The organism is Peribacillus sp. NPDC096447 (assembly GCF_044762725.1).
Taxonomy (GTDB): Bacteria; Bacillota; Bacilli; order Bacillales; family DSM-1321; genus Peribacillus.
The window spans coordinates 288,358-346,028 of record NZ_JBIWEV010000005.1 but is presented as its reverse complement, the minus strand read 5'-3'; the positions used below and the strand labels follow the sequence as shown (position 1 = coordinate 346,028).

The 57,671-nt window shown below is 39.0% G+C and carries 51 protein-coding genes and 1 pseudogene (2 of these 52 only partly in view); 13 read left to right on the top strand and 39 right to left on the bottom strand.

Annotated features, from left to right (window positions below; all coding sequences use genetic code 11):
* The 4 genes from ACIQZD_RS18970 to ACIQZD_RS18955 form a co-directional block, all read right to left on the bottom strand.
* Positions 1-631, bottom strand: partial view of an AAA domain-containing protein gene (locus ACIQZD_RS18970; protein WP_402905385.1) — the 5' portion only. It extends 1,616 nt beyond the left edge of the window; only the first 631 of its 2,247 coding nucleotides appear in the window; its start codon is at positions 629-631; the stop codon falls past the left edge of the window.
* Positions 632-862: 231 nt separating this feature from the next.
* Positions 863-2,659, bottom strand: a complete 1,797-nt coding sequence (gene pepF / locus ACIQZD_RS18965) for an oligoendopeptidase F (RefSeq protein ID WP_402905383.1) — start codon at positions 2,657-2,659, stop codon at positions 863-865.
* Positions 2,660-2,777: 118 nt separating this feature from the next.
* Complete coding sequence (locus tag ACIQZD_RS18960) at positions 2,778-3,452, bottom strand: FMN-dependent NADH-azoreductase (RefSeq protein WP_402905381.1); 675 nt, start codon at positions 3,450-3,452, stop codon at positions 2,778-2,780.
* A gap of 184 nt (positions 3,453-3,636) precedes the next feature.
* Positions 3,637-4,371 carry a YqcI/YcgG family protein gene (locus ACIQZD_RS18955; RefSeq protein WP_402905378.1) on the bottom strand — a complete coding sequence of 245 codons (735 nt, stop codon included), beginning with the start codon at positions 4,369-4,371 and terminating at the stop codon, positions 3,637-3,639.
* 227 nt (positions 4,372-4,598) lie between these two features.
* Here ACIQZD_RS18955 and ACIQZD_RS18950 point away from each other — a divergent pair, with 227 nt between their 5' ends.
* The gene (locus ACIQZD_RS18950) at positions 4,599-4,853 is read left to right on the top strand and encodes an alpha/beta-type small acid-soluble spore protein (RefSeq protein WP_305161567.1); all 255 of its coding nucleotides are present in this window, start codon (positions 4,599-4,601) and stop codon (positions 4,851-4,853) included.
* A gap of 92 nt (positions 4,854-4,945) precedes the next feature.
* On the opposite strand, the gene ACIQZD_RS18945 is transcribed toward ACIQZD_RS18950, so the two are convergent.
* Entirely contained in the window at positions 4,946-6,157 is a 1,212-nt protein-coding gene (locus ACIQZD_RS18945) for an iron-containing alcohol dehydrogenase (RefSeq protein WP_402905376.1), read from the bottom strand.
* 125 nt (positions 6,158-6,282) lie between these two features.
* A complete protein-coding gene (locus tag ACIQZD_RS18940; protein ID WP_402905374.1) occupies positions 6,283-7,170 on the bottom strand; it encodes a R2-like ligand-binding oxidase in 888 nt (295 codons plus the stop codon).
* 137 nt (positions 7,171-7,307) lie between these two features.
* Here ACIQZD_RS18940 and ACIQZD_RS18935 point away from each other — a divergent pair, with 137 nt between their 5' ends.
* Complete coding sequence (locus ACIQZD_RS18935) at positions 7,308-7,994, top strand: response regulator transcription factor (RefSeq protein ID WP_402905372.1); 687 nt, start codon at positions 7,308-7,310, stop codon at positions 7,992-7,994.
* Between the two features lie 337 nt (positions 7,995-8,331).
* Here ACIQZD_RS18935 and ACIQZD_RS18930 read toward each other — a convergent pair whose 3' ends face one another.
* Positions 8,332-9,432, bottom strand: coding sequence for a branched-chain amino acid aminotransferase (locus ACIQZD_RS18930; protein WP_402905370.1), 1,101 nt, complete (start codon positions 9,430-9,432; stop codon positions 8,332-8,334).
* 654 nt (positions 9,433-10,086) lie between these two features.
* On the opposite strand from ACIQZD_RS18930, the gene ACIQZD_RS18925 reads away from it, so the two are divergent.
* Both ACIQZD_RS18925 and ACIQZD_RS18920 read left to right on the top strand, forming a co-directional pair.
* Complete coding sequence (locus tag ACIQZD_RS18925; RefSeq protein WP_402905368.1) at positions 10,087-11,355, top strand: L-lactate MFS transporter; 1,269 nt, start codon at positions 10,087-10,089, stop codon at positions 11,353-11,355.
* A 539-nt stretch (positions 11,356-11,894) separates the two neighbouring features.
* Positions 11,895-12,962 (top strand): AI-2E family transporter, encoded by a 1,068-nt coding sequence (locus ACIQZD_RS18920; protein WP_402905366.1) that lies wholly within the window; start codon positions 11,895-11,897, stop codon positions 12,960-12,962.
* Positions 12,963-13,234: 272 nt separating this feature from the next.
* Here ACIQZD_RS18920 and ACIQZD_RS18915 read toward each other — a convergent pair whose 3' ends face one another.
* The gene (locus tag ACIQZD_RS18915; RefSeq protein WP_402905364.1) at positions 13,235-13,687 is read right to left on the bottom strand and encodes a YueI family protein; all 453 of its coding nucleotides are present in this window, start codon (positions 13,685-13,687) and stop codon (positions 13,235-13,237) included.
* A gap of 220 nt (positions 13,688-13,907) precedes the next feature.
* Here ACIQZD_RS18915 and ACIQZD_RS18910 point away from each other — a divergent pair, with 220 nt between their 5' ends.
* Positions 13,908-14,651 carry a L,D-transpeptidase family protein gene (locus ACIQZD_RS18910; RefSeq protein WP_402905362.1) on the top strand — a complete coding sequence of 248 codons (744 nt, stop codon included), beginning with the start codon at positions 13,908-13,910 and terminating at the stop codon, positions 14,649-14,651.
* 399 nt (positions 14,652-15,050) lie between these two features.
* On the opposite strand, the gene ACIQZD_RS18905 is transcribed toward ACIQZD_RS18910, so the two are convergent.
* The 10 genes from ACIQZD_RS18905 to ACIQZD_RS18860 form a co-directional block, all read right to left on the bottom strand.
* Positions 15,051-15,173 (bottom strand): hypothetical protein, encoded by a 123-nt coding sequence (locus ACIQZD_RS18905; RefSeq protein ID WP_402905360.1) that lies wholly within the window; start codon positions 15,171-15,173, stop codon positions 15,051-15,053.
* A gap of 110 nt (positions 15,174-15,283) precedes the next feature.
* Positions 15,284-15,706 (bottom strand): nucleoside 2-deoxyribosyltransferase, encoded by a 423-nt coding sequence (locus ACIQZD_RS18900; RefSeq protein WP_402905358.1) that lies wholly within the window; start codon positions 15,704-15,706, stop codon positions 15,284-15,286.
* Between the two features lie 629 nt (positions 15,707-16,335).
* A complete protein-coding gene (locus tag ACIQZD_RS18895; protein ID WP_048686335.1) occupies positions 16,336-16,656 on the bottom strand; it encodes a type II toxin-antitoxin system HicB family antitoxin in 321 nt (106 codons plus the stop codon).
* Between the two features lie 110 nt (positions 16,657-16,766).
* Complete coding sequence (locus ACIQZD_RS18890) at positions 16,767-17,048, bottom strand: DUF4190 domain-containing protein (RefSeq protein ID WP_402905355.1); 282 nt, start codon at positions 17,046-17,048, stop codon at positions 16,767-16,769.
* Positions 17,049-17,596: 548 nt separating this feature from the next.
* Positions 17,597-18,247 (bottom strand): amino acid ABC transporter permease, encoded by a 651-nt coding sequence (locus ACIQZD_RS18885; RefSeq protein WP_034307000.1) that lies wholly within the window; start codon positions 18,245-18,247, stop codon positions 17,597-17,599.
* A 14-nt stretch (positions 18,248-18,261) separates the two neighbouring features.
* A complete protein-coding gene (locus ACIQZD_RS18880; protein ID WP_402905352.1) occupies positions 18,262-18,900 on the bottom strand; it encodes an amino acid ABC transporter permease in 639 nt (212 codons plus the stop codon).
* Positions 18,901-19,006: 106 nt separating this feature from the next.
* Positions 19,007-19,834 (bottom strand): transporter substrate-binding domain-containing protein, encoded by an 828-nt coding sequence (locus tag ACIQZD_RS18875; RefSeq protein WP_101225415.1) that lies wholly within the window; start codon positions 19,832-19,834, stop codon positions 19,007-19,009.
* Positions 19,835-19,854: 20 nt separating this feature from the next.
* Positions 19,855-20,583: an amino acid ABC transporter ATP-binding protein gene (locus ACIQZD_RS18870; RefSeq protein ID WP_402905349.1), complete on the bottom strand. Its 729-nt coding sequence runs from the start codon at positions 20,581-20,583 to the stop codon at positions 19,855-19,857.
* Positions 20,584-21,006: 423 nt separating this feature from the next.
* A complete protein-coding gene (locus ACIQZD_RS18865; protein WP_402905347.1) occupies positions 21,007-21,417 on the bottom strand; it encodes a hypothetical protein in 411 nt (136 codons plus the stop codon).
* Positions 21,418-21,654: 237 nt separating this feature from the next.
* A complete protein-coding gene (locus tag ACIQZD_RS18860; protein ID WP_402905343.1) occupies positions 21,655-22,557 on the bottom strand; it encodes an AEC family transporter in 903 nt (300 codons plus the stop codon).
* A 226-nt stretch (positions 22,558-22,783) separates the two neighbouring features.
* Here ACIQZD_RS18860 and ACIQZD_RS18855 point away from each other — a divergent pair, with 226 nt between their 5' ends.
* The 3 genes from ACIQZD_RS18855 to ACIQZD_RS18845 all read left to right on the top strand — a co-directional run bounded on the left by ACIQZD_RS18855 (position 22,784) and on the right by ACIQZD_RS18845 (position 26,261).
* The gene (locus ACIQZD_RS18855) at positions 22,784-23,269 is read left to right on the top strand and encodes a nucleoside deaminase (RefSeq protein ID WP_402905341.1); all 486 of its coding nucleotides are present in this window, start codon (positions 22,784-22,786) and stop codon (positions 23,267-23,269) included.
* Between the two features lie 31 nt (positions 23,270-23,300).
* Entirely contained in the window at positions 23,301-25,052 is a 1,752-nt protein-coding gene (gene ade, locus ACIQZD_RS18850; protein ID WP_402905339.1) for an adenine deaminase, read from the top strand.
* Positions 25,053-25,202: 150 nt separating this feature from the next.
* A complete protein-coding gene (locus ACIQZD_RS18845) occupies positions 25,203-26,261 on the top strand; it encodes a lactonase family protein (RefSeq protein ID WP_402905337.1) in 1,059 nt (352 codons plus the stop codon).
* Between the two features lie 59 nt (positions 26,262-26,320).
* Here ACIQZD_RS18845 and ACIQZD_RS18840 read toward each other — a convergent pair whose 3' ends face one another.
* The 5 genes from ACIQZD_RS18840 to ACIQZD_RS18820 all read right to left on the bottom strand — a co-directional run bounded on the left by ACIQZD_RS18840 (position 26,321) and on the right by ACIQZD_RS18820 (position 31,747).
* On the bottom strand, positions 26,321-27,118 hold the full coding sequence (locus ACIQZD_RS18840) for an endonuclease I family protein (RefSeq protein WP_402905336.1): 798 nt from the start codon (positions 27,116-27,118) through the stop codon (positions 26,321-26,323).
* A gap of 93 nt (positions 27,119-27,211) precedes the next feature.
* The gene (locus ACIQZD_RS18835) at positions 27,212-27,826 is read right to left on the bottom strand and encodes an NUDIX hydrolase (RefSeq protein WP_101225421.1); all 615 of its coding nucleotides are present in this window, start codon (positions 27,824-27,826) and stop codon (positions 27,212-27,214) included.
* A gap of 285 nt (positions 27,827-28,111) precedes the next feature.
* Positions 28,112-29,452 (bottom strand): aspartate aminotransferase family protein, encoded by a 1,341-nt coding sequence (locus ACIQZD_RS18830; protein ID WP_402905333.1) that lies wholly within the window; start codon positions 29,450-29,452, stop codon positions 28,112-28,114.
* Positions 29,453-29,522: 70 nt separating this feature from the next.
* Positions 29,523-30,980: a CoA-acylating methylmalonate-semialdehyde dehydrogenase gene (locus ACIQZD_RS18825; protein WP_311735943.1), complete on the bottom strand. Its 1,458-nt coding sequence runs from the start codon at positions 30,978-30,980 to the stop codon at positions 29,523-29,525.
* A gap of 218 nt (positions 30,981-31,198) precedes the next feature.
* Positions 31,199-31,747, bottom strand: coding sequence for a GNAT family N-acetyltransferase (locus ACIQZD_RS18820; RefSeq protein WP_402905331.1), 549 nt, complete (start codon positions 31,745-31,747; stop codon positions 31,199-31,201).
* Positions 31,748-31,869: 122 nt separating this feature from the next.
* Here ACIQZD_RS18820 and ACIQZD_RS18815 point away from each other — a divergent pair.
* Both ACIQZD_RS18815 and ACIQZD_RS18810 read left to right on the top strand, forming a co-directional pair.
* Positions 31,870-32,826: pseudogene (locus ACIQZD_RS18815) on the top strand (D-2-hydroxyacid dehydrogenase).
* Positions 32,827-33,010: 184 nt separating this feature from the next.
* A complete protein-coding gene (locus ACIQZD_RS18810; protein ID WP_029714163.1) occupies positions 33,011-33,211 on the top strand; it encodes a cold-shock protein in 201 nt (66 codons plus the stop codon).
* 218 nt (positions 33,212-33,429) lie between these two features.
* On the opposite strand, the gene ACIQZD_RS18805 is transcribed toward ACIQZD_RS18810, so the two are convergent.
* The 8 genes from ACIQZD_RS18805 to ACIQZD_RS18770 all read right to left on the bottom strand — a co-directional run bounded on the left by ACIQZD_RS18805 (position 33,430) and on the right by ACIQZD_RS18770 (position 42,073).
* The gene (locus tag ACIQZD_RS18805) at positions 33,430-34,284 is read right to left on the bottom strand and encodes a crotonase/enoyl-CoA hydratase family protein (protein ID WP_402905329.1); all 855 of its coding nucleotides are present in this window, start codon (positions 34,282-34,284) and stop codon (positions 33,430-33,432) included.
* Between the two features lie 216 nt (positions 34,285-34,500).
* Positions 34,501-35,493 carry an ABC transporter ATP-binding protein gene (locus ACIQZD_RS18800; protein WP_402905327.1) on the bottom strand — a complete coding sequence of 331 codons (993 nt, stop codon included), beginning with the start codon at positions 35,491-35,493 and terminating at the stop codon, positions 34,501-34,503.
* A gap of 13 nt (positions 35,494-35,506) precedes the next feature.
* A complete protein-coding gene (locus tag ACIQZD_RS18795) occupies positions 35,507-36,520 on the bottom strand; it encodes an ABC transporter ATP-binding protein (RefSeq protein WP_402905324.1) in 1,014 nt (337 codons plus the stop codon).
* 49 nt (positions 36,521-36,569) lie between these two features.
* Positions 36,570-37,499 (bottom strand): ABC transporter permease, encoded by a 930-nt coding sequence (locus tag ACIQZD_RS18790; protein ID WP_402905322.1) that lies wholly within the window; start codon positions 37,497-37,499, stop codon positions 36,570-36,572.
* Entirely contained in the window at positions 37,499-38,428 is a 930-nt protein-coding gene (locus ACIQZD_RS18785) for an ABC transporter permease (protein ID WP_137017640.1), read from the bottom strand. Before ACIQZD_RS18785 ends, ACIQZD_RS18790 begins: the two co-directional genes overlap by 1 nt.
* A gap of 133 nt (positions 38,429-38,561) precedes the next feature.
* Positions 38,562-40,196 (bottom strand): peptide ABC transporter substrate-binding protein, encoded by a 1,635-nt coding sequence (locus ACIQZD_RS18780; protein ID WP_402905320.1) that lies wholly within the window; start codon positions 40,194-40,196, stop codon positions 38,562-38,564.
* A 707-nt stretch (positions 40,197-40,903) separates the two neighbouring features.
* On the bottom strand, positions 40,904-41,338 hold the full coding sequence (locus tag ACIQZD_RS18775; RefSeq protein WP_137017639.1) for a DMT family transporter: 435 nt from the start codon (positions 41,336-41,338) through the stop codon (positions 40,904-40,906).
* Positions 41,339-41,494: 156 nt separating this feature from the next.
* Positions 41,495-42,073, bottom strand: coding sequence for a GNAT family N-acetyltransferase (locus ACIQZD_RS18770; protein ID WP_402905317.1), 579 nt, complete (start codon positions 42,071-42,073; stop codon positions 41,495-41,497).
* 522 nt (positions 42,074-42,595) lie between these two features.
* On the opposite strand from ACIQZD_RS18770, the gene ACIQZD_RS18765 reads away from it, so the two are divergent.
* From ACIQZD_RS18765 to ACIQZD_RS18755, 3 genes are all read left to right on the top strand, one after another.
* Complete coding sequence (locus ACIQZD_RS18765; RefSeq protein ID WP_402905315.1) at positions 42,596-43,222, top strand: CAP domain-containing protein; 627 nt, start codon at positions 42,596-42,598, stop codon at positions 43,220-43,222.
* Positions 43,223-43,464: 242 nt separating this feature from the next.
* On the top strand, positions 43,465-44,346 hold the full coding sequence (locus ACIQZD_RS18760) for a helix-turn-helix domain-containing protein (RefSeq protein WP_402905313.1): 882 nt from the start codon (positions 43,465-43,467) through the stop codon (positions 44,344-44,346).
* Between the two features lie 174 nt (positions 44,347-44,520).
* The gene (locus ACIQZD_RS18755) at positions 44,521-45,120 is read left to right on the top strand and encodes an exonuclease domain-containing protein (RefSeq protein WP_054395691.1); all 600 of its coding nucleotides are present in this window, start codon (positions 44,521-44,523) and stop codon (positions 45,118-45,120) included.
* Between the two features lie 782 nt (positions 45,121-45,902).
* Here the strand turns inward: ACIQZD_RS18755 and ACIQZD_RS18750 are convergent.
* The 8 genes from ACIQZD_RS18750 to ACIQZD_RS18715 all read right to left on the bottom strand — a co-directional run.
* Positions 45,903-48,299, bottom strand: coding sequence for a YhgE/Pip family protein (locus ACIQZD_RS18750; RefSeq protein ID WP_402905311.1), 2,397 nt, complete (start codon positions 48,297-48,299; stop codon positions 45,903-45,905).
* Positions 48,300-48,706: 407 nt separating this feature from the next.
* A complete protein-coding gene (locus ACIQZD_RS18745) occupies positions 48,707-49,705 on the bottom strand; it encodes an NAD(P)H-dependent flavin oxidoreductase (protein WP_402905309.1) in 999 nt (332 codons plus the stop codon).
* A gap of 173 nt (positions 49,706-49,878) precedes the next feature.
* Complete coding sequence (locus ACIQZD_RS18740; RefSeq protein ID WP_402905630.1) at positions 49,879-50,628, bottom strand: Cof-type HAD-IIB family hydrolase; 750 nt, start codon at positions 50,626-50,628, stop codon at positions 49,879-49,881.
* A 162-nt stretch (positions 50,629-50,790) separates the two neighbouring features.
* Positions 50,791-51,786 carry a cation diffusion facilitator family transporter gene (locus ACIQZD_RS18735; RefSeq protein ID WP_402905307.1) on the bottom strand — a complete coding sequence of 332 codons (996 nt, stop codon included), beginning with the start codon at positions 51,784-51,786 and terminating at the stop codon, positions 50,791-50,793.
* A 238-nt stretch (positions 51,787-52,024) separates the two neighbouring features.
* Entirely contained in the window at positions 52,025-52,777 is a 753-nt protein-coding gene (locus ACIQZD_RS18730; RefSeq protein ID WP_402905305.1) for a hypothetical protein, read from the bottom strand.
* 537 nt (positions 52,778-53,314) lie between these two features.
* Positions 53,315-54,733: an amino acid permease gene (locus ACIQZD_RS18725; RefSeq protein ID WP_402905628.1), complete on the bottom strand. Its 1,419-nt coding sequence runs from the start codon at positions 54,731-54,733 to the stop codon at positions 53,315-53,317.
* 809 nt (positions 54,734-55,542) lie between these two features.
* Positions 55,543-56,673, bottom strand: coding sequence for a histidine kinase N-terminal domain-containing protein (locus ACIQZD_RS18720; protein WP_402905303.1), 1,131 nt, complete (start codon positions 56,671-56,673; stop codon positions 55,543-55,545).
* 243 nt (positions 56,674-56,916) lie between these two features.
* Positions 56,917-57,671: the 3' portion of a sigma-54-dependent Fis family transcriptional regulator gene (locus ACIQZD_RS18715; protein WP_402905301.1), read on the bottom strand. 1,078 nt of this gene lie beyond the right edge of the window; 755 of the gene's 1,833 nt are visible here — the last part of the coding sequence; the start codon falls outside the window, past its right edge — the gene reads right to left on this strand; it ends in the stop codon at positions 56,917-56,919.

Sequence of the window (57,671 nt, the reverse complement as noted above, 5' to 3'; positions counted from 1 at the left end):
TGAATGACGAAATTTCAGCCATCAAAACATCGACAGCCTGGTTGCTATGGGACAAAACCAGAACTTTTTTATCCTGTAAATAATGATTGGCTACTGTACGAGCCAATGTATAGGTTTTTCCTGTTCCAGGGGGTCCCCAAACAAAAGTGACAGGGTTGAATTTCGAGCGGGCATATAATTCTTTCACGCTGCTTTGTTTTTCAATTAAAGGATGTTTTTGCGGCATGGACGGATCCATCAAGCGCTTGATCCGAAGCCTTTTCCTTTTGCTTCTCTTGATTTCATCCAAGCGGATGATCAATTGCTCCAGCAATTCCCAGGGGTCGTGGTATAAAAAGGCTTCATCGATCATATCGCCTAGCGAGCGATCAAAAACAATGATTATACTTTTTCCTTCCGATGAGAGTATTCTTCCCTCCTGCTTAATCCCTCCCCATTCCAGTTGAACGAGGGAACCGACAGGGATTTTTATCGATGAACCTGTTTCGAAATAATAGTTGAAAGAATCGTCACCTGTAAGCAGATGGCCGTTCGAAACCAGGTATTTTGTGCTGCCATATTTTTTTAAATGCAGGATTTCAAGTTGAAGTGCCTGCTGCCATTCTTTTATATAATTAACTGTCGAATTCATTTTTCACTTTCCTCACAAAATATGCCATTGAAGTACAAAGAAACTGGCCCATTGGCTAGGCTCCGAAGTAGAAAATAACGCTATTACCAAGACTTTTTCGCGCATTACCTGTTTCTTAAGCATATAAAATAAGGCCCAATCAATAGATTGGGCCTCTCCTACGCCAATGTTTTAACTATAGCATTTTTTATAACATCATACCATGGGCTCTTTTGGAAGAAATGGTTTAGATTAGCCTTCTGTCAACTCAGTGAATTGGTCGACAAGATCGCTGAAAATCTTCATTGCGTTTTCGATTGGATCAGGTTTCGTTAAATCTACGCCTGTTTTCTTAAGCAGCTCCAATGGGAAATCGGAACTCCCGCTTTTCAAGAAGGTCAAATAACTTTCAAGTGTTTTTTGGTCCCCAGAGAGGATCTTATCAGCGATAGTGATGGCTGAAACGTAACCAGTAGCATATTTGTAGACATAAAACGGACGATAAAAGTGCGGGATTCGTGACCAGCCATACTTCACTTCTTCATCGAAAATTATTTCATCTCCATTATAAGCCCGAAATATCGATTCATAGGCTGTATTAAAAACCTCGGCATTTAGAGGTTCATCATTTTCAGCTTTTTCATGTACGATCTTTTCGAACTCCGCAAACATCACCTGTGTGAAGAATGTTCCTTTAAAACTATCTATGAAATGGTTAAGTAAGTGTTTTTTCTTCTGCACGTCTTTTGTAGTCTTAATTAAATGGCGAATCAAAAGGATTTCATTCACAGTGGAAGCAACTTCAGCGACAAAAATGGAATACCCGGCACTTATTTGCGGTTGATATTTTGAACTATAGTATGAATGCATTCCATGTCCGGATTCATGTGCAAGTGTAAACACACTGTCTAAATCATCACGGTGATTTAATAAAATGAAAGGATGAACACCATAAAGTCCTAAATTGTAAGCACCTGACCGTTTTCCAGGTGTTTCCCTGACGTCGATATATCTTTTTTCCTTAAAGGTTTTCAGGATTGTGATATACTCTTCGCCAAGAGGTTTCAGTGCCTCCACCATCAAAGAAAAACCATCATCGTAAGAAATCTCCTCTTTAGCGCCTTCGACTAATGGCACACTTAAATCATAGGCACGCAATTCTTCTACACCCAGCAATTTTTTTCTTAAATGAATATATTTATGCATGGGCCCGATATTTTGCTTAGTAGACATAATCAAATTATCATAAACCTCTTTTGGAACTTGATCCCCAAATAAGGATTTTTCCAAGGCTGATGGATAATTTCTTAGTTTTGAAAGATTCACATTATTCTTGATTGCTGTGGAAAGTGTGGAAGCGATTGTATTCTTCAATTGCACATATGGCTGATAATAGGCGAAATAAGCCTCTTTTCTTTTATCGCGATCATCGTCTTCAATCAATTTGGAATACATTCCACGCGTCAGCTCTACCCTCTCGCCTTCTTCATTCGTAACTTCCCCAAATTTTATATCGGCATTGTTGATCATCCCGAACGTTTTTTGAGGTGCTGAAAAGGCTTCGCCTATTTGGGAAAGCACCTCTTCTTGTTCTTTCGTTAACACATGGGCTTTATAACGGAAGGAATCCAGTAGATCTTCTTCAAAATATTTCAAACCCTCGATTTCTTTTATGTACCCTATTAATGTGTGTTCTTCCAGGCTCAAAAGAAACGGCATGAAAAATGCAGAAGCATTACTGATTTTCTGCCCTAACTTACCAGCCCGATCCAGTAATGCTTGTGATGAGGTTACCCGAGTATCCAAATCCGCTTGCAGCATGGCAAATACATATAGCTTGTTATAAATGTACCCAAGTTCCTCACTTAATCGTAAATAATCGAACAAATCTTGAGCTGACTGAATATGCCCATCATAAGTTTTTAATTTTTCTGTCATCTTTAGGACTTCTTGATAATCCTTTTCCCAGTTAGTTTGATCATCGTAAATATCCTTTAAGTTCCATGTTTCTTCAATTTTTAATTCGTCACGTGATTTAAACGTTTGCATATTATCTGCACTTCCTTTCATCCTTTATAGGCTTACCCTTTATTATAATCGACTTTCAGAAAAATCTGCATAGAAAAACCAGTATGCTAAAAATACATACTGGTTTCCCTTTTAAAAATTAGAATTTTGCTGCAGATTCAGCAACTTTCGCCAATCCTTCTGCAACGATATCCTGTGAGCGATCTGGATATTGATTATGTCCCTGGATTACAACTGTTTCTGGGTTTGTTATGCCCCATAAGTTTAAATTCATCGTTACGTATTTCTCTGCCATTTCGCCAGCATCCATTCCAGGCATTGCATAATCGGATCCGCGTGCATTAAGTAAAGCCACTTTTTTACCTCCAGCTAAGCCGACTGGGCCTTCAGCTGTATATTTGAATGTTGTTCCCGCTTGAGCAAGATAAGAAATATAAGTTACCAGTGGTGCCGGAACCGTTGCGTTCCATAGCGGGAAGGCAAATACCACTTTGTCGGCAGCAAGAAATTGATTCAAGTATTGTTGCACGATATCGGCAATCTCCACTTCTTCTGCAGTCAATTCCATGCCTTGGTTGCGTTTATATAGGGCAGTAATCGCTGTATTTCCATAGTAAGGTAAGTTCAGTTTAAATAAATCCAATTCAATTATTTCATCGTTACTATTTGCTTCCTTATATGTGTTCAAAAACGTTTCATACATTTTGACACTGATTGCTTGATCCGCTGGACGGTCATTTGATTTAACAAATAATACTTTAGACATTTTTGTTCCCCCAATTGTTAATTTTGTATGTTTTTTAAAAAATAGCATTTAATCCATATATCTCGAATTAACTGCAATTGCTACTTTCACATTATAAAACTGAAAATCTTATAAGGCAAGAAATATGTTTTTTATTTTCAATTTACATTTCATGAATTTGCGCGCCTGTATTTTTTTATCCCGAGGCCTTCTAAGCAGGACGCGAAAAAAACCGAGAGCAATTTGCCCTCGGTTAAGTTAACTCTTTATGATGGAAGGGGCACTTACCTTTTATCGGCTCTATATCATCCCCTATGAAAAATTGTTTCCATTCATTATGATTTACATCTCCAAAGTGACTGATATCCGGATGCTTAGGAAGGTTATCCCATTTCTCCACTCGTTCACGAACCTTTTCACGTGACATGATTCCGCCTTTTTCCGTTCCCTCCAAGCCTTCAAAGATCATCCGGGGTTGGAATCCTAGTACAAGGCAATTTCCTAAATCACGCGTTTTACGCTGCTTATAAGCAGGTGCATTACCAAAGACAAAAATTGGTTCCCCTGCAAAATGATAGTCCCATAAATAATGCTCAGGATCTTTTGGCTTTTCAATTGGCCAAGGTTTTTCATCCGCTTTATGTAAGTATTGCAGGATATCCCAAAACCTTTTACGGTAAAATTCTATATCACCCTCTATTGATTCAGGCTCCATAAAGACGAAAAGGCCGTGCCTGATATATGGTGGTTCCTGAAATAAATCAAGAAAACTTTCCACTGCTTTTGGAAGATTGGACCAATCTTTCTGTGTGATATAAGCATAACGAAGTTCTCCTTTATTTTCAGCTTTCATACCAAAATAACAAGGAAAGGTTTTATCGGTCACTGTATTATGGAATGTTTGATATTCCTTAATTAGCCATTGCGGCACTCGATCGGAATTTGTCATATCTTCTTTTGTTAACAAACTTGAATAAGCAGTCAGCATCATTTTTCTCCTTAAATCGTTTTATTATATGTTACCCGCTTTAAATAAACTAAAACTTATTCGGAGCGCATTGCAGCCCAATAAGGTGCACCCTATATAATTACTTCTTTATTTAAGGGTTTATGACTTCCTCCAGGTTCATCGGTATTCAATTAAAAAACATTCGATCTGCATGTTAATCATTTTCTTTTTAGGATAACCTAAGAAAAAAATAGGAGTGATCATTTATGGCAAGGAGAAGGAAAATTCTAGTATCTGAAGCGAGAAAAGGACTCGATGATTTAAAAGCCAAAGTTGCTGGTACAAAGAATCCCGAAGAAGCAAAGTTTGAAGTGGCTAAGGAAATCGGCGTACCGCTGAAAAAAGACTATAACGGTGAACTGACATCCAAGCAGAATGGAAAAATAGGCGGAAAATTAGGCGGAGGCATGGTCAAGGAACTTATTAAGATGGCACAGGAAAACTTAGGAAAAAAACATTAGCTCATATATAGAAACGAACTGATTAAACGTAAACACGTTGGATGGCATTAAACCGTAAAAAAGCCAACCTTTACGGGCTGGCTTTTTTAATATTAACTAATTCTCACGGGTGAAACTCTTGAAACTACTGACATTATTAATTCCTCCGACATCGGGTAATTAGTGGCAGCTGGATCCGTCCTTACCGCTTTAAGAATTCTTTCCATATCGGATTGATTAATTCCATAGGCGCTGAAGTCGGAGGGCAGCCCAAGATCGGATAGGAAAACACGGAGCTTTTCCACCACTTTCACTAAGGTCCCTTTTGTATCTTCATCATGGATTTTCACACTAAAGGCTTCAGCTATCAAATGGGCCTTCGGAAGATATAAATCCGGGGTTGATTCCATGACGACCGGTAATAACACAGCATTGGCCAATCCATGAGGAATACGGAATAACGCCCCATATGCGTGGGCAAAGTTATGAACCGGGATCGCATTCAATGCACTACAAAATGCAGTGATTCCCATCATGCTTCCATGAAGCATTTCCATTCTGGCCTCAATATTCGTTCCGTCCTTTACAGCCCTCGGTAAATTTGTTTCAATAACTCGAATGGCCTGAAATGCATAAGCATCGGTTATTGATGTCGCCGCAGGTGAAACGATCGCTTCCATTGCATGTGTCAATGCATCTGCACCAGTAAACGCCGTAATGTCAGACGGCAGTCCTACTGTTAACTCGGGATCTAGAATGGCAACATCCGAACTTAAAAAAACATTGTATATATTCATTTTTACTTTTTTATGTTCATTATATATGACTGCGATCGGGGATACTTCAGAACCGGTTCCTGCTGTTGTGGCTACGGAAATATGCGGGATATTCATGGATTGGGCTTTTGGAAAACCCTCATACAGATAACCGCTTGGAATCGCATCTTTAATATCCGTAATTCCTTTGAATAATCCGAATTTCAATGCCTTTGCGGTATCAATGACACTCCCTCCACCAATGGCAAGTATGGCATCGGCATTCACTTCGCGTGCATATTTCAATGCATCATTTACACATTCACTCGCTGCGTCTTGTGTAACACCCAGAAACTGTCCAACTATTTCAGCTCTGGCACCTAATTTCTGCTGATCAAACGTTTCGGCAACTTTTTTAACGACACCTGCATTTTCCAAGCCACAATCACTTACGAGTAGAATCCTTTTGGCCCCGAGTCCATTGAAAAGGTTTGGAATGAGTGAACGAGTGTTAGTGCCACTGTAAACCGAAGTCCTTAGCCAAAAATTCGAATGAGCGTTTACGTTCATACAGATCACCTCAGATTTATTAGTCTATATTCACAGTTAAGGATTGTTCATACCCTGCTTCAAAGTTCCTGATGGCCATTCATTAACAAATATACTAAATAGTAAGCCTGTATCTTGTCTCGGCTTTACAAAACCCCATATTCCTTTTCGTTACTTTGATAGATCTCTTCAATCCCCTTTCCTCTTGCCCTGGCTAAAATCTCCAACCGCACCGTTAATTGTTTCATGGTAAAATTCAATATAGCTTGTTGGTCATTGCCAAATGGATTTCCTAACCGATCATATCCCTCCGTATTTAACGCGATGGCCAGAGGTGAAAGTTCCTCCATTCTCTTTTCAACCTGTTTAAAGATATGTGGATGTTCACTGATGATTCGCTGCAGCAGGAAGGTCCCATAAGCAATATGTCGTGATTCATCCTTCTTCAAAAGACCCACGCCTTTTAATAAACCAGGCATCATTTTATTAGCTTCTAGCGTCTGATAAAACCCGAAATATCCAGTTTCTGCAAGCACACCCTCGGTAAACATATTATAAACAGTGGCTGCTTCCGCCAATGCTTCAGGGGATTGGTCGGATAAAAGTTTCTCCATCGCTTCAGGCAATATTTCATAAAAAATCGATTTATAAGTGTCTGAGTGATAAACTGTCAAATCACCCGTTTCACCAATCTGATCTAATGTATAACGAAAGAACTCCATATGCTTCGCTTCCTCGAACAGAAATGTCGTTAAGTACATTTCTTCTTCGATCCTGCCTTCTTTGGCTATCGTCATAATGAGGGGCAGCAAATCCAAAGTCACCGCTTCTTCCCCGCCCTGAAAAAGGGAAATGATCCGTAATAACACTTGCCTTTCAATATCAGTAAATGACTTCCAATCTTCTTTATCCTGGCTGAAATCAATGTCACGAGGGTTCCATATACCGAATTTCTTTGCCTTTTGATAAAGTTTAAATGGCAGGGTATCTTCTCTAAAACTCCGGCTGGTGGTCGTTAAATTCTTTCTTTTCATGGTAATGCCTCCTTAAAATTAAGAACTTTAAACTTTTGTATCTAAGGATTTTTTAAATTTGTAAGAGTTTTCATTATATTGTAAGATATTAGTAGAATTTATCCTAGCACTGAAAATGTAGGGAGGAATAAAGTCGAATGCTTGAGGAAACTCTGATGAATCATGTAAAAAAGATTTCCCATCAAAAAGATATGGCAAATAAATCACAAATGATCGTAAAGGGCTGTGTCGATTTTTTTTCATTTCAACGCGCTTCTTTATTCAGTTACTCATGTTTAACAGGAATGGGTGAAGGAATATGTGCATGTACAAGTGAAGATACCTTTTCATTACATAATGTTAAAGAAAATATTCATGATATATACCCCATTCACCAAGCAGTCATCCATAACAAACCCATATACTTAACCATTCAACATGCGAAATCCTCCATCCCTGCAAAATACGTTAAAAGGTTTTCCATCTCTTCTTTAGCTATCATTCCGATAATTGTAAATGACATGGCCATCGGTTTAGTGTTGGCTGATCCCATTCACGCCAACGAGCCTGTTACCAAGAATGATTTAATGAAGCTTTCCCATTATTTAAAATTGGCTGTCGGTTCGACATTGGATTACGCCCCTCCCACCTACCTTCTAAGCAAACGTGAAGTGGAGGTCCTTCAATATTTAGCCAATGGATTGGGATTAAAGCAAATGGCACCAAAGATGAGCGTTAGTGAATTTACAGTCAGAGATCATATTTCTTCTGCTATCAGGAAATTGGGAGTGAATCACCGGACCGAGGCCGTCGCTGTTGCCATAAGACACAAAATGATTATGTGAAACAAAAAAACCTTCAATGAAGGTTCCAGACTGTAAAAAAACTCTATGAAAATCGAGTTTTTTACGGTTTGTTCAATTTGAACGTTGATTTCCTCTCCAGGCACTAGCATTTCCCGCAGGAGTTTCGTACCCTCCGTTTCAATCAACTTTGTTTTAACTTTTAGATAGAACCCTTTTTCCTAAAGTCTTCATTTGAGGGGATGAGGATGCTCTAAAACATGATTCTATTCAGCGAAAACACGGTGGTCTCGTTGAGCCCCAATACTTAATATCAGGCCAAAATTCAAAGGGAATTTCAAAAGGGGTTCGGAATTTTTTAATTCCGAACCCCTTTTGTTTAAGTCTCATTGAGTAACTTAACTTTTTCTTCAACTTTCGTAGTCCATTTCAATTCGTCTGCGACTTTACCTGTTTGGACACCTGTCAGTGTATCATAAAGCTTTCTGGAAAGTTCGCCAGTTTCCCCGCTTTGAACAATCATTTCTTCACCATTCCACAAAAATTCACCAATTGGTGATATGACCGCGGCTGTTCCCGTTCCAAAGGCCTCTTCCAAGTGACCTAATTTATGGGCTTCATGGACTTCCTCCATCGAAATGCGTCTTTCCGACACGGGAAGACCCCAATGTTTCAGCAATTCTATAATGGAATCACGAGTAATACCCGGAAGGATACTTCCATTTAAAGCAGGGGTAATGATTTCACCATTAATTTTGAAGAAAACATTCATGCTTCCAACTTCTTCGATATACTTTTTCTCCACTCCGTCTAACCAAAGAACTTGGGCATAACCCATCTTTTCGGATACTTCCTGGGCTTTTAGGCTCGATGCATAATTACCGCCCGTTTTGGCTTCACCTGTACCTCCATTAACTGCACGTGTAAAAGCTGACTCCACTGCAATTTTAACTGGATGAATGCCTTCTTTATAATACGAACCTACTGGTGACATGATGATGATGAACTGATACTTATTCGATGGAGATACTCCAAGATAAGGCTCAGTAGCTATAATGAATGGCCTGATATATAAAGATGTCCCTTCTGCCCGGGGAACCCAATCCTTATCAACGCTAATTAAAGTCTTTAAGGCCTTCAACGCAAAATCAACATCGATATCCGGTATGCATAATCGGCTATTTGAACTATTTAAGCGTTGGAAATTCTTTTCCGGACGGAATAAGATAATTTCATCCTCTGGTGTTGCATATGCCTTCAATCCTTCAAAAACGGATTGCCCATAGTGAAAAATCATAGCTGACGGCTCTAATGAGAGCGGTTGATAAGGAACAATTCTTGGATCATGCCACCCTTGCCCTTGTGTGTAATCCATAATAAACATATGATCGGTAAACTGCTTACCGAACTCAAGCTGGTCCGCTTGTGGTTTTTCTTTCTTTGTTGTACTAAGCGTGATTTGCATGTCATGTTCCTTCATTACCAAAACCCCTTGTTGATTAAATTTACAAGATTTCACTTCCATAAAATCTATCTTTAATTAGTTTACTCCTATAAGGAATCATAGTTCAAGCCTTTAAGACGAAATTTTCGGAATTTTTTAAAATAAATGGGTTTTTCTTTGATTTCCAGACTATGATTCCTGAAAAAAGAACCAATTATTCCTGAAACCTCTAAAAATATCAGTTCCGATTGTACGCTAAGATATCTTGAATATTAGATTAATTTTATCAAAATAATCACAATAAAGCCAATGTGAATAATTCTGGTTCATGACACCTTAAGAGTAAATTCAATCGTTTCCCTTTTTGTAACCAGGAAAATCGATAAATGATAAGACTTTTAGCAGATTCGTGAATAAAACACTAAAGCTAATACCTGCAAACCTTATATGTATATTAAAAAACCTAAGAATATATAACATTTTTAACCCGAATCCAAAAAGTGGTTTTTTCGTACCATTCCCAATTCCAAGCCTAGAGGAAAATTTTTCATGAATTTGTATTTAGTAGTTTACTACTAAATAATATTCTTATATACTTATCCCACAAGATAGATAAAACGCATGCAACACGATGTATTATAGATGAAACGCATGCAACTTTCTTATTTTTTGACGAAAAGGGGTAACAACATGACAAAAAACAGATGGTTAATCGCTTTATCCGCTATCGCCATTCACCTTTCCATTGGTGGTGCATACGCATATAGCGTTTACAAAAAACCATTAGTCGAGACTATGGGGTGGTCAGAAACTGAAGTAACGTTAGCATTCACAATAATGATGGCGCTTGCAGGAACTTCTGCTGCCTTCTTTGGCAAATTCGTAGAAAAAAATGGCCCAAGGAAGTCAGCTATGGTCGCTGCCGTATTATTCGGTTTAGGTCAAGCTGGTTCCGGTTTAGCAGTGATGGTCGATTCACTTCCGCTTTACCTATTGACATATGGGGTTTTAAGTGGTCTTGGTATGGGGATCGGGTACATTTCACCAGTATCCACTTTAGTCAAATGGTTCCCAGATCGCAGGGGATTGGCAACAGGAATGGCAGTATTAGGTTTCGGTGCCGGAGCTCTCATTACAGCCCCAGTAGCTGCAAGCCTTATGGAATCCGTTGGCATTTATACTACATATTATATTTTAGGCGCAGGCTATTTCATACTGATGTTCTTAGGGGCATCCTATATTGCACCTCCAAAGGCCAACTGGCTACCTGAAGGAATGAAGAAAGATATTGAGTCCGGTAAGAAAGAACTGAAGAAAGACCTACGGCAATTAACTGCAAAAGAAGCGGTTAAAACTAAACACTTCTGGATGTTATGGTCCATGAAATTGATAAATACAAGTGCAGGGATCATGATGATTTCGGTAGCTTCACCTATGGCTCAAGACGTTGTTGGCCTGTCTGTAGCAGGTGCAGCAACATTAGTCGGTATTATGGGAATCTTTAATGGCGGAGGAAGACTTGGCTGGGCAGCAGCATCAGATTATATTGGACGTCCAAATGTATTCGTCATTTTCTTCATCATTCAAATCGGAGCGTTCCTTTTACTTCCTACCACTACAAATACACTATTGTTCCAAGGACTCATCTTGCTGGTCGTGAGTTGTTATGGTGGAGGATTTTCTAATCTCCCTGCTTTTGCCGGGGATTTATTTGGAACTAAGGAAATTGGGGCCATCCACGGTTACCTTTTAACTACATGGTCTCTAGGCGGGGTTTGCGGACCAATGTTGGTTACCGCAATCAGGGAAAGTACGAACAGTTACATCCCGGTATTCTATGTTTTCGCAGCATTAATTGCGATAGCATTTGCCATCTCCATCTGGTTGCGTATGGACATTAAAAAAATGCAAAGAGAACAGAAACAAGGAGTAACGAACAAATTCAGTAAAATATCTTAATTTAAAACCTTGCAAAAAGGCATTATCAAGTAAACTTCCATAACCGGAATTTACCTTTGATGATGCCTTTTTTGTTTGTTTATGGCCTTAACAGCGGCTGCTCTTAATAAACTTTCGGATATCTTCCGGGATTGATATAATTCGATATCTTTTTGGAACTTTTTATGATTTATCATCCTAGCAGGATTTCTTGCTGGTGCAGTTTTGAGAATTGCTTTAAATTAACCGCAGTAGTCTAGGGAAATGCAGTTATTGGGATTATCGACTTATGAACGTGAGGACAGGTAAAGGTCAAAGTGACCAAATATTTTCTTAAAGTTGACCTTCTTATTGCAGTGAAAGTCTTGTTTTCGTTTGCTTGCTGCTATATTAACAGGCTGTATTCCCATTTCCTACTGGTCAGCTAGTAATCCAATGAAACAGCAATATCGAAAAAAGTTGAATGATCATTTTACACCAAACAATTTGAACAAGTTATTTAGTTTAACATTAAGCTAAATCAGGGAATCAAGTAAGAGATGGAATTAGGGGGGATTGTCTTGTGGATCAATAAACCGTTTTTCAAATATGCATGCGCGATCATTTTGATCATTTTAATTATTTTTTTACTAGGTAAGATTGATTATGTTCTGCAGCCGCTACAAAAAATCATTGCTGCCATGTTTTTCCCTATTATTGTGGCTGGGCTTTTATACTATATATTACGGCCGGTCGTTAACTTTTTAACTGAATTTATCCCGAGGTCAGCTAGCATCTTCACCGTTTTTTTAATTATATTTAGTATTATTGGGATGGTAGGTTACTTTGGCAGTCCTGTAATCGTGGACCAATTTCAAAAATTATCTGAAAACCTACCCAGCAAAGTCAAGGAATTCTCTAAAGAATCTGAAGTCATGATTGAAAAAAATGATTTTGGCATGGTTAATATGGAAGATTTGAAAGAAAAAGCGGTCACACATTTGAAAGATTACTCTGAAAAACTCATAGTGAATGTCAATACCATTTTTTCCACGATCACTAGTGTATTAACAGTATTGGTCATTACACCATTCATTTTATTCTATTTCTTGAAGGATGGAGATAAATTAAGACCATTTCTATTGAAATATATTCCGACCGATGTAGAATCAGAGGGAAACACGATTTTAAAAGACGTCGATAAAACCCTTTCAACTTATATTATCGGTCAATTCATCATATCAATCGTCATTGGGACTTTGATGTATATTGGCTACCTTATTATCGGTCTCGATTATGCACTTGTATTAGCCCTATTCGCCATGATTTTTACCGTTGTACCATTCCTTGGTCCATTAATAAGCATCATCCCTGCCCTCTTCATTGCCTTACAGCAAGACATTGGATTGGCAGTGAAAGTACTCATTGTCCTTACCGTTGTTCAGCAGGTCGAAGGGCACTTGGTTACACCGAATATTATGGGAAAACGTCTTAACATTCACCCACTTACCATTATCTTATTGCTGCTTGCTGCAGGATCAATATACGGTTTCATTGGCATTTTAATCGCTATCCCCACTTATTCCGTAGTAAAAACAATCATAGGGAATTTCAGGAAGTTTTATAGCTTACGGAAAAGGGTTGCATAATCAGGAATGGTTGTCTACACAATTAATTAAAGACGCTTTAAAAATAAAAACAAAAATCATTCATCAACTTTTCAGACTGTAGACAAACTTTAGGATAAGCGAGTTTGCCTGCAGTTTTTTGATTTTAAAAACGTTCCGGTTGGTTCATCTTGGTTCATCCAAATAAAACAGTAAAAAACAATAAGGATCTATTCTTGTTTTTAAATCATGGTTCTTGGAGAGTCTCTTCCGTGCCTCCTTTTGTAGACAAACTAAAAACGTTGATAATTCTATCAACGTTTGTTTAATAATTTTTTAACAAAGCGTTTGAAAAACGCTTTGAAGCCTTTCTTTTTGATAACTTGCTGGGTATGAAATTTCTTCTCGATATGAATTTCCTCTTTGTTTATGGCATTATTTTCTGCTAATACCAGACCCAAATCGGAGTTGTGATCTTTGTTTAGGACAATTTTATAAGGAATATTATGACTCATTGCCAATTTTATATATTTCCCTAAATATTGATAGTCCATCTGACCATTTAAAAACAAATTTGAACGGGGATACCGCTTCATCATTTGCTCTATCTCCGGATATACATTCGTTTCAAAGACTTGGCTTTTTTTTAGTACGATGACGACGCGCTCCCGTAATGTGCCCAGAAATTCCCTTCGTTCACCAGGCTTTATTTCTTTTGGACCATGGATTCCTTGTTCTAGATAGTCCTCCACATTTAGGCGTGACAATTCTTTTCCCCCTCCGCTTTCACTTCAATAATGTATGTAATATGGCCAAAAATAGTGCCCATCATTCTTTAGGTATGCAAAAAAGCAGAAAGTACTCTGGGTTTAATATACCCATTGTTAGTTTACCCCCACTTTTAAAAAATGTCACTTTAGCCCCACTTCTTGCATAGGATAGTATATGTGTAAATGTAGGTTGCTTAAATGAGGGACGGGGAAAAACATGAGGAAATTAATTGTATTTATATTGATATTCGCCTTTACTTTTGTTGGGTTCAGTAATACTTCAGGTGCGGCAGCAAAACAACTGATTATCATCAATAAAGCCAATAATCAGCTTGCCTTTTACGAAAATGATAAATTGGTGAGGGTATTCATTGTCGCGACAGGAAAGAAAGCCTCCTACACTCCTGAAGGAAAGTTCAAGGTAGTGACTAAGATTGTGAATCGTCCCTATTATAAAGGCAACATTAGAGGCGGAGACCCAAAAAACCCTCTAGGTAAAAGATGGCTGGGGATCAATGCAAGGAATACACCCGGAAATACGTACGCAATACATGGCAATAATGATTCTACAACCATTGGGAAATATATAAGTGCCGGTTGTATTCGTATGTATAACAATGAAGTTCAATGGCTGTACGATAGGGTGAGAATGAACACTGTAGTCTTGATTGCCAGTTCGAATAAATCATTTGCCACCATAGCTGCCACGAATGGATATAAAGTGAGCGGATCTGTGAGCCTACCTGTAAATACCAACTCTACCCTAAAAAAAGGAAGCAGTGGCCCCCAAGTAATTGAACTGCAAAAAAGATTAACTAAACTTGGATTCAGCACTAAAGGAGTAGATGGGTCATTTGGAAAAAACACAGAAAAAGCTGTAAAAAAATTCCAAATCTCTAAAAAACTTACTTCTGATGGGATCGTCGGACCAAAAACGAAAAAAGCGCTTGGACTTAAATAATTTTCATTGCCGATATCCACTTTTAGAGGATATCTTTTTTGTATTTTAACTGTCCGACCTATACATTATTACCCATATCGTCTTTAATTTTCCACCATCAGTTATTGACTTTATGTTATAATTTATACATCAACAGCTAATCATAATCGCACTGTCATTACATACAAGGAGGTAATACAAATGTACGATGAAATTCTCGTAAATTCCATTAAAGCAATTTTTGTTATTGGCACAATCTCGATGTTTGTGATATTAGGATTCGTAAAAGGACGCCGGTTTTAACTTTATCCAATTCTTTAAAATATCCTCACTTGCCTGATTACATGTATTTTTTTCATACCGGTAATCAGGTTATTTTCAGTCAGAAAAAAAGCATATCCTCTCTGGGCATGCTTTTCCTTACCAATTATCCGTTTTTTCTAAAAGTTGATCGATGTCAAATGTATCAAGATGGAATGGAACTGACTCTTCTTCAATCGCTTCAGTGGCTAACAATAATTGGTCGATATCGATAATGGCCAAAACAGTCCTCTCCCTTTTTTAATGGTTTTTACCCTCATTTTTAATACACTAAACAATTCGTTCAAAAGATATATTATTTGAGGGTATCCTTTAAATTTTACATTTGACAATTATTTAAGATGCAGAGAATCATTTTCAGATTCTTCCGGAGAAAGCGTATGTATCAATTTAACAAGCTTATAAAAGGTCCCGCTGCAGATTGTTACCTCCGGCAGATTATGAAATATTGATTTTTTATTAATATGATAATTGTCTTTCTCAGGTGAATACACAATAATTTTCTTATTTAAAGATAAAGCATATCCAAGCTCATATAGATTACCTTTTCCTGCTGTTAGGAAGATCAGCATGAAATCGGCTTCCTCAATCCCCTTTTTTTCATATTCTCCAATCCCGTCCGTTATTTGGTTTTTCTCATCATTCGTAATTAAATTCAAGTCATTCACACATGTAAACCCTTTTGAAGTCAATTTCTTGATCAATGATTTGACTTGCTTTAAATTTTTTTCGTCTGATGCTATATAATATTTCACACATACACCTCCAAAAAATATAACTATTGATACTTTTTACCTACGATACCTATACTATACATATTCGTTATAAAGAACGCAATATCCTTTCCCCAAAATCAAAAAATAATTAAATGGAAATTTTAAGCGAAACAAAAAACCATCATTCCTTTACAGGTCATGATGGTTTCAGACTGTAGACAAACTCTTTGAAAATCGAGTTTGTCTACAGTTTTTTTAGGGGATTGTGCAAATTGAACGTTAATTTCCTCTCCTGGCACTCGCTTTACCCGCAGGAGTCCCGCACACCCGCTCCGATCAACTTTGTTTAACTTTTAGATAGAACCCTTTTGCCAAAAGACTTCATTGTTTTAAATAGAATGATTAAAACTTGAGGTGATGATGATGCATTCTACTGGATAAATACTTGGGCGTCCTACTCTGAAAACATATCTTTCAGCAAATCATAAATGAAAGTGAAGTCAATCCGGGTTATTTTATGCAGTGGATCATGATCACCGTCGAGTTCACCTTACTACAATAAATAATACTATGTACGTATTAAGTGCCTGACATTCCAGGTTACAAAATGTTCATTGAATTTCAAGAAATACAAAATAAAAACCTTGTCCTTTAACCGGCAAGGTTTTTTATTTTTCATATGTGATATTTTCTATTTCAATCCTGAAGGGTGCAGCCTCACAAATATTGATTCCCCTATCCAGATTTACCTTTTCCATTTCACTTGCATCCGGGATTGTTTTTTTATCGTGAATAAAATGTTCGACCATGGATTCCAGCAGTTCTTGAGCACAAGCTAAGGCATCTACCCGATTCCTACCGCTAACGGAAGAAATAATTCCTTCTCGCCTAAAATCCGGGAAACAAACCTGAACGGAAAAAGAGTCGATAATCAACGGGTGTTTTTCATAATAGAATACGGCTGGGTACTCAAAGATTTGAATGGTCAAAATATCATCCCTTCATACAAAATTTGGGTTTTTATATTAATTATAACATGAATTTCCATTTTATATAGGTTTAATTCACTTTTCTTTGTTTGTCAAGTTAATATTTGCACTCAATAGGCTGTTATGTCCGTATTTACTACGAAATAAAAAAACACCAGGAAAATCAGAATCACGAGAACATTCAAGATTATTCCAACAATGCTGCACACTTTTCCAGCTGTCACTAATCCATCTCCAGATTCACCAGTAAGCTTAATTTCTTGTTTACTCTTCGATGCAAATATTAAACCGAGAATACCTAATATGATGCCTATGAATGGAATAAGCAGGGATAATACCCCCATGATCAATGATACAATCGCTTTGCTATTGCTTCTTTTAATTTCCGACATATATTCCACCTTCTTTCTTCCTTTATATATACGGTTATTAAAAGCAAAAGATTCTTTTTTTGTGTACTCATTCATCACTAATATTCCAGTTTATTTCAGAAGTCCGCTCCCATTACGCCGACTGTCTGCCAAGCCTCATCAAAGCAAGCTCCTTCGGGGTCTCCGCTAGTTAGCTATTCGGCAGGAGTGTCGCATATCTCTTCAATCCATTAAGGATTACAGTATAAAACCATGAAGGATAAACTAGTCTTAACTTGGGTTGGGATGAGTCCAGCCTACGGTTTTTTCTTAAAATAACATTCCAGTTGATTCCAGAAATCCGCTCATTTTCTGCCGACTGTCTGCCAAGCCTCCTGGGGCGCAAGCGCCTCCAGGGTCTCGGCTAGCCAGTTATAAGGCAGGAGTATCGCAAATTTCTTCCATCTAATGAGGTCCACAAGGAAATTACATGAAGGATAACCAAGTCTAGTTTATAATCATGGGTAAGGGGTGAGACACTTCCGAACCTCGTAGACAAGTAGAAAACGACTCATTTCTGAGCCGTTTTTTTAGGTTCGTTTCAATTCAAGTCTCTGGGCTACCAAAGAAAGGCTATAATTCACAATGAAGTACATGAGTGCCACCAGGATCAAAATCGGTATTAAATACTTTTGACTTTGTCCATATATGATTTGACCATGATGGGTCAGCTCCGGCAAAGAGATGACAACAGCTAAAGAGGTATCCTTTAATAAAGAAATGAATTGGCTGACAATGGGAGGAACCATTCGGCGCAGCGCTTGGGGCAGAATAATATGTATCAATGCCTGTGTATAGCTCAAGCCTGATGAACGGGCAGCTTCCATTTGGCCTTTATCAATGGATTTTAGCCCACTTCGAATGACTTCAGAAAGCATGGCTGACTCAAAAATTGTCAAGGCAACTATGGCTGCTGGAATGATTTCCAGTTTAATCCGTATCTCCGGCAAAGCAAAATAGGTAAAAAATATTATTAATAACAGAGGCAAATTACGTACCGTTTCTACAATCAAAGCTAATATTTGTGATAACACCGGCACTTTTGCGTATCGAATTATACCTACAAGCCCGCCAATAATGAAACTTAGAATAATGGATATAAAAGCTACCTGGAGCGTTACCCAAAATCCTTCTAATAAAAACTTAAGATTATCTGGTGTATAGGCACCTGCAAAATCCATATCTTATACCTCCCTCAATTACTCTTAGCCAGACGTTTTTCCAAATAACCAACGCCAAAACTTAAAGGAATGGTAAGAATTAAGTAAAACGCTGCAACGAAAATGTACACATCAAACACGACAAATGTCCTTGAAGAAATCAAATCTCCGTGGTACATAAGATCGAGTCCTGCAACAACGGCTAAAATGGAAGAATTCTTTACTAGATTGATAAATTGGTTTCCTAAAGGAGGAATGACTATTTTAACGGCCTGCGGCAGAATGACGAGCCACATTGCCTGTCCATATGTCAGACCTGAAGAACGGGCAGCTTCCATTTGACCCTTTGGCACAGAAAGTATGCCTGCTCGAATTGCCTCAGCTATGAAAGATGATGTGTAAATGGTCAAGGCTAATGTCCCGGCGTATAGACCGCTTAGTTTAAGACCGAGAAAGAAGAAAAAGGTAATGATCAATAACGGTATGTTCCGAATGAACTCGACATAGGCGGTACCCAGCCAGTTTAGTGGCTTTATTGGCGCAATCCGCATGATGGCAATTAGCACACCAAGAATCAAACTCGCTATCAACGCGACCAAACTCGACATGATCGTATTTTTAAAGCCTAATAAATACATATCCAGATTCTCTGTTAAAATGGAGAAATCAAGCACGGCATACACTCCTTTAACTAGTAAGGATGAGCAAAACGCTCATCCTCATAGACAAATGTTCAAATGTTATTTAAGGTCAGCTTGCCTTATCCATTTGCTAAAATGTTTAATGTTTAATCCATTTATCATGGATTTCATCGTACTTGCCTGAATCTTTAAGTGACTTAAGGGCTTTATTCAACTCTTCAACAAATTCAGCATTTCCTTTTTTCACGGCAATTCCATAAGGCTCTTCCGTGAATGTACCGCCAACAAGCTCATAACTTGGATCTTCATCTGCCATTCCATAAAGGATGGAATCATCCGTAGTCAATGCATCCCCTTGTCCGGATTTAAGTGCAGCGAACGCTTCGGAATAGTTTTCAAATTCAAGCACTTGTGCTTCAGGAGCTTTTTCACGGATATTTATGGAAGAAGTAGAGCCCTTGACAGCCAATACCTTTTTCCCTTTTAAACTATCAATACCCTTGATATCGCTGCCTTTTTTGACTAACAAAGATTGTCCGGCGTCGAAATAAACATCAGTGAAGTCTACTTCTTTTTTACGATCTTCCGTGATTGTCATGGTCGCTACAATCGCATCGATATCACCATTATTCAATAATGCCATCCTGGTTTTAGAAGTCACTTCTTTAAATTCAACTTTATTCTCATCACCAAGGATTTCTGCTGCAAGAGCTTTGGCAATATCAATATCAAAGCCTTCAACCTCTCCAGTACTAGGATTCTTCAATCCGAATAGCCTTGTATCATTTTTCACCCCAAAAACGATCTTATCCTTTTCCTTCACTTGAGCGAGAACATCTTTTTCTTTGTCTTTGCCTCCACCCTCTTCAGCTTTGTCTGAATCGTTCCCCCCGCCGCATCCAGCTAATAAAATGACAGCCAGTAAGGATAGCAAAGATAATTTTAACCATTTCTTTTTCTTCAACATGTAATTCACCCCTGTTTTTTTTAATGATTTAATATACGGCTAAGGAATAAACGAGCCCTCTCTTCACGAGGATTGGCGTAAAACTCAGCCGGTGATGCCTCTTCTAAAACCCTGCCTTCGTCCATGAATACGATTCGATCCGCTACTTCACGGGCAAATCCCATTTCGTGCGTGACCACCACCATCGTCATTCCTTCATGGGCAAGTGCTTTCATTACATCCAGTACCTCGCCAATCATTTCTGGATCCAAGGCTGAGGTAGGTTCATCAAATAGCATGATTTCAGGTCCCATTGCCAAACCTCTGGCAATCGCTACCCGTTGCTGCTGTCCACCTGAAAGCTGAGAAGGAAATGAATTCGCTTTATCTCCAATTCCCACTTTGTCCAGATACTTCAGTGCAATCTTTTTCGCTTCCTCCTCGGATTGTCCTAGAACCTTCCTGGGAGCAAGCATGATATTCTCGAGCACTGTTTTATGAGGATACAAGTGAAAATGCTGGAAAACCATACCGATATTCCGACGAAGTTTGTTTATGTCCGTTTTTTTATCCGCAACATTTAGACCATTTACGGAAAGGGAACCTTGCGAAATGGTCTCTAGACGATTAATGCATCGAAGCAGTGTACTTTTCCCTGAACCGGAAGGTCCGATGACCACTACCACCTCCCCCTTCTTAATTGTAAGATTAATTTCTTTCAATACATGGAAATCGCCATAATACTTATTCACTCGGTCAAAAACTATCATAATTAGCCCCCTGCCCAAAACTGAAAATTTATAATAATCAGAATTCTAAAAGCGTAATATAGCACTCTCTTAACTCGAAACAAATCTTATGTATAATCCTTTCTTTCAAATATTATTTCCCAATATTTCATAATTCATAGTGAATAGTCCATTTTTATTGTTATTTTAAACTAGTAATTTAAATAATATATTCAATATTCACATTTTTTATTATATATAATATTTCTTAAAATTACCATATAAACTTTAAATTGTTAAAAACGATATTATATTTCATGATATTATTGCTATATTTCATAAAACTGATAAATCTAAACTGTTATCCCATTAAAAAAATTCCCTCTTTTTGTAAAAAAACATTTATTTCCCGAAGGCTTAATAAGCCCTTGAAATACAAAAAGACAGCAATTGCTGTCTTTTTCATCATTCCTTTATCGCGTCTTCAAATGGCGCTGAATATAAACCCCTTGGCGCCAGCATATCCGTATCCGATTCACGGATTTCCCCGAAGTGAGTATATGGACCTGCTGGAAAAAAATCAAACAAATCACTTTCCTTATGTATGATCAAGAAATAATCGTATAAATCATCCATAAGTTCCTGATGTTCATCTATTTTCACGATTTCGCCACATTCATCCATTTCAAAGTTTTCATTTATCGCATCCTGAAGTTCCTCATTATTTGAATACGCGATATAAAAATCGACATCACCGCACTCCATGCATAGCAAGAGTTTTTCTTCTAGTGACTCTTCATAGGTTTTCAGAACGATTCCCTTTAAAATGGCATCAATCTTTCCAGTATTAGTCAGTTCAATTTTAGTCTGGAACATAAAACCCCTCCAATCAAATACAGGCATTTTCAAAAAGTAAACGCCAGTTTAACAAGCTTGCCCTGTGAATTTAAATGGAAAATTTCGGACACCTAAATCCAAGTCCCCAAGTCCGTTCACTAACCGCGAGGTCAAGGGTAATTCATATAATCTTTCCGGATCTCTCTTTTAATTAGCCAGGATTCCTCCGCTTCTTGTATATAATAAGTTTGCCCACATAATTAGAATGATAATCTCCTATAATACAAAGAAAAAGATGATTGGAAGCGTAATCAGGCTTAATGATGTACTTATGAACGTAGCACTTGATACGAATTCAGGCTCCGTGTTGAATTGGAGCGCATACATCGTAGTGTTGGCCGCCGTTGGCATGGCAGCTACGATGATCATGATATGCCTGACCATTTCACCCACTGGCAAGGCGAGAGATATCAGGAAGGCAATGGCCGGTGACACGGCAAGTTTAAGGAGCAGCGAAACTGATAGCTTCCGATAGGCTATTTTTTTCAGCGAAATGTTGGCCAGCTGCATTCCCAGTGTAATCATTATTGTGGGGATGGCTGCATTTGCAACAAGGTTAATAGCTTCCATAACCGAATTGCTTAAAGGTATGTTAACGAACTGAAATACTGTACCGGCAATAGCTCCATAAACAATTGGCATTCGACATACTGCTTTAATCGCCGTTTGAACTCCGTTACCTTCCGGGCTGCCCTTTGCTGCGAAATAAATGCCGATCGTGCACATCACTAACTGCTGTCCCACCATAAGGATGATTGCATAATCGAGTCCTGCGGCTCCGAATAACAGGAAAATGACGGGTGTTCCATAGTTTCCGTTATTCATGAATGCGGATGCCAATATCATGCCGCTTGTCTCAGTGACTGTATAATTGCGGAAAAAAGATATGATGTAGACTACCAGTATAAGAGAAAGACAAAGTACTATCGTGAATAAGAACAGGTAGAAATAATTAATCGTAAATTCTGCGGAATAAAAAGTCCGGAACACAAGAAAAGGTGACATTAAATATAATGCCATCGTGGAAATCGATTTTGTATCAAGTTTGAACTTTTTCTGACCGATGAATCCTAAAACAAAAATACCGAATATCGGTAAAAGAACTCCCAAAAACCCCATGCACTTCACCTTCATAATCCAAATGATTTTCTTTTTACAATATCAGTTTTATTATTATTTGTAAAAATTCTTTTAAACCATTTTGATTGCGCGTCATATATTCTAACAAAAACTGATTTTTCTATATCTTCAGAAAATAATATTCCATTTCCCCATGCATATGGTATATTGTTTATTATATTTACGTTAATAAACGTAACATCAGTACTTTGGGTTATAAATATATATGAAGGGGTGTTTTTTAGTGGATGTAAAATTCATGGAGATGGCTGTTCAGCTTGCAAATGAAAATGTATTGGCGAAGAACGGAGGTCCTTTCGGTGCTATAATCGTAAAAGATGGCAAAGTCGTAGGCAGAGGATGTAACAATGTGACAACGGCCAACGATCCTACTGCTCACGCCGAAGTACAGGCGATTCGTGATGCATGCAGGAATCTCGACAGCTTCCAGCTTACAGATTGTGAAATATACACTAGCTGCGAACCTTGCCCCATGTGCATCGGTGCTATTTATTGGGCACGTCCAAAAGCCATTTATTACGCATGCACTAAAGAAGACGCTGCAATTATTGGCTTTGATGATCACTTTATATACCAAGAACTTGCCCTGCCAATGGAAAATCGCACGATTACAATGAAACAATTGTCTTTTAATGATCATGATTTACCATTCCGAACATGGGAAACCAATACTGAAAAAGTGAAATATTAACCGGATATATTTTGCCAAAGGGGTTACGATTATGAAGAAAAACTTACTTAAAAGGAGAATTGACGTTGCAGCAGGAAGAACACCAGCAGATTGCGTCATTAAAAACGGGCAAATCATAGATGTTTTCAATGGGGATATCTATACAGGCGACATTGCGATCGTCGATGGTTACTTTGCTGGAATTGGGCGTTATGAGGGTATTTCGGAAATCGATGCTGCAGGAAAATTCCTATGCCCTTCATTCATTGATGGCCATGTCCATATTGAATCTTCGATGGTGAGGCCTTCTGAACTCGCAAAAATCCTACTTTTACATGGTGTGACCTGCATCGTTGCAGATCCTCATGAAATTGCCAATGTTTCTGGCAAAAAGGGCATGGAATATATGATTGAACAATCCGATCAACTTCCTTTTGACTTTTACTTCATGATGCCCTCTTGTGTACCTGCTACGGAGTTTGAGCATTCTGGTGCTGTCTTAAGAAGTGAAGATTTAAGATCATTTTATCAAAACCCGAGAGTGCTCGGTTTAGCCGAAGTCATGAATTTCCCTGCCGTTTCACATACGGAGGAGGATATGCTGCAAAAAATATACGATGCAAATAGATTAGGCAAAAGCATCGATGGCCATGCAGCCGGATTATCCGGACAACAGCTCGATGTTTATATGAGTGCAGGCATAAAAACGGATCATGAATGCACTACTCCGGAAGAGGCAAAAGAAAGACTGCGTAAAGGAATGTATCTTATGATCAGGGAAGGCACGGTTGCCAAAGACTTAATAAACCTGATCCCAGTTATTAACGAGAAGAACTCCCGCCGTTGTTTATTCGTCACCGATGACCGGCACCTAGATGATATTGTATCTGAGGGAAGTATCGATCACAACGTTCGACTTTCCATAGAAACAGGTGTCCCGCCAATTACTGCCATTCAAATGGCGACCATTAATGCAGCAGAATGCTTTGGTTTAAAGGAACATGGTGCAATTGCACCTGGATACAAGGCAGACTTCCTTCTATTGGATGATCTTGATTCTATCAACATCCACTCGGTCTTTAAAGATGGAAAGCTTATGGTTCATAATAATCATTTACTTAACTTTCCAGATGATAGGAAACAGGTTATTGACGACGGGTTGAAGCACTCCGTTCATTTTCATGAAATAACTGAAGATGATTTGGCGATACCTTTTAAAAATGAGTTCGCTAATATTATTGAGATAACTCCAAACAGCTTGATTACAAAACATTCGATTGAACCGGTCACACTTAATCATGATGGACTATTCCATTTCTCCGAACATGTTGATCATTTAAAACTTGCTGTTGTTGAAAGGCATCATCTGACCAAACAATTGGGTCTTGGAATCGTCAAAGGGCTCGGGTTGAAATCAGGTGCAATTGCCACTACAGTAGCCCATGATTCACATAATTTGATCATTGCCGGAACCAATGATCAGGATATGCTGCTGGCAGCTAAGGAAATCAAAAAAATGCAGGGTGGATTGACCGTAATCCAAAATGGGGAAATACTCGCTTCCCTTCCCCTTCCAATAGCTGGATTGATGAGTGAATGTAATTATATGGATGTGGTCCATTCATTGAAAAAAATCGATGAAGCCCTATTGAAACTCGGTGCTAACAGGCATTTCAACCCTTTTCTTACACTTGCATTCTTGGCGTTACCTGTCATACCTGAAATCAAACTGACGGATCAGGGTTTATTCTCCGTTTCTGAGTTTAGGCATATTCCCATCGAAGCCTCAAAGCCAGTCGATTAAATTTGACCCCCTAGTCGGGGTTTTTTTCTTCGCACCCAAAAACTTCTAAAAGAAAAAGGTTCCAACTCAACATAAAACGGGAAAAGGATATATAGGTATCATCTATGTTAAAATAAAAATAAACACAAATCTTTCTTGGAGGAGATAAATATGGTAAAACATGATCAACAGAACGTCATTGGATACATAGGCACTTACACAAAAGGAAACAGCAAAGGTGTTTACCGATTTACTTTAGATACAGCAGAAGGAAAACTCAGCACACCGGTTCTTGCAGCAGAATTGACCGATCCGACTTATGTCGCCATCAGCCAGGACAAAAAGAATCTCTACGCCATTTTAAAAGAATCGGGCAGTGGAGGAGTTTCAGCCTATTCGATTAATGAAGATTCAGGTGAACTTACCTTCTTGGGCAAACAACTGACACCAAACGGCTCTTCCTGCCATATAAGTGTCGACAGCAAGAAACAGGTCTTGGTCACTTCCAGTTATGGAGAAGGCGTGATTGAATCATATCCGCTTCATGACGATGCGACACCTCTGCCTGTATCATCAACTGTTCAACATAAAGGTCAAGGTCCGAATGAAGAACGTCAGGAAAAAGCACACACTCACTTCGCTGGTTTCACACCAGATGAAAGGTTCATTGCTGTAGTCGACCTCGGGATAGATAAAGTAATAACCTATAAAATACATAGTGGGGTTTTGGAAGAAGTAAACAGCTTATCTGTTGCTCCCGGCAGCGGACCACGGCATCTGACCTTCCACCCAAACGGAAAATTTGCGTATGTTATGGCAGAACTGGTACCAGAAGTCATTGTTTTGAGCTTCGATAGTCAAACTGGAAGTTTTTCTGAATTACAAACGGTTCGGACCGTCCCGGAAGATTTCAAGGAAAATAACCAAGGAAGCGCCATTCATATTTCTGATGACGGGCAATTCATATATGCCGCAAACCGCGGACATGATAGTATTGCCGTTTACCAAATCAATCAAGAAACAGGCAAACTGGCATTCGTGGAACTGGTTTCTACCGAAGGTCACTGGCCACGTGATTTTTCATTGGATCCTAGCGGAAAATTCCTGATCGCTTCTAATGAACAATCAGGAAACCTGACACTATATGCACGGAATGAACATGACGGAAAATTAACATTATTGCAAAAGGATGTTCAAGTTCCCTTCCCTGTTTGCGTAAAATTCTTATAATCTTAAAAAAAGGATTGAAGCTTGTACTACAGCTTCAATCCTCTTTTTTAAATTTTTCTTTAATTCCATTTCTCCGCCATTTCGGGAAAATCTATATATGGGTTACGATTACCCTGCATTTCATGTATAGCCTGGTTTCTATGTTTTTCATAAGTGCTGACGGGAAAAAGCCGATGCCATTCCAAAAGCAGTGCCAGGTCGATTTTGCCGCTATCGACGATTCCCTCATATCTCAGTAAAAAATACAAAGTTGCCCTCGCCACGATCCCTTTTCCGTATTCAGGCTCGAATTTACTTTCGTCTGATTTCCCGCAACCCGCTTTTATACCGGCAGCCGATCTCTCAGGGATATAATCCTCAAAATCATGGTATGGATAGTTACTCCGGCTGCTATTACACGTTGGTTCACAGGCGAACAGATGATGCAAATCCCCCCTCATCGGTTCCTTTTTATCGAACCATGATTGAGGTACTACATGTTCACAATTAACGAGAATGTTCTCCGAATCTGTTGATTCAATACCTCTTGACAACACTTCCAGTATACGGATATCTTCCTCAATCACTTGTAAAGGATCCATCCCTTTACCGGAATACAGACTTTTAAGCTGGCCATTTTCCTGTAAGTCCACCCATGGGTATACATGACGATGTGGTGAGTAGTTCAGCTGGTTTTTATGGGTTGCCACAATCAGGTCCTTCAAACCTTCCCGGTCCAAGGAACCATCTTTGTAGTATGCTAGCTTAAGTTCCTGATCTTTGGTTTCATCATAGTATTCGCGGTTTTCATTGAAGTTGACTAGTGCAGCCATTGCCATTTCCCGTTCTTTTTCAAGTACTTCAAAACTATACTTCATCCACTCATCCCCCCGCTTCTATTATAAACCTAACTTTTACCATAATTAAAGCTTAACAGAAATAGACTAAAAAAAAAGGTGCTTTAGAAGTGTCTAACGAAGAATTTCAATAAAATGGGTAAGGATTTTCGCCGTCATTCCCCAGATTACCCGACCATTATATAAGTAAAAATATTCTTCCATCTGTTTCGGCTGCCATTTATAATTCTCCCCGCCAACGACTAAATCATGGGGGAAGTTTTCATGCGGTTCCACTTTATATTCCACATGGTAAATTTCTGGCGGTTTTTCCATGAAAAAGGATAGCGGGACCGTAAAAATGGTTTCTACCTCGGCTGGATTAGGTATTATCCGTTGATGGTTACGAACAAACCCTGCATAAGGATAGACGATCATCCCAAATGGAGATACCAAATAATCGATTGGAAAGACATTATCGATATCTTCTTTTCTCAGATTAAGTTCCTCATATGTTTCCCTTAGGGCCGCCGCCTGTTCATCATGGTCCAGCTTATCTATTTTCCCGCCCGGAAAACATATATCCCCCGGCTGCCTCCTCAGTTTGTGTGAACGTTCTTCGAAAAGAACATGAATTCCATCTTCTTTCTCTAGAAGCGGTACCAATACAGCATACTTTGAAAAATTCCCACTCCCTAAAATTTCAGGGATATGTAATGTTAGTTTTTTTGTTATATCTTCATTATTCATGTCCCTCACCTCTTCTACCGGTTAATATTGATTTTCTACCACTACTTATCATTCCATTTTCGAACATCTGCTATAACTAATCAAGGAAAACGATTCCAAAATATTGCCTTTAATTTCTACTAGATTCCGTTCCTCTTATTCTTCCTTGATCATAGACAAAAGCACCGTTCAAAGTGCTGAACGGTGCTAAAACTAAACGCATCAGTCTCATTTAAAAAGCATAGTATGTGTATCAACAGGTACACGCATGAACTTAATTGAATATTCAGGTTTTTCTCTTTGTTTTTATAGTTCAGCTAGCGTTCGCTTTACCGTCGTTATGATGAATGAAAAATCCTCTTCCGTTATACTAAGTGGGGGAGCAAGAGTCAGGACATTATTGAAACCTGCGACTGTATCACCATTTTTACCTATGATCAGCCCCTTTTCTTTGCATGATGCAATCACTTTATTGATTTTGGAAAGTTCGATCGGTTGTTTTGTCAGTTTATCTTCCACTAGTTCAATCCCTACCAACAAACCTTTCCCTCGCACATCCCCAACATTGGGATGAGTTTTAATTTCTTCAAACTCTTGCAGAAAACGTAACCCTAACTCCTTGGACCGTTCTATAAGATTTTCATTTTCATATATTTCAATATTCTTCAAAGCGACGGCACATGCAGCCGGATTGCCGCCAAATGTATTTACATGCCGAAAGCGGTCATATACGTCTGAGCCAATATACGCTTCATAAATTTCACGTTTGACGGCTGTAGCGGATAATGGCAGATAAGCGCTCGTGATTCCTTTAGCCATTGTTACGATGTCTGGTTTTACATCATAGTTCATAAATCCGAATCTCTTACCAGTACGGCCAAACCCGCAAATGACCTCATCCGAAATAAGAAGGACACCATTTTTCTCACAAATTTCTTTGACACGTTTCATATAACCATCAGGAGGCATTAAAATTCCGCCCCCAGTGATGATTGGTTCCATGATGACCGCAGCCACCGTTTCGCTCAGCTCCCATGTAATGGTACGTTCAATTTCCGCTGCACTTTTTTCACCGCTTTCATCCTCTGGATTTCGATAAGAATCTGGCGGTGATACATGAAGAAATCCTGGGGCCAGCGGTTCATACTTGTATTTTCGCTGCGCCTGCCCTGTAGCTGACAGGGCTCCCATTGAATTGCCATGATAGCCGCGATAACGCGAAATGAATTTATAGCGTCCATGTTCACCTTTTTGCTGATGATACTGCCGCGCAATTTTAAAGGCAGTCTCATTTGCTTCTGAACCGCTGTTAGAGAAGAAAATCACATAATCCCCACCAAGCCATTCATTTAATTTCTCTGCTAGCTTAATAGCGGGAATGTGGCTATTCGTTAAAGGGGCATAAGGGAGTTCCTTCAGTTGCTCGTAAGCTGCTTCAGCCAGTTCCGTGCGGCCATAACCAACGTTGACACACCATAAACCTGACATCCCATCCAGGAATCGATTCCCATCAACATCCGTAATCCATGCTCCTTGCCCTTTTTTTATCACCATTGTCCCAGGGGTGGGTTCAGCCCCTTTCATATGATGCCAAACATATTTACCATCGATCGCTTTAAGATCCTGACCCTGTTTTTCAACCTGCATAAGCTCCACTCCTCCTAAAATGATGTATAAAGGAAGGCCGACCACAATTTGCGCCGACCCCCTTTTCCTATCAGTATCTTGCCGTTAACATTTTCTTTCTAGTGTAAAATTCCACTCCGTCTTTCCCATTGGCATGAAGGTCTCCATAAAACGAACTTTTATAGCCGGAAAATGGAAAGAATGCCATTGGCGCGGGTACCCCAAGATTAATGCCAAGCATCCCTGCATCAATTTCTTCGCGAAATTCCCGGATGGCTTTTGCACTATCCGTATAGAGGCAGGCACCATTGGCAAATTCGGATTGATTGGTCAATTCGATTGCTTCTTCAAGGGTATTGACCCGTACTATGGATAAGACAGGAGCAAAAATTTCATCACTCCATATTTTCATGTTTGTTTTTACATGATCAAATAATGTCGGTCCAACATAATAGCCATTTTCCTGATCGCCTTCATTCCTGCCATCACGAAGGAGGACAGCTCCTTCTTTCTCCCCGATTTCAATATATTGTTCCGTTCTCTTTTTATGAGTATCACGAATCACAGGCCCCAAGAAAACGTCCTTATCCATTCCATTTCCTATCTTGATGTCATCCGCTGCAGCCTTTAATCTCTCAACGAGCGAATCTCCCACTTCTCCCACTGCAACAACCACTGACGCAGCCATGCAGCGCTCGCCTGCAGATCCGAAAGCGGCATTCGTAATGTTCGTTACCGCATTATCCAAATCCGCATCAGGCATGACGATTGAATGATTTTTCGCACCTGATAAAGCCTGGACACGTTTTTTATTGGCAGCTGCCGTTTTGTATACATACTCTGCGACAGGCTGGGATCCAACAAATGATACCGCTTTAATGTCTTCATGTTCCAATATCCCATTCACGACATCGTGGGCACCATGGACAATATTGACAACACCATCCGGAACACCGGCTTCTGTCAATAATTCCACAAGACGGTTGGCTAATAACGGTGTCCGTTCTGAAGGTTTTAAGATAAACGTATTTCCACAAGCTATTGCCAGCGGGAACATCCAACATGGCACCATCATCGGGAAATTAAATGGCGTAATCCCTGCAACGACACCCATGGGATAACGATACATGCCAGATTCAATACCTGGGGAAATATCAGGAAGCTGGCTGCCCATCATCAAGGTAGGCGCACCTGCTGCGAACTCCACGCATTCAATCCCACGCTGAACCTCACCATATGCTTCTGTATAGCTTTTTCCATTTTCGATTGTGACCAGCTTTGCAAGCTCATCCCAGTGTTCTATCAATAATTGCTGATAACGGAATAAGAAGCGGGCTCTTTTGGGAACGGCGACCTTTTTCCATTCTTTATACGCCTTTTTAGCAACCTGGACCGCTTGGTTTACATCTTCCTTTGTTGAAAGGGGAACGATCGCCAAAGCTTCTCCTGTTGCCGGATTTGGCACTTGTTCATGTTTCGATGTTGTGGAATCCACCCATTTGCCACCGATATAGTTTTTCAACGTTTTTACTTCATTTATTACTGCCATTAAAGAAACCCTCCATTTCAACACGATTTTATAGTTTCATTATATTTTTCAAACGGACTTTTTACATTAGACGTTTTGTATAGTTTTTGATTCAATATTTGCACATATTGTTTGTTTTTGATTTTCCAATATTTATAATAATCATGAACCGAAATTCACGCTTTCAAAGCCGATGTATTTTTCCTTATTTCTTCTTTAATCAGCAGACTCCAAAGCCATCATTTTGTAATGGAATATAGCTTTAAGTCTTGATGCTTTCCCTTAACAAACATTCCTTTTCTTATGATTCCCTCAAATGACATACCAACCTTTTGCATGACCCGTTCTGAACCCAAATTTTCAACGAAGCACCTTGCTTGTATACGAACTAGGTTCATATTTTCAAAGCCAAAGGCGATTATCTTTTGCGCTGCCTCCGTCATCAAGCCACTCCCCCAATATTCGGGTGCAAGCACATACCCGATTTCTGCACTATGATGATCAACCTGCCATGAAACAAAATCAATAGTACCAATCAACTTACCACTTTCCTTGTGTTCTATGCCCCATGGAGCGATTTTCTTATCCTCATAATTTTGCAGGATAAATCTGATAAAATCTTTTGTATCACATAGGGAACGATGAGCTTCCCATGTGACGTAACGGGAAACGTCACTGTTGGATGCATAAGCGAACATGTCTTCGGCATCATTCATGGTGACTTTCCTCATGACCAAACGTTTTGATTCTATAATAGGCAGCTGTCCATATATGTCTTTCACGTTCATGTATACACCCCATTCCATTGATTATTAGTATTATAGCAAGATTGTTAAGCAATCGCTTTCCCGATTGAAAGATTTTCGAAACTTACGTATAATTCAGAAAAAATAGATACAGGAGGTTAGTTATGCCAAAAAGGAAACTCATAATAAGCCAAAATTTGAATGAGCTCTTATTACAGAAAATTAAAGAGTTGGTTCCCGAGTGGACGGTTATCACCGGAAGATCTCCGGAAACATGGAGAGATCATATAGCCGATGCTGAAGTGATCGCAGGCTGGAAAGCGGAAATGTCTGTATCCATTGATGCAAGCGAAGTAAAATGGATCCAGACATGGAGCGCCGGAGTGAATGCTTTACCCCTGGAAAATTTAGAACAAAAGAATGTTCAGATTACAACTGCAAATGGTGTTCATGCATATCCCATTTCAGAGACTATTTTCGCGTTAATGCTTGCCTTAACAAGAAAAGTAGATACATATATTAAACAACAGCAGACAAAGACTTGGCATCACGCACATATGAAGCAGGAAATTCATTAAAAGACCATCGGAATCATCGGTGTCGGAAAAGTCGGAAAGGAAACCGCAAAAATTGCCAAGGCTTTTGGCATGACAGTTTTAGGAATGCGCCATTCCGATAAATCAGAAGAATTTGTCGATGAGATGTTCACACAAAAACATTTGAATGATCTTCTTCCTAGATGTGATTATATTGTCGTGACATTACCTTTGACCCCAGAAACAAGGAATATGTTCGGGGAAAAGGAATTCAAGTTAATGAAGCGCTCCGCTTTTTTCATTAATATAGGAAGGGGAAATCTCGCCATTCAAAACGAATTGGTGCAAGCGCTTATGGACAAAGAAATTGCGGGTGCTGGACTTGATGTGTTTGAAACGGAGCCACTTCCAGAGAATAGCCCATTATGGGAGTTGGACAATGTAATCATCACGCCGCACACATCCGGAAATACGGAATTTTACGACCAAAGGCTCATTCATGATATTTTCATGCCGAATTTAAAGAACTATCTAAATGGTAAAAAACCTTCAACAAATTTACTTGATTACAAAAAAGGGTATTAAGAATTGTTCATTGAATGTGTACATAAATAATCTTCCCATGTTAGCTTGCAGATTCCGACATTATCTGTTATATTTAAAAAGAATTATTTTTGTTCGGGAAGATTGATAAGTGAAAAACTTTTCGTCTAATGATTGAGCAAGGGTAGTAACACAATGTGTGGATTCACACTAGGAGGCAACAACAATGGAACAAGGTAAAGTAAAATGGTTTAACGCAGAAAAAGGATTTGGCTTCATCGAACGCGAAAACGGAGACGATGTATTCGTACATTTCTCAGCTATCCAAAGCGAAGGATTCAAATCATTAGACGAAGGTCAAGAAGTTACTTTTGAAGTTGAGCAAGGTCAACGTGGACCCCAAGCTACTAACGTTCAAAAAGCATAATTTTAAATACAATATATAACGGACCCTACCTGTAGGGTCTGTTTTTTTGATTAAAAAAGTAATCATAAAAAAACCCTATTCACGGGGAATAGGGAACATGAAACAAGTTTAGTAAATGGTAAACCCAGTATAACACACTAAGAATAGAAACCCTAATTTATCCGAAAAGTAAAAATTATCACGCACTTCCCCAGGTTTCCCTGGCCCATGCCATTCAATCATTTCTTATCCACTTCATATGTTCGATCTGTTCCCCAAGGATAAAACGGAGGCATGTCAGTACTGCTTTTCATCTTGAAATCAGCTTTCCTTTTTTCGAGGAAAGCTTCGATCCCTTCTAGTGCATCCGCTTGTTTTCCGGTCCAATGAATCATTTTCGATTCTATTTTGTGTGATTCAACAGGATGGTTGGCACCGAGCATGGTCCACATTAATTGCCGGGATAACGTCACAGAAACGGAAGATGTATTTTCCGCAATATCTGTTGCAATTTCTATTGCAGCAGACATCAATTCGTTTGGCTCGACGATCTTGTTTACCAACCTTCCCTCATATGCTTCACTGGCCGAAATCATCCTGCCGGTAAAAATCCATTCGGAAGCTTTGCCCATTCCGACAAGCCTGGGTAAGAACCAGCCGCTGCATGCCTCCATCGTTATCCCCCGCCTCGCAAATACAAAACCCATTTTTGCATCTGTTGAAGCGATTCTAATGTCCATGGGCAAAGTCATTGTTATCCCAATCCCGACTGCCGCTCCATTAATGGCCGCTATCATAGGTTTTTTCATCTCGAAAATCCGTAATGACAACATTCCCCCTGCATCGCGGTATTCAACCAGAGGAGTGTGATCCATAAAGGTTTCTGCACCTTTTTCCAAGTCCATTCCAGCACAAAATGCATCCCCTGCGCCAGTTAAAATGACGGCTCGTACGTCATCATTTTCATCCGCTTCATTAAAAGCGTGAATCATTTCCTCACACATCTTTTCATTGAAAGCATTCATTCTCTCAGGACGATTCAGAGTAACAATCATGACACGATCGACGATTTCACTAGTTATCGTGGAATACAATAACAGTCCCTCCTTCTCTCACAAATTGAAACATTCAACAGATTTTTAGTTTTTACATATAATTACATATTAAATGTTTTATTTTCAGATTCCTAGTTATTTATTTTGACATACTGATAAAAAATTTTAGTCTCCAAGATAATCGCTTCTATTCTAAAAATATTTTTCATAAACGTGTAACAAAAAGACCAGTCGCAAACGCAACTGGTTTTTTGTTTACCAATATAAATGACAAGCAACGTAATGCCCTGGCTTTTGTTCTTTCCATTCAGGTACAGCACTGGAGCAAATCTCCATCGCTTTAGGGCAGCGTGTCCGGAATACACAGCCGCTCGGCGGATTGATCGGACTTGGTACATCGCCTTTAAGTACGATTCTTTCCCGTTTAATAGTCGGGTCTGGAATCGGCACTGCAGAAAGCAAGGCCTGTGTGTAAGGGTGAAGCGGATCTCTCGTTAAAGAATCACTATCCGAAAGTTCCATCATTCTTCCAAGGTACATGACTAAAATCCGATCTGAAATATACTTGACCATCGATAAATCATGCGCGATGAATAAATATGTCAGTCCCATTTCTTTTTGCAGCTCTTTTAATAAGTTGACCACTTGAGCCTGTATCGAAACATCCAAGGCAGAAATTGGTTCATCACAAACAATGAATTTAGGATTTAATGCCAACGCCCTTGCAATTCCAATCCGCTGGCGTTGTCCACCACTGAATTCATGCGGAAAACGAGTGATATGTTCCGGACTTAAACCAACGAGCTTTAACAGGTCTTCCACCCGTTTCCTTCGTTCTTTACCTTTTGAAATCCCATGAATGGCAAGTGGTTCCCCTATCAATTCCTCCACCTTCATCCTTGGATTCAAGGATGCGTAGGGATCTTGGAAAATCATTTGTATTTCACGGCGGATATGTGACATTTCCCCGAGTTTGTAATCGAAAATATTTTTCCCCTGAAAAAGAACTTCTCCGTCTGTCGGTTCATATAATCGAGTGATTGTACGACCTGCAGTCGACTTACCGCAACCGCTTTCCCCAACAAGTCCAACAGTTTCCCCTGGATAGATTTTGAGATCTAAACCATCTACCGCTTTCAGCGATTGAGAACCAATAGGAAAATGCTTCTTCAGATTCTTTATTTCAACAAGAGGAGAATTTTCGTTGTTTGTCTTTTCTTTTTCGGCCTTATTTTTCAGTGAAACCATTGTTTCTCCTCCTTTATACATTAGTCGGTGCTTGTACCTGTGCTGCCTTGGCCATCGGGTGGTGCAGCCAGCATGCGGCTGTCTGACCTTCTTCCACTACTTCAAGCTCCGGATCATGGTCTTTGCACACTTTCATTGCTGATTCACATCTTGGGTAAAATGGGCATCCTTTTGGCGGATCCAATAAATCCGGTGGTGATCCGATAATCGGAACCAACGGAGCCGTTTTTTCCATATCCAGCCTTGGCACCGTTTTAAGCAGACCTCTTGTATATGGATGCTGCGGGTTTGAAAATATAGCTTCTACCGTACCCGTCTCAACAACCTTGCCTGCATACATGACGACTACCCGTTCACAAGTTTCCGCAACCACACCTAAATCATGAGTGATTAAAATGATGGAAGTATCCATTCTTCGTTGGATATCTTTCATCAGTTCCAAAATTTGCGCTTGTATCGTTACATCCAATGCAGTTGTAGGTTCATCGGCAATCAGTAATTTCGGTTCGCAAGCAAGGGCCATCGCTATCATTGCCCTTTGGCGCATACCACCTGAAAACTCATGCGGATATTGCTGCATCCTCTTTTCAGGCTGTGGAATACCTACCAGTTTCAGTGTTTCCAACGCCCGTTCGTATGCATCATTTCGGGACATGTTTTTATTATGCTTTAAAATGCCTTCCATGATCTGGCTGCCGATTTTTGTCGTTGGATTGAGCGAAGTCATCGGATCCTGGAAAATCATGCTGATTTCATTTCCGCGAATCCTCTGCATTTCCTTTTCACTCATTTTAAGAAGGTCTTTACCGCCAAAGTTTATCGACCCTTTTCCATACTCTGCTGGAGGTGTTTCCAGTAATCTCATGATAGATTTCGCTGTAACACTTTTGCCGCATCCGGACTCCCCAACAATGGCGACGGCTTCCCCCTTTTTCACGTCAAAGTTCACACCGCGAACCGCTTGCACTTTTCCTGCATAAGTATGGAAGGTGATTTGTAAATCGTTGACTTCTAATAGGTTCTCCATCATCGTCCCTCCTATTCTAGTAATATCAAATCGTTATGTTAGGACTCATTTATTTCCGTAGTTTTGGATCTAAGGCATCCTGCAATCCGTCACCAGCCACATTGAACGCGAACATGGTTAAGGAAATCAATATTGCCGGGATTAAAAGTTGATAGAAATTCCCTACCAGAATGCTTCCCAGGGCATCACTTGTCAGTGTTCCCCAGCTTGCCTGAGGCGCCGGCACTCCCAGTCCCAAAAAGCTAAGTGTCGCTTCGGCAAAAATAGCAGTAGGTACAGTCAACGTTAAATTGACAAGGATCGGTCCCATTGTATTTGGAATCATGTGTTTTCTTAAAGTCCAGCTCGTATTGGCTCCAGAGATTGTTGCAGCATGGATATATTCATTCTCTTTCAGTTGTAAAACCTGTCCACGTACCAGTCGCGCCATCGGAATCCACCCCGTAATCGACATCGCAATGATGATCGGCAGAATACCAGGTTTTAATACGACCATCATTAAGATAACCATCAATAGGTATGGGATCGCATAAATCACCTCGGCAAACCGCATCATGATATTATCCGTGCGTCCACCGCGAATGGCAGAAATCCCGCCATAAAGGACACCAATTAAAAAGTCGATCAGCGCTGCCATCAATCCAATGAACAAGGATATCCTCGCACCGTACCAAGCTCGTGTAAATAGATCTCTTCCTGATGAATCCGTCCCAAACCAATGCTCGCTATTTGGGCTTAGATTCTTTTTCTCAAAATCTTGTCCATAATAAGTATATCCGTTAATATACGGACCAAAAATCGCCATCAAGACCAAGAGGATTATAAGAACAAATCCAGTCATCGCCAGCTTATTTTCTTTAAATCGACGCCAGACGTCAGACCAATATGAAACTGTAGGTCTTGCTATTTTTTCGGCTTCCTTAAAGTTGCCTTCGGCGGGCTGGAACATTTCTTCGGTTAAATGCACTTTATCTGCCATTATTTCTTCTCCCCCGTCACTTTAATTCTAGGATCAATCAACGTATAGGCTATATCAACGATGAATATCAATAGAATAAGCACCGCACTATACACAATTGTGGAACCAAGAATCACCGGGTAGTCCCTGTTGGATATTCCCTTTACGAACATATCTCCCATGCCCGGAATACCAAAAATACGTTCAATGATGAAGCTTCCTGTCACGATATTAGCCGTAAGGATGCCCAGAATCGTGATAATCGGCAATAACGCATTCCGAATAGCATGTTTGATTATGATGCCGCTCCGTTTTAATCCTTTGGCCTTAGCTGTCAAAATGTAATCCTGTCCCATTACTTCAAGCATGCTTGTCCGCATCAGTCTCGCGATGAAAGCAAGCGGCATCATCGAAAGGGCAATGGATGGTAAAATGGTGTGCTGCCATGTTGCCCATGTTGCAACAGGGAATATATTCCATTTTATCGCAAAATAATTGATTAAAATAGTCGCCAAGATAAAGTTAGGAACAGAGATCCCTACGATGGCAATGATCATTGATAAATAGTCGGGCCATTTATTTCTTTTCAGTGATGCCACGACACCCAAAATGAGCCCAAAGAAGATGGCAATCACCAATGCTTGTGCCCCTAAGTGCAAGGACACCGGAAACCCCTTCAAAATGTAATCATTCACGGAAATGGATGAGGATTTCAATGAAGGACCAAAATCAAATTGAACGACTTCCAATAAATAATTCCCATATTGGGTCAACAACGGCTTGTCCAAGCCATAGTGGACTTGAAGGTTTTCATAAACAGCAGGAGGCATGGCTCCTTCTTTTGCAAATGGATTTCCCGGAATCGTATGCATTATGATGAACGTTAATGTAATAACAGCCCATAAAGTAATAATCGCCCATTTAAAACGATTTAATGTATATCTCAACATGGTAATCACCCCAATCATCGATTTTCTAAGGAGTTGAAAACGGAAATGAATTCATGAAATATTCAAATTCGCAATTGAAAAATGGGGTATGTCCTTAATCGGACATACCTCCCATTTCAATTTATTCCTTCTATTATTTTTTATCCGCGTAAATAAAGTTCGGATAAGCGTTAATCGGAGCAAACACTCCAGTAACATTCGATTTAACCATATATGGTTTTGTATAGAAGTAAACCGGAAGAATCGGCATTTCTTCGATCAGAACTTCCTCTGCTTTATGTAAAGCAGCCATGCGTTCTTTTGGATCCATTGTAGATTTTGCCTCTTTTAATAAACCATCATATTCTTTGTTCGACCAATTTGCATCATTATAGGCACCGTCCGTTTCCCAAAGCATGAAAGTCATTGGGTCAACATAGTCACCAACCCATCCTGCACGGGAAATTTCAAAGTCGCCAGCTTTTTCACGATCAAGCTTAACTTGGAATTCTGCATTTTCAAGTGTCACTTCAACACCCAGGTTATCGCGCCACATTCCTTGAACGGCTTCAGCAATTTTCTTATGAGTATCTAAAGTGTTATACAAAATTGAAAACTCAGGTAATTCTTTCATGCCTTCTTCAGCAAGACCTTCTTTTAACAATTTCTTGGCTTCAGCAACGTCTTCCTCAAATAGGTTACCTGTATTTTCCTGGAAATCTCCAGTTGCATCAGGAATACCCGGCGGGATTACTCCATAAGCAGGCTTTTGACCGCCTTGAGCAACATTTTCGGTAATTTCTTTGCGTTCGATAGCCATTGAAAGCGCTTTCCTAACCTTTGCATTGTTGAAAGGTTTTACTTCCGTATTAAAGTTGTAATAGTAAACGGCAAGTTCTGCGCCATTTTTGAATTCTTTATCTCCAGAATTAACCAATTGACCTTGCACGTCCACTGGCAGTGGATAAGCGATATCCAATTCGCCACTCTGATACATTTGCCATGCTGTATTTTCATCTTCAATTAGAGCAAAGTTAACCGCATCCAATTTGATTTTATCTTTATCGTAGTAATTTTCATTCTTTTCGATTTTCAGGCTTTCTTTATGTTTCCACTCCGTTAATTTGAACGGACCGTTTGAAACGTGAGTTTTTGCATCCAAAGCCCATTTTGGATTTTCTTCCTGTACCTTTTTATTGATTGGATAGAAAGTATAGAAAGAAGTCAAGTCAAGGAAATATGGTGTAGGCTGTTCCAAAGTAACGACTAATGTATGTTCGTCTGTCGCTTTAACCCCTACGTCCTCTTCCTTCCCTTTCTTACTGTTGTATGCTTCCCCGCCTTTAAGATAATAAAGTTGGTAAGCATAATCAGCAGCCGTTTCCGGTTTCAAAGCATATTTCCAAGCATATTCGAAGTCATTGGCTGTAAGCGGATCTCCATTTGACCATTTCAAACCATCTTTCAATTTGAATGTCCAAGTTAATCCATCTTCACTGATTTCCCATGATTCTGCAGAACCAGGTACGATTTTGCCTTCTTCCGTTTTCTTTGTCAGTCCCTCAAACGTATGTTCAAGGATCCATGATTCATGAGTACCTTGTGCATTTGCAGGGTGAAGCGAACCAGGTTCACTCGAATTGTTCACGTTTAATACTTTTGATCCGGATGAGTCACCCGAGCCGCCTTCTTTTTCATTCGAAGTTTCCTTCGAACCGCCATTGCATGCCGCAAGCATAAGCATGATGGCCATAAGAAGAGCAAGCACTGAAAATTTAGACTTTTTCAAAAAATATTCCCCCTCATCTTTAATCTTTCTTAGAATATTCCCATTTAAGAGATTATCCTTCTAACACCTATTAATCTTCCGTATAGTACAAATAATTTCAGCGAGGCAAGTTAGAAGCATTCATTGCACAGGAATTCACCAAAAAACAACTAGCGAACCGTTTGCATAAATCTGTATTTCTACCTATAAAAGCAATTAATGCAGTTTACTAGTTAAAAATCACCCTCTTTTCAACCTCGCTAAGGATACTATACCTCGAATTAAAGATGTTGAATTTTAAGTATATTACGAATAAATCAAAAAATCAATAAACCAGTGAGTACTTTTTCACAATATAGTAATTATTTGCTAATCAATTCGATCTAGATACTAGGTAAATAGAAATGATCACCTAATTGTTGTAAAAAGGACTTCCGACTTCCAAGTGTTTTTCCAAACACTTCTAATTCAGTATTCATATAGGTTCTCTTGTTTATTTATTTCTAAATATTCTAATAATTCATGTTGGGTTGGTTACTAAGACCACTTTCCTAGCAAACCATCCCCTTTCATTTAATATGTTTTAGTAGGATAATGCATTACTTCATTAAAATATTGAGTTCTTTTTAATTAATCTCCAAATAACGGGTAATAACTATAGGAGAATAGAAATATCCCTTCATTCTCCCCTAAATGTACCCGTCGTTTCAATCAAAAATGACCCTTCTTCATTTATGATTAAATAAATATAATGACACGAAAAGTAAACATATGCCTGCCACCTTTTTCGCGTCCAAGGGGATGCGAACCCCTCCAAATAAACCGAAATGGTCAATTACAGCCCCGATCAGTATCTGGCCTGCGATAACCCCGACCAAAGCAGGTGCCACTCCGATTTGTGGGACAACCAATATTATCACAATTACATAAATAGCCCCTAATAGTCCGCCTATCAATTGCCATTTTGGTACTGACGCGACCGCCGAAATATTTCCATTTCCTGCAAACAAAACAATAAATAATAAAGCGAGTGTCCCGATTCCAAACGAAATGAAAGAAGCTTCAATGACCCCCACTTTTTTCCCTAATCCACCATTGATTTGTCCTTGAATGGCAATGGTGATGCCGCCTAGGACCGCAAGCAACGGAAATAGTATCTTCACAATGATTTTGCTCCTTTTTATGTCCATCCGGACTGATTAATGAATCCGCATTCCATTTTAACATGAAAAATATGTATATTGTCCTTTACTGATATAAAATCATCTGCAAATAAAAAAAACTGGCACTAACGGCCAGCTGCAATCTTCTATATTAAACTAAAATCTATTTGATCCCTGAACACTTTGTTGCCGTAACTGGCAATACTCTGTACATAACAAGGAAAACACCAGTGCATCATGCGATTGTTCACGAAGAAATAGATAACTTCGGAGGCTGCCTTCCTCTTTGAATCCAAATTTCTTTAGAAGGTTCCTGGATGCAATATTATCCTTGAAAGTTAAAGCGGCGATTCTTTTTAGTCTCAATTCTTCAAAGCAATAGCGCAATACTTCGTTGACAGCTTCAGACGTAAAGTGTTTCCTCCAAAATTCAGGATGGATTTCATATCCTATTTCGGCGCGTTTGTTGGCTAGGCTCAATTGATTCAGGCCAACGGTACCGATGAATTTACCTGAATCTTTTAAAATTACTCCCCACCGCATCCCACGTTTGTTTATATAAGCACTTTTAAACGAGTCGATTAAGCGGCGGGCATCTTCTACTAGAGTTAAACTTTCTATCCCATCATATTTGGTCACTTCATCTTTAGAGAGGATTTCAAACAGACTCTCAGCATGATGGTGACCTATTTCGATTAAACGCAGCCTTTCTGTTTCCAATTCCTTAAACCACATCGAAGAATCCCTCCGTATATTCAGCTGTCTACTTAATTCTATTCATGAAGAAGAGATACCTGTCTTAATGGACAATACTTTTTGAAAATTCCTTTCCTTAACGTACAATGCTGAGTCTTCATGTCCTCCCTTTGTAATCAAATCCCTGATGATTTATAGCATTATAAGCCGTCCGTTTCCTCCATAACAATAATAAACGTACTTACAGGATGATATTTTTCACTTAGTTCCATATAACCACTTATCATTTTTGATGTCCTTATTATTTAACCCTGACAACATAGTCAGCAATCGTAAAATGATTCTTTTTCTGCATGATATAATTTTTCCGATCTATCAAAAAGCCCTATGATTTTGGTCTACCATTAACACTTCCAGGGTTATATGGACCCTTATTATTCTGTTCCTCTTAGATACCTTTTTCCCATAGCAACCAAGAATTTGAATGAGCTAATTTTACACAAAACTATTTTTATAGCATACTATACTTCCAATCCAGATATTCTACTAGGAGGAATCAAAATGAAGAAAATCATCCTTTTATCGGCACTGTCTCTATCCCTGCTATCTCCAAAAGTTGCAATGGGAGCCAATACTTACGAGGTGGCAAAAGGAGATACCTTAACGAAAATTGCTTCTGAATATGATGTCAGCATTGACGAATTACTCAAAACGAACTCTGCTATAAAGGATGCAAATCAAATTCGAATCGGACAAATCATAAATCTTCCGGCATCCAACACCACAGTAAATCAAAAAGAAAGTCAATCAGTTGAACAGCGGGTTCTTAGTTTAGTTAACGAAGAACGTTCAAAATTGGGCCTACCTCCCCTTGAAATGGATACAGCCGTTTCCAACGTAGCAATCTTGAAATCTGAGGATATGCGTGATAATAATTATTTCAATCATACAAGCCCGAGTTATGGATCGCCTTTCGATATGATGAAATCCTTTGGGATCAGCTACGAGTACGCAGGGGAAAATATCGCAGCAGGTCAACCTAGTGCGGATGCTGTCATGAAATCATGGATGAACAGCCCCGGACATAAGGCCAATATCCTGAACAAGAACTATACACATATTGGAATTGGGCATGTGACAGGAGGGAAATACGCCCACTATTGGACCCAGCAATTCATTGGAAATTAAAATCGTTAGAGGCGGCAGTTTGCCGCCTCTTTTTTTATCCTTATATTCCAAATTTAATGCTTGCTATTATCCGTGATTATATACCTTTCTCACTTTATATTGAAAAGACGTCATATTAGTTTGCACGCTTCAATAAAAAAACGTAAAGTAGTTATATCATACTATCTTTCAACTATCTTACTGATAAAAATTAAATTATGTTAAAATAGAATTCTAGACATAGGTACAAAGGGGCAATTGTGATGAAAATAGAGGTTGGCTCTGTTATCAATGAATTACGAATAAAACAAAATCTTACAAGGGAAGAACTGGCTAAGGATATATGTGAACCTAATGCCCTGTCAGATTATGAAAGAAGCATCACTTCCCCAACCATTGATGAATTGGCACTTTTTGCGGATAAACTTAAAGTTGACCTGCCGTATTTTTTCACTACCAAAAATGAACCGATTTATAATTATATAGAAACCATTAAACTTTTGATTAACAAATACAAACGGACACGTAATTATGAAGCAATTTATGAAATCGTCCAAAAAGAAATGGCAACGGCACCGGAAAAATCGATATCATTTTATCAATACTTAAAATGGCATGAAGGTATCTCTTTTTTTTATTTATACAATGACAAACAAAAGGCTATAGAATTATTGAATGAGGCCATTCAGATTACCATGGGTAAACGGGTCATTCTTCATCAACAGGAAATAGAAGTTTTAAATAGTATCGGGATCATCCATTTTAAAACGAAGAATTATGAAGAGGCCATCACCATCTTCAATGAAGCACTGGAATTTATCGAGAATATTCCCCATGTGAATCAAGAAGGTACCATTATCGTGAAGATCATTCATGGATTAGCACAAACATTGACTGAACTTCATAATTATCAGGAATCATTAAATTATACTCTTAAAGGGATCAACATTTGTAATTCGATAGAATCCTTATATTTATATGCGGAACTCCATCTTTTAACTGGTAAAAATCTGGTTCATCTTCAACAACCTGAAGAAGGACTGCACTATATAAAGCAATCCAAGAACATTTTCAGTCTTCAAAAAAACGAAGAATTCGTACAAATTGCCGAACATGAATTGGAAAGCATTTTGCAATGCTTATGAACTTCAAGGATAAAAAAAGATAGAGATTGCTTTAAAATCTCTATCTTTTTTTATTATCGTTAGTTCACCCTTACCTTCAATCAATTTCAAATCCTTTAAAACATCATTACACTTTCAATAGCTCTTCTATGTCAGCTATAATAGAAGAATGTAACCCAACTGGAGGAAAAAAAATTGTCTAATAGATTAGGTTTAGTACTTGACGTAGAAACAACTGGTTTACGTCCCTCTTCAGATGAAATTATCGAGCTTGCCCTTATACTCTTTACATACAGCAGTGAAACAGGGGAAATCATTAATCTTATTGATCAAGAATCATTTTTAAGGGAGCCTCTCTCCTATGGAGCAAGAAGGAATTATGATCAAGCATACAGAATTCATGGAATTCCATACAGCTCCGTAGAAGGAAAAAGTTTTCACGATGAAAAAATAAAATCCTTCATTGCCCGTACCGATTCGATTTTCGCACATAATGCTTCTTTCGATAGAAGTTTTCTCTACCAAATGTATCCGGAAATCAATGATCAAAAGTGGTTCTGTACGATGCGGAATGTACCTTGGAAGCAATATGGATTTGAGAATAGTAAACTCTTAACATTACTGCAGGCACATAATATCACCAATTTTCAAACACACAGGGCTATGGACGATATTTCTTACCTAATGGAACTTATGAGAAAACCAGGTCCTTCTGGCCATCCTTATTTAAAGGATGTCATTGCAAAAAATCCGATGAAGAAATATGCACCTGCTTCCCAAAAGACAAGGGTATAGCCGTTTAAATAATTACTTCATTGTTCAGGCTGCACCAATGTTTTGTCACAAACAAACCGTTGCCATTTCATGTGAACAGGAATGCATATCTTTAAATGGGTGTTATTTTAAGGGCAATTTTATTTTCCTGCATTTCACTTATTACCTGATATTTATCAAAAAAAAACAGCGACCCAGACGGGTCGCTGTTTCAGTTTGTCGACAGGGGGTTCGGAATGAATGGTCTCTCCCCAAAACATGATTATTTACTGGAACGTGATTTTGAGGGGTTAAAATTTGAACGTTGATTTCCACTCCAGGCACTCGCTTTCCGCGGGCGCGGTCCGGGAGCCTCCTCGGCGCTCTTTGCGCCTGTGGGGTCTCCCTTGAACACGCTTTTCCCGCAGGAGTCTCGTACCTTCCGTTCCAATAAACTTTGTTTTAAAATTTAGATAGAAACCCCTTTGCCGACCAAAAGTGGGTCCGGAACGGCCTTATCCCGAATCCGAAATTATTACCATGATTTAAAAACGAGACTTGGTTTTACTCCATAATTTTTTACTTTTTTATATGGGGTGAAACCCTCTCAAGATTGAAGAAATTTGCGACACCCCTCCCGAATAACTGGCTAGCCGAGACCCCACTGCCGATTGCTTTGATGCGGCTTGGCAGACAGTCGGCGGAAAGGAAGCGGATTTCTTCAATCAACTGGAATTTTTTTAAAAAAACTGTAGGCAATCTCGCTTTCCTCGAATTTGTCTACAGTCAAAAACAGCGACCCAGACGGGTCGCTGTTTTTTTGATCATTGTACAGTTGCTTCTTCCTGTTGTTCATTTAATGCGCCGTTCAACTTCTTATGCCGATACATAAAGTAAAGAAGTGATAATATTAATGCCACAACGAGGAATATGGCCAATATGCCAAGATTATGCCACATGAAGCTATAATCTCCTGTTGAGATCACTGCCCGAAAAGCATTAATAGAGTAAGTCATCGGTAAGAACGGTGTGAATCCTTGCAGGAAGCCAGGAACCAATTCATTTGGGAATGTTCCGCCACTGCTGGTCAGTTGAAGAATCAAAATCAATAATGCTATGAACCGGCCAGGATTGTCAAAGGCTGAACCAAGGAACTGAATGATTGCCATGAATGTGCAGCTAGCAAGAATGCTTACTGCAAAAAATAGCGGCAGGCTCGTAACATTGATTCCAAGGCCTAAAATTAAAATCGAGTCCACCAATATGGCTTGACAGATTCCTATAAGAGCCATGACGCTGTATTTACTAATAAACCAGCTAAATCCACTTGCAGGTTTAACAGCAGGATCTCTTAACGGGAAAATGATCGTCAGAACGATAGCCCCGATAAATAAACTTAATGAAATTAAATATGGTGCAAAACTTGTACCATAGTTCGGTACATTATTAATTGGTAATTTATCCACTTTAACTGGGCTTGCAAACATGTCATATACTTCTTCATTGGATTTTATCTTGCCTGCTTCGTTTGCCCCATCATTTAATTCCTCATGCAATTCTGCAGATCCATCTGAAAGTTTGGCGATTCCATCTTGCAACTTAATGGCTCCATTAGCCAGTTCTCCCATACCGCTTGTAAGGCTGGAGGAACCTTCTTTCAACTTATCCGTTCCCGTAACCAGACCTTTCGAACCTTCGGAAAGCTGTGAAGTTCCACTTGATAGTTGCTTGGAGCCATCTTCAAGCTGATCAAGCCCGCTAACCAAGTTATTGCTGCCTTCGGTTAACTGTCCAAGCCCACTTTGTGCTGAATCTATACTATCGCCAAATGTTGTCAAACCAGACACCAATTGACTTTGACCATTTTTCAGTTCATTCGCCCCATTGGCGAGTTTATCCTGAGCTTGCTTTAATTGAGTGAAACCGCCGCTTAATGCACTTGTGCCTTCACCTAACTGATTTGCTCCATCACTAAGGCTATTTGAGCCTTTAGCAATTTCAGTTGCACTGGCCGATAGTTTCCCTACTCCTTCAGAAACTCCTTTACTACCTTCACTAATGCGGGTTAGAGAAGAAATCACTTCCTCCAAACGCGCTTTCTCGGCAGGATCATCCGCAGCTTCAGATTGTTGTTTCAATCCGGAAATAACCTCATCCAAACCTGCCGACACTTCAGATGCCCCCGCTTTTGCTTCGTTCGATGCTGCGCTCCAATCAGACAATGAACCTGAAAGCTGGGCAGCACCAGCCGCTACACCATTTGCTCCCTCAGTCAAAGCGGGCAGCTTTTCTTCTATTTGATTGAATCCCTCTAATGACTGTTGCAGTCCAGAGGCCAATTCACCAGTTCCCGCTTCAGATTTCTTGGCTCCTTGCAAAAGCTCGGATTGCCCATCTTTCATTTGTCCAACACCAGAGCTAAACTGTCGTAACCCTTGATTGAGTTCTTTTGATCCTGCAGCTGCCGAACCGACCCCATTCGAAAAGGTCAATGATTTTTCAGCTAATTTTTCCAGGTTTTCATGGATTTCGACAGAACCTGAATGAAGGGAATCAATTCCTTCATCCACTTTTTTGGAACCTTCTTTAGCTGAGTTAATCCCTTCACCAAGTTCACTGGATCCGTTCTTAACTGTATCTGTCCCATCTTTCAATTCCCCAGCTCCATCACTGGCACTTTTGAGTCCGTCAGCCACTTCGTTCAAATTATCGAACATTGACTCCGCATAGGTTTTCGTAACGGCTGACGATACCTCCCCTTTAATTCTCTCCGAAGCTGCGTCACCTATTTTAGTCGATATATAGTTGAACCCTTCATTGGACGTATAAATTAAATCAAGTTTTTCCGGATTGTCCTCCTGTAAGGTCGTTGCATTCTTCGAAAAGTTTTTCGGGATTTCTATTTTCATGTAATAATCTTGATTTTCCAAGCCTTCATTGGCTTCTTTTTGACTGACGAAATGCCAATCGAAATCCTTCTTTTCCTTTAATTCCTTGACTAAATCTTTTCCTATTGTAAGTTCCGATTCATTGAACTCCGCACCCTCATCCATATTGACAATGGCAACAGGCAATTGGTCGACCTTACCATATGGATCCCAAAATGCCCACAGGAACGTGCCGCTATATAATAAAGGAATCAGTATGATCCCTATTATGGAAATGAGTATCATAGGATGTTTTATTATGGCTAAAAATTCACCCTTTAAAGATTTTAACACTCTTACCAAGCCCTCCTATACGACGAATATGCCGTTTATTAATCTATCTAGGTGAAAATGGATTGAAGAATACTTAATAAAGTCATTTGCTTCTGCAATATATAATTTAAATTCTTCTTCACCTTAATATATATAATTTTTAAACAATCAATAATTACTGACCATATTGTTCATTTGGTCAGTATCACGAAAATAATATAACATTTATCCTTCTTTTTATCAATATTTTTTCACAGTCTTACATCGTATATTTACTGCATTTCTCTTTATATCCTATTTAGATTGCCTTTTTAGCTGATTAAGACCTTTTCATGAATTATCTCTGATATTACATGGCAAAAAAGGGTATCCATTATGGATACCCTTTTTGTTAGCTATATTAGCATAATTAATAAAGCGCTTTCATATCATTTTGATATAATTCCTTTTAATTTTTCGGCCTGCCCGGTCAATTTCTTCAAGGACTCCTGATACTCTTTTTCCAATTGTTTAATGATGCCGGCAGCGGTATCTATTTTTTTAATTGCCCCTACACCATGACCCGCTGACCAAATATCACGCCACGCTTTAGATTCAGATGGTTTGGACATGCTGTCAAAATCGACTTTTTCTTTTTTGGCCAATTGTTCTGGGTCCATGCCTTCCTTTCTGATGCTCGGTTTCAGCATATTACAATTAACGCCTGAAAATGCATCAGTCAAGATGATGTCATCATGATCACAATCGACAAGCATTTCACGATATTCATCATTTGCCCTGCTCTCTTTCGCCACGATAAAACGTGTACCCATATATGCAAGATCCGCTCCAGCTGCCTGAGCTGCCAAAATACTGTGACCAGTACTGATGGATCCGGCAAGCAAAATGATTCCGTCCCAGAATGTCCTTACGCTGTCCACGAAAGCAAAGCTATTTATCTCACCCGCATGACCACCGGCTCCCGAGGCAACCAAGATCAATCCGTCCACACCTGACTCCGCAGCTTTTTTTGCAAAATCCACAGAGCTGACATCCGAAAAGACCAAGCCGCCATAGCTATGTACGACATCCACCACATGTTTGGGTGAACCTAATGATGTAATGACGATGGGAGGCTGATGCTTTTTGACCAATTCCAACTCTTCTTCAAGCCGGCTATATGTACGGTGGACAACCATATTCATTGCCCATGGAGCAATCTTTGAGCCTGGTTCTTTATCCTTTGCTGCAATCAATGTGTCGTTTATGTCACCCATCCATTGATCCAGTACCTCAATCGGACGCGCATTCGGTGCTGGAAAAGAGCCGATCACCCCATTCAAACAGCATTCTTTCACTAACTCAGGACCCGATATTAAAAACATAGGTGCTGAGATAACTGGTAAAGATAATTGATTCCACCACTGTTCAGGCAAGCTTCTAGTCATCCATTAAACCTCCCATTATTAATATATTACCAAAATATAACACTACAAGATTATCATACTTCTAAAATACACAATTTTCAAGAAATTTAATTCAGCAGCAAAAATTTCATTTTTGGCAGCGCCATTTCAATAAAAAAACTGTATATGGAATACGTCCCATATACAGTGTCGATTCAATTTGAAAGCGCCCATTTACGAATGGCCTTAGCCACACCATCTTCTTCGTTTGTCGCTGTAACCCAATCTGCTTTTTCTTTCACAATTTCTTGGGCGTTTCCCATTGCCACACCCACTTTTGCTTCAGAAATCATTGCAAGGTCATTAAGGCTGTCACCCACTGCCATAACATTATCCATAGTAATATCGAGCAATGAACATACGAGCTTTATCGCTTTCGCTTTATTTACGCCCATGGCATTCACTTCAATATTCGTCGGGCTTGAATTGCTTATTTCAAAGTTTCCTTTTGATACCAGTTCATCCATGATGATTTTGCGGATGCTTTCATCATCTGTATCAAATCCGAATTTAAGCCATTGCGAATCATGGATTTTCTCAGGCATTTCAGCCCTGTATATATTATCGCAGCTTATTGCCCAGAAATGAGTACCATGTTTTTGGCTTAATTCCCACATCCATTGTATGGAATCACTATCGACGATATTCCTTTCCACCAGTTTTCCTTGATTATCGTAAATTTCGCTTCCGTTTACCGTAATGAGGTATGATTGAAGTTCCATTGACTTTGCAAAATCACTGCATGTCGCATAGGATCTTCCTGTGCTCAATACCACAAAAACCCCTTGATTTTCGGCTTCTTTTATCGCTCTGCGATTTTCTTCAGATATCTCTCCAGCCTTATTGAGAAGCGTGCCATCCATATCAAGTGCAACTAGCTTAATATCTTGTTTCTCCAATCTTATTCACCCTTTCATTATCCTTCTTTATGTAACTATGTCAATGATAGCTTATAATGCATACGCAAGGAAAGTACGTGAAGAATTAAACAGGCATTATCATTAGTGTCGTGATATTAATAATCAAACAAATTTCTTATCATGACACTTTGTATTCTGCCATTCTTTCTACTCCCTTCCTTTTTTCATTTCATTCAATTCTTTTTTTATTTGACCTTCCCATTTTGGGACACCATCATTTTCATCAAATTCTATAATGACATCCGTTACCCCTCTTTCCTTGAATATCTCATTAAACAGCCGATCTTTAATGTCATCCGCTTGGGCGATTGAAATATGGGGATCAAGTTCGACTTCAAGTTCAACATGGAAGTCTTCCCCTTCTTTTATTACGGCCAGTTTCTGTATATCCCTTACGTCTGGATCATCCATGACCATCGTCCCGATTTTTTGTCGCATTTCAATATCGGCTTCCCCAAGAGCACCTGCAGCATTATCAAGAAAAACCCTTCCAACCACATAGAACATACCGAGACCGATCATGACGGAAGCAACTCCTTCCGCTTGGATGAAAGGCGTGAAGTTTGCTAATAAAATGGCAATTATCGCAAGCACCCCACCACCGGTCGCTACCATATCTTCCATGAATACTAATTTCGTCGCTGGTTTTGCTCTTTTTAAACCAGTGAAGCTCTTAAATATGACGGCTGTTCCTTTAGCTTCGATTCCAGTCTCATGCACCACTTCTTTCATCGCTTTAAATAATACATATGATTCCAACACAACCGCTAAGGAAAGGACGGACAAGTTAATAAGGATACCAGTTGATTCTGCAGGGTGCAAAATGTGATGAAACCCTTCTTTAATCGTTTCATAAGACATGATTCCGACAACCAATACTGCCCCTAATAATACAAGGTTAACCAAACGTCCAAAACCATCAGGGAATCGATCCGTTGGTGACTTTTTGCTTAGTGCGGAACCAATGAAGACGAAAAACTGATTCGCAGCATCGCCCAAAGTATGTAAAGTTTCAGCAAACATAGCGACATTCCCTGTCATGAAGTAAGCAATCCCCTTTAGCACAGCGATGATACTATTCACACAGGCAGCAATGAACGCCGATTTATTACCTTGTTTCAATAACCGAAATAATTCTTTCATTTAAAAACCCCCCCTAATCTTTTTATAAATCCATTTTTATAATGTATTATCCCCAACACTGGAATATATGAAACCACAAAAAGCGAAACCCTTAACTAAACGAATATATTCCAGAATCGGACTCATCTATTCTAATAAGTTCACAATGAACGCATCCATTTCTTTAGAAGACTGATTAATGCAACAAAAAAAGGAGTAAGCGGCGGCTTACTCCATATAATCCAAGAACTTCAAGCGTTTAAGCTTCCTTTTTCACTAACTTAGATGGATTATTTACTTTATAGCGTATTTCTTTATTATATTTTTTGTCGACCACTTTTCCATCAAATTCGATTTCGTCCCCTTCTTCGAGCTCAGCTTTTTTCAATGTCTTGCTATATCCACACCAAGCATCGCCGATGGTCAATTCAGGTTCCGTTGTAACTTTGACATTCTCCAAGAGTATGACTTCATCTTCTTCACCAGTAAAATGGTTCATTTTCGCCGTGAACTCCTTGACGGTCGCGGTAAAATGCACTTTTTCCCCAGGTAAGTCCAACTTAGGTTTTGCTGTCGTTTTTTTAGTTTTGGTTTTTGCCTTTTTTGGTTCTTCACTTAGCTGAACGGAGTTTTCCGTAATTGGCGCTTCCTCCACCTGCTCAGTTTCACTAAGAACTGCGGCTGTTTCGGAAACCGGGCCACTCAACAGTTCTTTTCCGAAACTGGAGCTTTGCATTTCCTTTAAATAGGAAGGGTTAATGCAACTAAGCTTACCATTTTCAAATTGAACGACTACAGTGTCAAGTCCGTTTCCATATTGTTCATAACCTGCCAATTTGACTTTTGCTTGAAAACTTCCGCTTTTATATACTAGTTCTCTTTTTACCGAACGGGCAGTGAATAATTTCCATTCTAATCCTTTTGCGATATAGTCCGTATCATCTAAAAAAGGGATATATTCTCCTTTTGGTGCGATATAATGAATCAAATCTTCAGCTGGAGTTTCAGCCACAGTAACCACTCCTAATCTTTTCTATAGATTATATTCTAGCAAAGGATTTCAAAGTTGCAAATGAATGAGTATCGTAATGGGTGATTGCAGTCAGAATCCCGAACACACTTAAATCCTTTCCATGAAATGAATGCGATCATTTTTTGAACCAGAAAAAAAGCTGCCCACTAAGAGCAGCCCGGACTGTGACAAATTCAAAAAAGCCTTTGCCTAAAGTTTTTATTTAAAAAACGTTCCAGTATTCAGAAATCCGCTCCCTTTCCGCGGACTGACTGCCAAGCCGCATCAAAGCAAGCGCCTGTGGGGTCTCGGCTAGCCAGTTATTCGGCAGGAGTGTTGCATATTTCTTCAATTTAGTAAGGGTTTCATCCTATAAAAAAACTCAAAAAAACATGAAGGATAACTAAGTCTTCTTTTAAAATTATGGTTCGGGAAGAGACTATTTCGAAACTCTATTTCGACAAACGGAGCTGCCCACTAAGAGCAGCCCATTATTTGAATAGTCAATCTTTTATTTCTGTAATTGGAAAAACTACTTTACCCTTCCTTAACGTTAATTTGTTTTAGTTTTGCATCTTGTTCAGGAGTAATTACCTTTTTCTTATGATAAAACAGAAAGTATGACCCAATTACTAGAATCGTGAGAAGGGTTGTAAGAAAGAATTGCAATCTCATGGAATCAATAAACGCCTGAGCAACGAATATAATAAATAATACGGCAATGGTCACGTAGGTTAAATAAGGGAATAGCCACATTTTCACTTTGAGTGTCCCGGGATTTTCTTTTTCCGTCTTTTTCCGTAAATATAGATGAGAAAAGGCGATAAAGATATACATGATCATAGTGACTCCTCCAGAGCTGTTTGCGAGAAAAGCAAACAATTTATCAGGAGAAACAAATTTAAATGTCGTGAACACATAAGCAAAGAAAACACTTGCCATTAACGCCCAAATCGGGATTCCCCGCTTATTCACTCGGGAAAGGATTTTCGGTGCATCACCTTTTTTTGATAAAGAATATAACATACGAGAGCTTGTATATAGGCCTGAATTCAAAACAGAAAGCAATGAAGTGAAGATTACGATATTCATGATTTGACCCGCTGCCGGCAGGCCTGCCATGTCAAATACGCTGGCATAGGGGGTTTTCAGTAAATCTTCAGCCCCTTGGGGGATTACGAGAACTAACACGGTCACTGAACCAACAAAGAAAAGAAGGAGACGCCATACAACACTGTTTATGGCTCTAATAATATTTTTTTCAGGGTTTTCAGACTCTCCTGCAGCAATGGCAGCTACCTCACTTCCCGATAAAGAGAAAGTAATGAATATCACACTAAGAAGGACAGGCAGAAAACCTTTTGGTAAAAATCCTCCATCTCCAGTAATGTTTGAAAGGCCTGGTGAATCAAATCCCGGAACAAATCCGAAAATCATGGCGGCACCCAGGAAGAGGAATATTACAATGGCAGCCACTTTCATGAAAGCTAACCAGTATTCAAATTCCCCATAAGCTTTGACTGAATAGATATTCGTAATCGACATTAATATAGGGAAGGATAGACTAGCAGCCCACATAGGTATACCAGGAAACCAATCATGAATCATAGTACCCAATAACGTAGTTTCAATAGCAATGATGATAACCCAGTTGAACCAGTATAACCATCCGATCGTGTATCCGGCCCAGGGACCAAATGCTTGATGCGCATATGTTGAAAAGGATCCGCTATCAGGATTTACCACAGCCATTTCACCCAGCATGCGCATTATAAGCACGATCATCAATCCTGCGATTATATACGATAAAATAGCACCAGGCCCAGCTGAATCTATTATTGTTCCGCTTCCGATAAATAGTCCTGCCCCAATTACCCCGCCAATAGAAATCATTGTGACATGCCTGGTCTTGAGACCATGTTTCAATTCATTTGTTTGAAGTGCCACTATTGTCACCATCCTTTAAAACTTTCTAATTACCGTTTTGTAAGCAGTAAACCTCTGCTCATGGGTACATTAGTAGAAATCTTTCATTCAAAAACAATGTTTACAGTCCTATTCTCGTTTCATCATTAGTTTAATGAGGCCAAATTCACTATCGATATATGTATATTGCACAGCATATACTCTATTAACCATAACCGCTTTTCTATTTATACTCCTTCTTTACTAACATCAGCACCTCAACGGAAAGTACAAAGAACCTTGCTGTTTTTGCACTTTTTTGCTTTTTGTTGAGTGATTTCCTTTTATGTAGTTATCCAGCTCTATCCTTTCTTTACTAACTCTTTTTTTTTATAAAAGCACCCTCTCTCACTAAAATTTTATACATATATAATAAAAGCAATATCCATGCCAAAAAAAGGATAGGTATTTTATTAGGGTTTAACAATTTTAAGTACCTAAAACGATTCAATATTGAATTATAAATTCAATTTTCGATTCACACATTAATTATCGACCCTTTTTGATTCATAATCGAATCGAAAATGACAATTTATTTGTTTTCTTTTACTATTTCGACACATATATACTGAAAAATAACAGAGATAAAAAAGAAGATGCTAAAATCCTAATTGTGATTTCTTGGCATCTTCCAAATAGATTTATTTTCGCTGAGAATGATTTTATGTAAAATACCGGCAGAACCGGAGTGCCCTCCTGCTAATAATTAAAACTCTATGTTTACAAGCTTCGAAAAAATTCGATATGTATATAATGCTGTATGAAAATTACCCTACTGATATGTATGAAACACTTATGATTCAGTTCTGAACTTCGGAGAAATGGATGCTGAATGTGGTTAAATTTTCATTGGAGACACAATTCATATATCCATCATTACTTTCAATGATCTTTTTACATACGTATAATCCAATTCCCGTTCCTAACTCTTTCGTTGTGACAAAGGGCTCAAAAATAGATTCGATCAATTCACTGGCAATGGCCGGTCCATTATTTGAAATTCGAATTATTCTTTCATTCGCCTCAATTAAAGAGTCTATCCTCAAAATTCTAGGATGTTCCTTATCCTTTAAGGCATCAATTGAATTTATAAAAAGATTCAAGAACACTTGTTTTAACCCATCCTTGCTCGCTGTCATGATGAAGTTTGGATAAATATCTATTTCCACATTAACGCTGGCATCCACAATATTTGCATAAGTCAATTCTTTTATTTCTTCAATTAACTTTAATACGGAAATTTCCTCTCTTTGTTCCTCATTAAAATCAGACTTAGAGGTATGGAGGAATTGGGTTATCCTGAAATTCAACTGATTTAACTCATAATCAATGATATCCAAATATTTCAAGTCAGGATTCTCCCTCTTCAGTAATTTATTGAACCCCATGATAGCTGTAAGAGGGTTACGGAACTCATGTACAAAGCTTGATGATATTTGACCCAGTACCGCTAATTTATCTTTGTGGTTTTCACTAATATAAGACTTTTTTTCCTCAATCACTTCATTTGTAAGATTCGTATATCTAGTTACTGCATGGTAGCTGAACGTATCAAAGTGCAGGTTAATGTCATTAATGAATCTCTGCATATATTTAATTGGGATATTGGCGCCAAAGACATTTCTGATTATGATATTTCTCCCCAAATTGATATTATATAGAAAATCCCCAATGTTGATATTTGCTTCAAGACGTTCTTTTGCAACCTGGTAAGCCAATTTTAACAGCACATCATCAGACAATACCTCTTTGAACGTTTGGATGACCAGTGAGTACATCCCATAACCATTTTCCTTAATTCTTTCTTTGTAGGGGTCTATTTCATTGATCTTAATAGTCTCGTTCCATTCATTTAAAAACACAGATTCATTTTCTTCCAAATATTGAATCAATACATGTTTATACTTCTTATGTTCAGATGACAACTCCATACTATTGACCACACATCCCCTTGCGGAATTTAGTTACTACATCAATAACATCATTCTATATGAGATTTTGATAACCTGCACTTCATTATTTATTGTATTTTAGGTGAAATGTAGCTTATAAGGAGACAGGTATGCTGGTCCGCATATAGTTACTTGCGATAACAAAGAACCGACCAAATCAGGTCGGGAATCTGAAATTGTCATAAAAAGATTCTTCATATTTTTTTATATACTGAGAGTCTCTTACTTTTGAAAGTTAATTCCATATTTTTTCATTTTTCTATATAGCGTATTACGGCCGATGTCGAGTTGTTTCGCTGCGTTACTGATATTCCCTTTTGTTCGTTCCAATGCATTCCTGATAAGTAGGGTTTCTTGTTCTTGAAAGTTTCTTGGTTCTCGATCGGCATTTGCCCCTTCCTCATGTGTAATGGAAGAAACAGGACAAAGTGCCGCAAGCAATTCCCTTGTAATCGGGCCATTATCAGCTAGGAATGCAGCCTGTCCCAGCACATTTTGCAATTCACGGAAATTACCTGGCCACGAATATTCCAAAATGAATGTTTTAGCTTCGTCAGTTAGTTCGGTATGTTCGCTCTTATAAGGTAAATCCGTTAAAATATATTCTGCTAACAGCAATAAATCTTTACGACTCCTTAGATTTGGAAGTTTTAAAGATAATCCACAAAGTCGGAAAAATAGATCTGCACGGAATTCTCCAGCTTCAATTTCTTTTTGTAAGTCTTTGTTGGTGGCGGCAATGACCCTTACATCGATTGGAATGGAAGCATGTCCTCCGACACGCGTCACACATCGTTCCTGAAGCACGCGGAGCAGAGTCGCTTGTGCTTTAAGCGGCATGTCCCCGATTTCATCCAAAAACAGGGTTCCGCCATCTGCAGCTTCGAATTTCCCCTTATGCCCGCCGCTTTTTGCGCCAGTAAAGGCACCCTTTTCATATCCAAATAACTCACTTTCCAATAAGTTTTCGGGAATTG

Coding starts and splice junctions, on each gene's coding strand:
- ACIQZD_RS18745 (WP_402905309.1), bottom strand. CDS start 49,705: ATGACTAGAAGCTTGCCTGAACAGTGGTGGAATCAATTATCTTTACCA.
- ACIQZD_RS18910 (WP_402905362.1), top strand. CDS start 13,908: ATGAGGAAATTAATTGTATTTATATTGATATTCGCCTTTACTTTTGTT.
- ACIQZD_RS18940 (WP_402905374.1), bottom strand. CDS start 7,170: ATGAAAAGAAAGAATTTAACGACCACCAGCCGGAGTTTTAGAGAAGAT.
- pepF (WP_402905383.1), bottom strand. CDS start 2,659: ATGCAAACGTTTAAATCACGTGACGAATTAAAAATTGAAGAAACATGG.
- ACIQZD_RS18935 (WP_402905372.1), top strand. CDS start 7,308: ATGCTTGAGGAAACTCTGATGAATCATGTAAAAAAGATTTCCCATCAA.
- ACIQZD_RS18785 (WP_137017640.1), bottom strand. CDS start 38,428: ATGTTGAGATATACATTAAATCGTTTTAAATGGGCGATTATTACTTTA.
- ACIQZD_RS18875 (WP_101225415.1), bottom strand. CDS start 19,834: ATGTTGAAGAAAAAGAAATGGTTAAAATTATCTTTGCTATCCTTACTG.
- ACIQZD_RS18870 (WP_402905349.1), bottom strand. CDS start 20,583: ATGATAGTTTTTGACCGAGTGAATAAGTATTATGGCGATTTCCATGTA.
- ACIQZD_RS18950 (WP_305161567.1), top strand. CDS start 4,599: ATGGCAAGGAGAAGGAAAATTCTAGTATCTGAAGCGAGAAAAGGACTC.
- ACIQZD_RS18790 (WP_402905322.1), bottom strand. CDS start 37,499: ATGGCAGATAAAGTGCATTTAACCGAAGAAATGTTCCAGCCCGCCGAA.
- ACIQZD_RS18800 (WP_402905327.1), bottom strand. CDS start 35,493: ATGGTTTCACTGAAAAATAAGGCCGAAAAAGAAAAGACAAACAACGAA.
- ACIQZD_RS18765 (WP_402905315.1), top strand. CDS start 42,596: ATGAAGAAAATCATCCTTTTATCGGCACTGTCTCTATCCCTGCTATCT.
- ACIQZD_RS18925 (WP_402905368.1), top strand. CDS start 10,087: ATGACAAAAAACAGATGGTTAATCGCTTTATCCGCTATCGCCATTCAC.
- ACIQZD_RS18960 (WP_402905381.1), bottom strand. CDS start 3,452: ATGCTATTTTTTAAAAAACATACAAAATTAACAATTGGGGGAACAAAA.
- ACIQZD_RS18855 (WP_402905341.1), top strand. CDS start 22,784: ATGAAGGGGTGTTTTTTAGTGGATGTAAAATTCATGGAGATGGCTGTT.
- ACIQZD_RS18885 (WP_034307000.1), bottom strand. CDS start 18,247: ATGGATTTTGCAGGTGCCTATACACCAGATAATCTTAAGTTTTTATTA.
- ACIQZD_RS18760 (WP_402905313.1), top strand. CDS start 43,465: ATGAAAATAGAGGTTGGCTCTGTTATCAATGAATTACGAATAAAACAA.
- ACIQZD_RS18860 (WP_402905343.1), bottom strand. CDS start 22,557: ATGGGGTTTTTGGGAGTTCTTTTACCGATATTCGGTATTTTTGTTTTA.
- ACIQZD_RS18930 (WP_402905370.1), bottom strand. CDS start 9,432: ATGAAGGAACATGACATGCAAATCACGCTTAGTACAACAAAGAAAGAA.
- ACIQZD_RS18955 (WP_402905378.1), bottom strand. CDS start 4,371: ATGCTGACTGCTTATTCAAGTTTGTTAACAAAAGAAGATATGACAAAT.
- ACIQZD_RS18830 (WP_402905333.1), bottom strand. CDS start 29,452: ATGCAGGTTGAAAAACAGGGTCAGGATCTTAAAGCGATCGATGGTAAA.
- ade (WP_402905339.1), top strand. CDS start 23,301: ATGAAGAAAAACTTACTTAAAAGGAGAATTGACGTTGCAGCAGGAAGA.
- ACIQZD_RS18820 (WP_402905331.1), bottom strand. CDS start 31,747: ATGAACGTGAAAGACATATATGGACAGCTGCCTATTATAGAATCAAAA.
- ACIQZD_RS18840 (WP_402905336.1), bottom strand. CDS start 27,118: ATGAAGTATAGTTTTGAAGTACTTGAAAAAGAACGGGAAATGGCAATG.
- ACIQZD_RS18735 (WP_402905307.1), bottom strand. CDS start 51,786: ATGAAAGAATTATTTCGGTTATTGAAACAAGGTAATAAATCGGCGTTC.
- ACIQZD_RS18945 (WP_402905376.1), bottom strand. CDS start 6,157: ATGAACGTAAACGCTCATTCGAATTTTTGGCTAAGGACTTCGGTTTAC.
- ACIQZD_RS18825 (WP_311735943.1), bottom strand. CDS start 30,980: ATGGCAGTAATAAATGAAGTAAAAACGTTGAAAAACTATATCGGTGGC.
- ACIQZD_RS18845 (WP_402905337.1), top strand. CDS start 25,203: ATGGTAAAACATGATCAACAGAACGTCATTGGATACATAGGCACTTAC.
- ACIQZD_RS18835 (WP_101225421.1), bottom strand. CDS start 27,826: ATGAATAATGAAGATATAACAAAAAAACTAACATTACATATCCCTGAA.
- ACIQZD_RS18795 (WP_402905324.1), bottom strand. CDS start 36,520: ATGGAGAACCTATTAGAAGTCAACGATTTACAAATCACCTTCCATACT.
- ACIQZD_RS18770 (WP_402905317.1), bottom strand. CDS start 42,073: ATGTGGTTTAAGGAATTGGAAACAGAAAGGCTGCGTTTAATCGAAATA.
- ACIQZD_RS18810 (WP_029714163.1), top strand. CDS start 33,011: ATGGAACAAGGTAAAGTAAAATGGTTTAACGCAGAAAAAGGATTTGGC.
- ACIQZD_RS18720 (WP_402905303.1), bottom strand. CDS start 56,673: ATGGAGTTGTCATCTGAACATAAGAAGTATAAACATGTATTGATTCAA.
- ACIQZD_RS18865 (WP_402905347.1), bottom strand. CDS start 21,417: ATGTTCCAGACTAAAATTGAACTGACTAATACTGGAAAGATTGATGCC.
- ACIQZD_RS18890 (WP_402905355.1), bottom strand. CDS start 17,048: ATGTCGGAAATTAAAAGAAGCAATAGCAAAGCGATTGTATCATTGATC.